General features: G+C 33.1%; 49 protein-coding genes (2 of these 49 cut by a window edge). 38 read left to right on the top strand and 11 right to left on the bottom strand.

All coding sequences use genetic code 11. The features are described from left to right. The 13 genes from NTX22_17570 to NTX22_17510 all read left to right on the top strand — a co-directional run. On the top strand, positions 1 to 2,204 hold the 3' portion of the coding sequence (locus NTX22_17570) for a M14 family zinc carboxypeptidase (protein ID MCX6152339.1). 433 nt of this gene lie to the left of the window's left edge; 2,204 of the gene's 2,637 nt are visible here — the last part of the coding sequence; the start codon falls outside the window, past its left edge; its stop codon occupies positions 2,202 to 2,204. 401 nt (positions 2,205 to 2,605) lie between these two features. Next, entirely contained in the window at positions 2,606 to 3,904 is a 1,299-nt protein-coding gene (locus tag NTX22_17565; GenBank protein MCX6152338.1) for a T9SS type A sorting domain-containing protein, read from the top strand. A gap of 114 nt (positions 3,905 to 4,018) precedes the next feature. Further along, complete coding sequence (locus tag NTX22_17560; GenBank protein MCX6152337.1) at positions 4,019 to 6,553, top strand: M20/M25/M40 family metallo-hydrolase; 2,535 nt, start codon at positions 4,019 to 4,021, stop codon at positions 6,551 to 6,553. A 296-nt stretch (positions 6,554 to 6,849) separates the two neighbouring features. Then, complete coding sequence (gene sufB / locus NTX22_17555) at positions 6,850 to 8,295, top strand: Fe-S cluster assembly protein SufB (GenBank protein ID MCX6152336.1); 1,446 nt, start codon at positions 6,850 to 6,852, stop codon at positions 8,293 to 8,295. A 118-nt stretch (positions 8,296 to 8,413) separates the two neighbouring features. Next, positions 8,414 to 9,190 carry a Fe-S cluster assembly ATPase SufC gene (gene sufC, locus NTX22_17550; GenBank protein ID MCX6152335.1) on the top strand — a complete coding sequence of 259 codons (777 nt, stop codon included), beginning with the start codon at positions 8,414 to 8,416 and terminating at the stop codon, positions 9,188 to 9,190. 18 nt (positions 9,191 to 9,208) lie between these two features. Further along, positions 9,209 to 10,546: a Fe-S cluster assembly protein SufD gene (sufD, locus tag NTX22_17545; protein MCX6152334.1), complete on the top strand. Its 1,338-nt coding sequence runs from the start codon at positions 9,209 to 9,211 to the stop codon at positions 10,544 to 10,546. Positions 10,547 to 10,554: 8 nt separating this feature from the next. After that, positions 10,555 to 11,826 (top strand): cysteine desulfurase, encoded by a 1,272-nt coding sequence (locus tag NTX22_17540; GenBank protein ID MCX6152333.1) that lies wholly within the window; start codon positions 10,555 to 10,557, stop codon positions 11,824 to 11,826. Beyond that, a complete protein-coding gene (locus tag NTX22_17535) occupies positions 11,826 to 12,278 on the top strand; it encodes an SUF system NifU family Fe-S cluster assembly protein (GenBank protein MCX6152332.1) in 453 nt (150 codons plus the stop codon). Before NTX22_17540 ends, NTX22_17535 begins: the two co-directional genes overlap by 1 nt. A 90-nt stretch (positions 12,279 to 12,368) precedes the next feature. After that, positions 12,369 to 12,683 carry an SUF system Fe-S cluster assembly protein gene (locus NTX22_17530; protein MCX6152331.1) on the top strand — a complete coding sequence of 105 codons (315 nt, stop codon included), beginning with the start codon at positions 12,369 to 12,371 and terminating at the stop codon, positions 12,681 to 12,683. A gap of 137 nt (positions 12,684 to 12,820) precedes the next feature. Next, positions 12,821 to 13,354, top strand: a complete 534-nt coding sequence (locus tag NTX22_17525; protein ID MCX6152330.1) for a BrxA/BrxB family bacilliredoxin — start codon at positions 12,821 to 12,823, stop codon at positions 13,352 to 13,354. Positions 13,355 to 13,428: 74 nt separating this feature from the next. Next, a complete protein-coding gene (locus NTX22_17520; GenBank protein MCX6152329.1) occupies positions 13,429 to 13,902 on the top strand; it encodes an Rrf2 family transcriptional regulator in 474 nt (157 codons plus the stop codon). 91 nt (positions 13,903 to 13,993) lie between these two features. Beyond that, complete coding sequence (locus NTX22_17515) at positions 13,994 to 14,338, top strand: rhodanese-like domain-containing protein (GenBank protein MCX6152328.1); 345 nt, start codon at positions 13,994 to 13,996, stop codon at positions 14,336 to 14,338. Between the two features lie 235 nt (positions 14,339 to 14,573). After that, positions 14,574 to 16,724: a PAS domain S-box protein gene (locus NTX22_17510; protein MCX6152327.1), complete on the top strand. Its 2,151-nt coding sequence runs from the start codon at positions 14,574 to 14,576 to the stop codon at positions 16,722 to 16,724. Between the two features lie 118 nt (positions 16,725 to 16,842). Here the strand turns inward: NTX22_17510 and NTX22_17505 are convergent, their stop codons facing one another. Both NTX22_17505 and pta read right to left on the bottom strand, forming a co-directional pair. Continuing rightward, on the bottom strand, positions 16,843 to 17,424 hold the full coding sequence (locus tag NTX22_17505; protein MCX6152326.1) for a glutathione peroxidase: 582 nt from the start codon (positions 17,422 to 17,424) through the stop codon (positions 16,843 to 16,845). Positions 17,425 to 17,584: 160 nt separating this feature from the next. Continuing rightward, positions 17,585 to 18,571: a phosphate acetyltransferase gene (gene pta / locus NTX22_17500; GenBank protein ID MCX6152325.1), complete on the bottom strand. Its 987-nt coding sequence runs from the start codon at positions 18,569 to 18,571 to the stop codon at positions 17,585 to 17,587. Positions 18,572 to 18,784: 213 nt separating this feature from the next. Between pta and NTX22_17495 the strand changes: the two genes are divergently transcribed. Next, complete coding sequence (locus NTX22_17495; protein ID MCX6152324.1) at positions 18,785 to 19,843, top strand: AI-2E family transporter; 1,059 nt, start codon at positions 18,785 to 18,787, stop codon at positions 19,841 to 19,843. 25 nt (positions 19,844 to 19,868) lie between these two features. Here NTX22_17495 and NTX22_17490 read toward each other — a convergent pair whose 3' ends face one another. From NTX22_17490 to metG, 5 genes are all read right to left on the bottom strand, one after another. Further along, positions 19,869 to 20,864 (bottom strand): AAA family ATPase, encoded by a 996-nt coding sequence (locus NTX22_17490; protein MCX6152323.1) that lies wholly within the window; start codon positions 20,862 to 20,864, stop codon positions 19,869 to 19,871. A gap of 10 nt (positions 20,865 to 20,874) precedes the next feature. Further along, positions 20,875 to 22,146 (bottom strand): peptidylprolyl isomerase, encoded by a 1,272-nt coding sequence (locus tag NTX22_17485; protein ID MCX6152322.1) that lies wholly within the window; start codon positions 22,144 to 22,146, stop codon positions 20,875 to 20,877. Between the two features lie 8 nt (positions 22,147 to 22,154). Beyond that, on the bottom strand, positions 22,155 to 22,976 hold the full coding sequence (locus tag NTX22_17480; GenBank protein ID MCX6152321.1) for a peptidylprolyl isomerase: 822 nt from the start codon (positions 22,974 to 22,976) through the stop codon (positions 22,155 to 22,157). Beyond that, entirely contained in the window at positions 22,951 to 24,924 is a 1,974-nt protein-coding gene (locus NTX22_17475; GenBank protein MCX6152320.1) for a peptidylprolyl isomerase, read from the bottom strand. Before NTX22_17475 ends, NTX22_17480 begins: the two co-directional genes overlap by 26 nt. A gap of 162 nt (positions 24,925 to 25,086) precedes the next feature. After that, the gene (gene metG / locus NTX22_17470; GenBank protein ID MCX6152319.1) at positions 25,087 to 27,156 is read right to left on the bottom strand and encodes a methionine--tRNA ligase; all 2,070 of its coding nucleotides are present in this window, start codon (positions 27,154 to 27,156) and stop codon (positions 25,087 to 25,089) included. Between the two features lie 152 nt (positions 27,157 to 27,308). On the opposite strand from metG, the gene NTX22_17465 reads away from it, so the two are divergent. The 10 genes from NTX22_17465 to NTX22_17420 all read left to right on the top strand — a co-directional run bounded on the left by NTX22_17465 (position 27,309) and on the right by NTX22_17420 (position 38,282). After that, positions 27,309 to 29,210 (top strand): sensor histidine kinase, encoded by a 1,902-nt coding sequence (locus NTX22_17465; GenBank protein MCX6152318.1) that lies wholly within the window; start codon positions 27,309 to 27,311, stop codon positions 29,208 to 29,210. 87 nt (positions 29,211 to 29,297) lie between these two features. Further along, the gene (locus tag NTX22_17460; GenBank protein MCX6152317.1) at positions 29,298 to 29,999 is read left to right on the top strand and encodes a YggS family pyridoxal phosphate-dependent enzyme; all 702 of its coding nucleotides are present in this window, start codon (positions 29,298 to 29,300) and stop codon (positions 29,997 to 29,999) included. Further along, positions 29,996 to 30,532 (top strand): DivIVA domain-containing protein, encoded by a 537-nt coding sequence (locus NTX22_17455; GenBank protein MCX6152316.1) that lies wholly within the window; start codon positions 29,996 to 29,998, stop codon positions 30,530 to 30,532. Before NTX22_17460 ends, NTX22_17455 begins: the two co-directional genes overlap by 4 nt. After that, positions 30,529 to 31,350: a purine-nucleoside phosphorylase gene (locus tag NTX22_17450; GenBank protein ID MCX6152315.1), complete on the top strand. Its 822-nt coding sequence runs from the start codon at positions 30,529 to 30,531 to the stop codon at positions 31,348 to 31,350. The genes NTX22_17455 and NTX22_17450 overlap by 4 nt, the downstream gene beginning before the upstream one ends. Further along, positions 31,347 to 31,964: a hypothetical protein gene (locus NTX22_17445; GenBank protein MCX6152314.1), complete on the top strand. Its 618-nt coding sequence runs from the start codon at positions 31,347 to 31,349 to the stop codon at positions 31,962 to 31,964. Before NTX22_17450 ends, NTX22_17445 begins: the two co-directional genes overlap by 4 nt. A gap of 49 nt (positions 31,965 to 32,013) precedes the next feature. After that, positions 32,014 to 35,175, top strand: coding sequence for an isoleucine--tRNA ligase (gene ileS / locus NTX22_17440; GenBank protein MCX6152313.1), 3,162 nt, complete (start codon positions 32,014 to 32,016; stop codon positions 35,173 to 35,175). 27 nt (positions 35,176 to 35,202) lie between these two features. Continuing rightward, positions 35,203 to 35,937 (top strand): conjugal transfer protein TraR, encoded by a 735-nt coding sequence (locus NTX22_17435; protein MCX6152312.1) that lies wholly within the window; start codon positions 35,203 to 35,205, stop codon positions 35,935 to 35,937. 15 nt (positions 35,938 to 35,952) lie between these two features. Then, a complete protein-coding gene (locus tag NTX22_17430; GenBank protein ID MCX6152311.1) occupies positions 35,953 to 36,534 on the top strand; it encodes a signal peptidase II in 582 nt (193 codons plus the stop codon). Positions 36,535 to 36,592: 58 nt separating this feature from the next. Beyond that, entirely contained in the window at positions 36,593 to 37,324 is a 732-nt protein-coding gene (locus NTX22_17425) for a signal peptidase II (GenBank protein ID MCX6152310.1), read from the top strand. Beyond that, complete coding sequence (locus tag NTX22_17420; GenBank protein MCX6152309.1) at positions 37,287 to 38,282, top strand: RluA family pseudouridine synthase; 996 nt, start codon at positions 37,287 to 37,289, stop codon at positions 38,280 to 38,282. The genes NTX22_17425 and NTX22_17420 overlap by 38 nt, the downstream gene beginning before the upstream one ends. Here the strand turns inward: NTX22_17420 and NTX22_17415 are convergent. From NTX22_17415 to NTX22_17405, 3 genes are all read right to left on the bottom strand, one after another. Beyond that, positions 38,257 to 38,955, bottom strand: coding sequence for a hypothetical protein (locus NTX22_17415; protein MCX6152308.1), 699 nt, complete (start codon positions 38,953 to 38,955; stop codon positions 38,257 to 38,259). The genes NTX22_17420 and NTX22_17415 overlap by 26 nt on opposite strands. Before the next feature lie 17 nt (positions 38,956 to 38,972). After that, entirely contained in the window at positions 38,973 to 39,668 is a 696-nt protein-coding gene (locus NTX22_17410; protein ID MCX6152307.1) for a hypothetical protein, read from the bottom strand. A 625-nt stretch (positions 39,669 to 40,293) separates the two neighbouring features. Beyond that, positions 40,294 to 42,378, bottom strand: coding sequence for a T9SS type A sorting domain-containing protein (locus tag NTX22_17405; GenBank protein ID MCX6152306.1), 2,085 nt, complete (start codon positions 42,376 to 42,378; stop codon positions 40,294 to 40,296). Positions 42,379 to 42,674: 296 nt separating this feature from the next. On the opposite strand from NTX22_17405, the gene cysS reads away from it, so the two are divergent. From cysS to rsgA, 8 genes are all read left to right on the top strand, one after another. Further along, complete coding sequence (cysS, locus tag NTX22_17400; protein MCX6152305.1) at positions 42,675 to 44,102, top strand: cysteine--tRNA ligase; 1,428 nt, start codon at positions 42,675 to 42,677, stop codon at positions 44,100 to 44,102. 38 nt (positions 44,103 to 44,140) lie between these two features. Then, positions 44,141 to 44,515: a hypothetical protein gene (locus NTX22_17395; protein ID MCX6152304.1), complete on the top strand. Its 375-nt coding sequence runs from the start codon at positions 44,141 to 44,143 to the stop codon at positions 44,513 to 44,515. 72 nt (positions 44,516 to 44,587) lie between these two features. Next, positions 44,588 to 45,406, top strand: a complete 819-nt coding sequence (locus NTX22_17390) for a YjbH domain-containing protein (protein ID MCX6152303.1) — start codon at positions 44,588 to 44,590, stop codon at positions 45,404 to 45,406. A gap of 142 nt (positions 45,407 to 45,548) precedes the next feature. Beyond that, a complete protein-coding gene (locus NTX22_17385) occupies positions 45,549 to 46,640 on the top strand; it encodes a hypothetical protein (GenBank protein ID MCX6152302.1) in 1,092 nt (363 codons plus the stop codon). A gap of 5 nt (positions 46,641 to 46,645) precedes the next feature. Next, the gene (locus NTX22_17380; GenBank protein MCX6152301.1) at positions 46,646 to 47,233 is read left to right on the top strand and encodes a hypothetical protein; all 588 of its coding nucleotides are present in this window, start codon (positions 46,646 to 46,648) and stop codon (positions 47,231 to 47,233) included. Then, positions 47,230 to 47,559 (top strand): hypothetical protein, encoded by a 330-nt coding sequence (locus NTX22_17375; protein MCX6152300.1) that lies wholly within the window; start codon positions 47,230 to 47,232, stop codon positions 47,557 to 47,559. Before NTX22_17380 ends, NTX22_17375 begins: the two co-directional genes overlap by 4 nt. Next, on the top strand, positions 47,559 to 49,007 hold the full coding sequence (locus tag NTX22_17370) for a hypothetical protein (protein ID MCX6152299.1): 1,449 nt from the start codon (positions 47,559 to 47,561) through the stop codon (positions 49,005 to 49,007). Before NTX22_17375 ends, NTX22_17370 begins: the two co-directional genes overlap by 1 nt. Before the next feature lie 126 nt (positions 49,008 to 49,133). Beyond that, positions 49,134 to 50,087, top strand: coding sequence for a ribosome small subunit-dependent GTPase A (gene rsgA, locus NTX22_17365; GenBank protein ID MCX6152298.1), 954 nt, complete (start codon positions 49,134 to 49,136; stop codon positions 50,085 to 50,087). A 159-nt stretch (positions 50,088 to 50,246) separates the two neighbouring features. On the opposite strand, the gene NTX22_17360 is transcribed toward rsgA, so the two are convergent. Beyond that, positions 50,247 to 51,152, bottom strand: a complete 906-nt coding sequence (locus NTX22_17360) for a hypothetical protein (GenBank protein MCX6152297.1) — start codon at positions 51,150 to 51,152, stop codon at positions 50,247 to 50,249. Between the two features lie 96 nt (positions 51,153 to 51,248). Here NTX22_17360 and NTX22_17355 point away from each other — a divergent pair, with 96 nt between their 5' ends. The 6 genes from NTX22_17355 to glf all read left to right on the top strand — a co-directional run. Then, positions 51,249 to 53,057 (top strand): tetratricopeptide repeat protein, encoded by a 1,809-nt coding sequence (locus tag NTX22_17355; GenBank protein MCX6152296.1) that lies wholly within the window; start codon positions 51,249 to 51,251, stop codon positions 53,055 to 53,057. Next, the gene (locus tag NTX22_17350) at positions 53,054 to 53,842 is read left to right on the top strand and encodes a DUF4292 domain-containing protein (GenBank protein ID MCX6152295.1); all 789 of its coding nucleotides are present in this window, start codon (positions 53,054 to 53,056) and stop codon (positions 53,840 to 53,842) included. The genes NTX22_17355 and NTX22_17350 overlap by 4 nt, the downstream gene beginning before the upstream one ends. Positions 53,843 to 54,001: 159 nt before the next feature. After that, on the top strand, positions 54,002 to 55,207 hold the full coding sequence (locus tag NTX22_17345) for a peptidoglycan DD-metalloendopeptidase family protein (protein MCX6152294.1): 1,206 nt from the start codon (positions 54,002 to 54,004) through the stop codon (positions 55,205 to 55,207). A 13-nt stretch (positions 55,208 to 55,220) separates the two neighbouring features. Further along, positions 55,221 to 55,571: a hypothetical protein gene (locus NTX22_17340; GenBank protein ID MCX6152293.1), complete on the top strand. Its 351-nt coding sequence runs from the start codon at positions 55,221 to 55,223 to the stop codon at positions 55,569 to 55,571. Between the two features lie 175 nt (positions 55,572 to 55,746). Further along, the gene (locus NTX22_17335; protein MCX6152292.1) at positions 55,747 to 57,021 is read left to right on the top strand and encodes a flippase; all 1,275 of its coding nucleotides are present in this window, start codon (positions 55,747 to 55,749) and stop codon (positions 57,019 to 57,021) included. Next, positions 57,014 to 57,671: the 5' portion of a UDP-galactopyranose mutase gene (gene glf, locus NTX22_17330; GenBank protein MCX6152291.1), read on the top strand. Its footprint extends 434 nt past the window's final position; 658 of the gene's 1,092 nt are visible here — the first part of the coding sequence; it begins with the start codon at positions 57,014 to 57,016; its stop codon lies off the right edge, out of view. Before NTX22_17335 ends, glf begins: the two co-directional genes overlap by 8 nt.

Below are 57,671 nucleotides of genomic sequence, written 5' to 3'. Positions count from 1 at the left end.
AAAAATTTCAGCTTGGTACTTCGGTAGAAAATCGTCCGATATATGCATTTAAGATTTCAGATAATCCGGATCAGAATGAAAACGAACCAGAAGTTTTATTTACTGGTTTAACTCATGCAAGGGAGCCGGAAGGAATGATGTCTGTAATGTATTTTATGTTTTACTTATTGGAAAATTATGGAACCAATCCCGAAGTAACTTACCTAGTAAACAATAGACAAATTTATTTTGTACCGGTAGTAAATGTGGATGGTTATGAATTTAATGGGAGCGGGGGAATGTGGCGAAAGAACCGGAGAAGTCCGGATGGAGTAGACTTAAATAGAAATTATGGTTACATGTGGGGATATGACAATGTTGGATCGAGCCCTTCGCTATATGATGAAACCTACCGGGGAACTGCACCTTTTTCAGAACCGGAAATACAGGCTGTCAGCAATCTTTGCAATACGCATAATTTCAAAACAGCTTTAAATTATCATACGTATGGTAATTATTTAATTTACCCATGGGGTTATATTTTTAGCGAAACTCCAGACTCGGAAATTTTCCGTGAATTTTCTTCTGATATGACGCAGTTCAATAACTATTTGTGTGGTACCGGTTATACCACTGTTAATTATCCTACAAACGGAGATTCCGACGACTGGATGTATGGTGAACAATCAACAAAGAACAAAATAATTTCTATGACTCCCGAAGTTGGTAACACAGGCTTTTGGGCAACTGGAAGTGATATATTCACTATAGCTCAGGAAAATCTTTTCCCAAATCTTTATTTAACCTGGGCTGCTGGTGGTTTTGTTGGTTTGCATTCGTATTCATTTGATAAACAGTTTTTTAATCCGGGGGATAATGTTAACCTTTCTGCGGTTTTAAAGAACAAGGGTCTTTCTTCTGCAAGTAATATAACCGCTCAGCTTGTTTCGTTAAATCCTGAAGTTGTTGTTAATAATTCTTCAGTTAATTTCAATTCCATTTCTGAAAGAACTGAAGTAAGCACTGTTTCTCCATTTACATTTGCAATTTTACCTGATGCTATTTCGCAAGGTAAAATAAAATTAGTTTTTAACATCTTTACAGATGGTGTACAAACAGAAAGTGATACAATTGGTTTTTTCCTTGGTGTGCCGCAAAATGTTTTTAAGGATACAACAAACAATATTTCTGATTTGTGGACAATGAACGGAACATCCGGCTGGTCTAACACAACTTCTTTTTTTTACAGCCCTCCTAACTCATATACTGATAGTAAAAATGGAGATTACCCAAACAATGCAAATATATTAATGACTTTAAAAAATTCAATAGACCTTACTGGAATTTCAAATTCCGTATTTTCATTCTGGACCCGGTTCAACATTGAAGCTGATTATGATTATGGACAAATAAAGTTTACAACTAACAATGGTTCAACTTGGTTTGCACTTCCAGGCAAATATAGCAATATGGCAACAGGTAACTTTCAACCTGCCGGGCAATATCTTTACGATGGAAGCGAACCCGAATGGGTTAAGGAGGAAATAGATATTTCTTCATTAAGCGGTAAGCAAATTAAAATACGATTTGAACTTCACTCAGATTCTTATTCAACGCAAGATGGTTGGTATATCGATGATATTACAATTCTACATTACATGCTTCTTCCTGTTGAAATGATTTCCTTTTCTGCCATTGCTGAAAATAATTCTGTCCTCTTAAGCTGGACTACCGCAACGGAATTAAACAATAAAGGTTTTCAGATTCAGAAATCAAGCGACAATAAAAGCTGGTTGGAAGTTGCTTTTTTAAAAGGAAATGGAACGACAAATCAATTAAGCGAATATTCATTTATTGATCCTAATCCAACAATTGGAAAATCGTATTACCGGATTGTACAGCAGGATTTTGATGGTACTACTAAAAACTCTAAATCAATTGAAGTTTTTGTAAGAAATAACTATGGATTTGAATTGAACCAGAATTATCCGAACCCTTTTAATCCATCAACAACTATCAGTTACCAGATTTCAACAGCCAGTTATGTTACTTTAAAAATTTATGATGTTTTGGGAAATGAAGTTGCCGATTTGGTTAATGAAAAAAAGCCATCCGGTATTTACCAGTTTGAATTCAATGCAAACAGTTTATCCAGTGGAATATATTATTATAAATTGGTTGCCGGAAATTTTTCTGAAACAAAGAAGATGATAATCCTGAAATAACGACAAATGTCGCCTCAGAAAGAAGTAAATTTCAAAAAACAACTGAGTAGACAAATGGAACTAAGAAGGACAGAAATAACACGAAGCCAAAGAAAAAGCTGAAGTTTTTTTAAAATAAATAATATTTGACATTAAGATCCTTTACTATTACGTTGCACTTAGTTTTTAATTCTATTGTGATTATTGTTTTAGTAACCTTACATCGGCGGGATAAAATGGAACTAAAGTATAATAAACAAGAACCCACCTCATTCTTCTTCAATCTGTTAAGAATATTTTTCGGCATTGTTTTCATATTCTCTACTAAAATGAAGTTTATTGATCTCAATACCTTTATTTCATCAAAAGCATCTTTAGTAAAGGAAATCAATTGTTGTTAGGTAAATTAAAAGGAACCTTTTATGAAAATATTATTTTTAACACTTCTCTTATATCTGAATATTACCGCACAATGGTATTCAGTCAAAAATCCTTCATTACCAAGCATGTGGTCTTCAGTTAATTCAATTGATGTTTGTGATAGTAGTACAGCTATAATTCATTTAAAAGGTGATTTGCCAAGACCATTTTATATTACTACTGATAAAGGCGAAACATGGAAATTAATTTCATCTCCCGAATCCCCGGATGCAAATATAGTAACACTTACTAATGAAAATAATATTTGGTTTTGTACCGATGTAAAAATATTTAATTCAACAGATAGTGGAATAAATTGGTCTTTACAATATCTTGACTCAAGTAAAACCAGTTTTTTTGATTATATAAAAATGTTTGATATGGATAATGGTGTTGCTGTTGGAGATGCACCAAATAGTAAAACTCCGGCTTTAATACTTAAAACCAATAATGGTGGTAAAAATTGGGTCGCAGTAAATGATTCCTTTCTTATCGGTGCATATTCTCGGGATCAATTTTATCCAATAGATTTTCCAGATTTTAATACCGGGTATTTTTTTGATACGTGGACATCTAAATTATTTAAAACAATAAATGGTGGTAGAAATTGGGCATCAATAAAATATCCCACCAAAAATATTTATATGCTCAAATTTTATGATAATAATATCGGAATAATTATTACTGATAATTGGCCTTCAACTGACAGATTATTCAGAACAACTGATGGGGGTATTAACTGGAAAGAATTATCAATTCAATCAAAAAGCAGCCACCACGATTTGGAATTTCTGTCAGGCTATCCTTCCAGGTTATGGTTTACTGATTTTGATAAATTATTTTTCAGCAGCGATACTGGAACTACCTGGACTGAGAGTAAACTTGTAAACGGAAGTTTGGGGGGAAGAAATATTAAATTTACTGACAGCAATAACGGTTGGTTATTATGTGATAACGGGAAAATATTCAGAACAAATAATAATGGTGGAGTGGCAACTAATATTCAGCAAAATAAGGATGAAAACATACATTATTCAATTTCCCAAAATTATCCCAATCCATTCAACCCAACAACCAAAATAGAATATCAAATTCCTGCCCCAGGATTTGTAGAACTAAAAGTTTATAATGTTCTGGGAAGAGAAGTAGCAACATTAGTAAATGAAGAAAAGCCAGCAGGTTTTTATCAAATAGAATTTAACGCAAGCTCACGCTCAGCGGGATTTTCTAGCGGAATATACTTTTATGAACTACGAGCAGGCAGTTTTCGCTCTGTTAAGAAAATGATCTTAATTAAATAATGATACTTAAGACATTTTAATATTTGATAAATAGACTTAAAGATAAAACTGATTTACTTGTTTTTATAAAACGATTGTTATAAATTGCTTTTGAAAATAAACAGAGGGGATTATATGAAATCTATTATCATCAGCATATTTTATCTTCATTTGCTTTTAGCAGGATTTATTGCTTCACAAACAAATCCGATATTTAGTAAATCTTCCAATTCACCGTCTACAGATTCTCTTATTACAAGTATAGTTTCAGAGATTAACCGTGATTCAATCAGAAGCTATATTCAGTCATTGCAGGATTTTAAAACAAGATATGCCTATTGCACTAATAGGGATTCAATTTCATTATGGGTTTCAGAAACTTTCAAAAGATTTGGGTATAAACAGGTTGATTATGAATCTTTTTTAGTCGCCGATTATAATCAAAAAGATTCCATATTACAAAGGAATGTAATTGCAACATTATCCGGCGAAGCCGGGAATAATGAAACAGTTATTTTAGGTGCACATTATGATTCGTTTTCATATACAAGTCCATTGATTTCAGCGCCAGGAGCAGATGATAATGCAACCGGTGTTGCTTCACTGCTTGAAATAGCCCGTGTGATAAAGTTAAAAGGTTATGAATTTTCTGCTTCTATTAAATTTATAGCATTTGCAGCAGAGGAAATTGGGAGATATGGAAGTGGATATTATGCTAAAAGAGCTTATGAAAGACAGGAAAAAATAAGATTTCTTATTAACCTTGATATGATAGGTCATACTTTAAAACCTCTAACAGAATCTAAAGTACAAATTAATTACTATGATGGATTTGCTAATTTTAGAGAATTTACTAAAACAACTTTCAGACCTTTTTCAAAAATTACTCCGGTGACTGGTTCGTTAGGCGATCCTTCCGACAGTTATGCATTTAATATGTTTGGATTTCCGTCAATAGGATTTATGGAAACTGATATAACGCCAAATATTCATTCTCAAAATGATGTTTTGGCGAATCTAAATGTTGAATATTGTACAGAAGCTATTAAAGGAATTTGCGCTACAGTAATTTCCGCAGCAGAAGCACCACCAAATGCTGGAAACATAAAGGTTATTGATTGGGGAAATGGTCATTCATTAATTTGCACGTGGGATAAAAATGAAGATAGTCTTCTTAGCTATAAAATTTATCTGGGCATACAGCATGGGGTTTATGATACATCATTTATAACCACAAATAATTTTCTCATCATAACTAACCTCTCATCTGATACCGCTTATTTCATTGGTATTGCCTCTTTAGATAAAGACGGGAATGAAAGTCTATTCATAGAAAAAACCCAGACGCCCAGAAGTATTCCTTTAACCCCGACGGCTTTTTTAGTAATGCCGACTATGGGAAAGATAGAATTAAAATGGAATCCTAACCAGGAGAATGATATAATTGGCTATAATGTTTATCGTTCAAATAATCTTGATGATCTGCCTTTGAGAGTTAATAACGAGGTTGTTCGGGATACTTTTTATTTAGATAATACTGTTCAAAAGTGTCAGTATTATTATTATTCAATTGCAGCAATTGATAGCCAATTAAATGAAAGTCCAAAAACAGAAAAGATTAAATCACGTGCAGTTTCATTAGATCAAGGAATTTTAGTTGTTGATGAAACAAAGGATGGTACTGGAATATTAACCAATCCATCAGATGAACAAGTTGATGCTTTTTTTAATCAATTGCTTTCTAACTTTAACAAAAAGGATTATGATATAGCAAAAGAGGGAAATGTTACTTTCGCAGATCTTGGTGCTTTCTCTACAGTTGTATGGCATGGCAATGATGAATTAAATTTGCTTGCTTATGAAAGCAAGGAGGATATTAAAAAATATTTAGCGGCTGGCGGAAGATTATTGTTTGTTAGTTATCTTCCTTCAAAAGCTTTGGTAAATAATACTTCTTATAAAGAAGACTACATTGTTGGAGATTTTATGTATGATGTCTTCAAGATAAAGAATGCGGAAAGAAAGCCAAATACACTCTTTTTTAGTGCAAAGCCAATCGATCTAAGTTATAATTTGTTGGAGGTTGATACTACTAAGACAACATCAAATTTTAATTTTCATTTAAAAAATATTGAAAGTATTTCTGCTGCACCTGGAGCCAAGGAAATATATACCTATGATACCAAATTTGATTCTACAACCATAAAAGGCAGTATGAAAGGAATGCCTGTCGGAGTAGAATACCTTGGTAATGATTATAAAGTAATAACACTCAGCTTTCCTCTTTACTATATGAAACAGGAACAAGCAAAAGAACTTGTGCAAAACATAATGTTAAATAAATTTAACGAGACAACGGAAGTAGAAAGTAAAGAAGAAAATATTATTCCTGCGGAATATTTTTTATATCAGAATTATCCGAATCCATTCAATCCAGCAACAAAAATAGAATATTCTGTTCCGTCAAGCGTAAGAGGTGAAATGACAAAAATATCATTAAAGATATTTGATATACTTGGAAGGGAAATCGAAACACTTGTTAACGAAGAGAAACAACCAGGTAATTATGAGGTTGTATTTGATGGCAGCAAATTTTCAAGCGGAATTTATTTTTACATCTTAAATGCTGGAGATTTTAGATCCAGTAGAAAGATGTGCTTGATAAAATAGAATCAAATTGCCAATGCAAATCAATACATATTAACGTCATTCCTGCGCAAGCAGGAATCTATAAACCGCATTAAAAGTCTGGAATCCCACTTTCATGGGAATGACAATAATGAGATTAGGCTTTTTATAATCTAACTTCTTCCCCCGGACCTTCAATTCGAATTTTTAGGTTATTTGGAAACCTTATTTGTTTCATTTCTGTTATTAAGGTACAAAAGAAAATTTTTTAAGAGCAATCTTGCTATTTTTTTCCAGATTGATTAAGTTAATCAACCACTTTTTGAAAAGGATGAGAAATGAGTACCGAAGTTAAGACAATTGAGTCGATAGCTAACAACGAATATAAATATGGATTTGTAACAGATGTTGAAATGGATTCGGCTCCAAAAGGTTTGAGCGAAGATATTATCCGTTTAATTTCTACAAAAAAAAATGAACCTGAATGGATGACAGAATGGCGGTTAAAAGCTTACCGTCATTGGCTAACGATGACCGAACCAAAGTGGCAGAATGTTTTTTATCTTCCAATCGATTACCAGGATATTGTTTATTATTCAGCTCCAAAACAAAAAGCTAAGTATGATAGCCTTGACCAGGTAGAACCGGAAATATTAAAGACATTTCAAAAATTGGGTATACCGTTGAATGAACAAAAATTATTGGCAGGTGTAGCTGTTGATGCTGTGTTCGATAGTGTTTCCGTGGCTACAACTTACAAGGAAAAACTTTCGGAGTTCGGAATAATTTTTTGTTCGATGTCTGAAGCAATTCAAAACCATCCGGACCTGATTAAAAAATATCTTGGTTCAGTTGTTCCATATACAGACAATTTTTTTGCTACGCTTAATTCCGCTGTATTTTCAGACGGTTCATTTGTATACATACCCAAAGGTGTAAGATGCCCGATGGAATTATCAACCTATTTCAGAATTAATGCTTCAGATACAGGACAGTTTGAGAGAACATTAATTGTTGCCGAAGAAGGCGCATACGTAAGTTATCTTGAGGGCTGCACAGCGCCCATCCGTGATACAAACCAGTTACACGCCGCAGTTGTAGAATTGGTTACTTTGGATAATGCGCAAATAAAATATTCAACCGTACAAAATTGGTATGCAGGTGATTCTGAAGGAAAGGGAGGAATATATAATTTTGTTACAAAGCGTGGTGCATGCAGAGGAAAAAATTCTAAAATTTCCTGGACGCAGGTTGAAACCGGTTCCGCTATTACGTGGAAATATCCAAGCTGTATTCTTCAGGGGGAAAACTCAATCGGCGAATTTTATTCTGTTGCTTTAACAAATCATTACCAGCAGGCAGATACCGGAACCAAAATGATTCACCTTGGAAAAAATACAAGAAGCACAATTGTCTCAAAAGGAATTTCTGCCGGAAGGAGCAATAATACTTACAGAGGTATGGTAAGAATCTCAGCTAAGGCTGAAGGTGCAAGAAACTATTCGCAATGCGATTCGCTTTTACTTGGCGATAAATGCGGTGCGCACACATTCCCATACCTGGAAGTTGATAATTCTACTGCTACTGTAGAGCACGAAGCTACAACATCAAAAATTGGTGAAGATCAGATTTTTTATTTGAATCAAAGAGGAATTAAAACTGAGGATGCTATCAATCTTATTGTAAATGGTTATTGCAAAGAAGTGTTCAACAATCTACCGATGGAATTTGCAGTTGAAGCGCAAAGACTTTTAAGTGTAAGTCTGGAAGGAAGCGTGGGATGAGGAAGAGTGAAGAATGTAGAATGTAGAATGTAGAATGTAGAATGTAGAATGAAGAATGAAAAATGAACAAGAAACAATGGAACAATTAAACAATATAACAATGAATATAAATCAGGAAATAAAAATGTTATCAGTTAAAGATCTGTTCGTTAATGTTGAAGGAAAAGAAATATTACGCGGAATAAATTTAGAAATAAAAGCTGGCGAAGTTCATGCCATAATGGGACCTAACGGTTCCGGTAAAAGTACACTCGCTAATGTTCTTGCAGGAAAACCAGGATACGAAATTGTTTCCGGAGAAGTTATTTTTGAAGGAAAGAACCTGCTGGAATTAAATCCTGAAGAAAGAGCACACGAAGGAATTTTCCTTGCGTTTCAATATCCCGTGGAAATTCCGGGAATAAGTAACGCAACATTTCTTAAAACTGCGTTGAATGAAATTCGCAAGCACAAAGGTTTGGAAGAACTGGATGCTATGGAGTTCCTAACTCTTATCAAAGAAAAAATGAAAGTCGTTAATATGGATCAATCGCTGATAAGCAGACCAGTTAACCAGGGATTTTCCGGCGGCGAAAAAAAGAAAAATGAAATCTTTCAGCTTGCGGTATTAGATCCTAAACTTGCAATCCTAGATGAAACAGACTCAGGTCTGGACATTGATGCCTTAAAAGTTGTAGCAAATGGTGTTAATGTTTTCAAAGAACAGAGTAAGGAAAAATCTGTGGTTGTTGTTACACACTATCAGCGGCTACTTGATTTTATTGTCCCGGATTTTGTTCACGTTCTTTATAAAGGGAAAATCGTAAAATCGGGTGGTAAAGAATTAGCGTTTGAGCTTGAGGAGAAAGGTTACGACTGGGTTAAGGATGAAGAAATTATTACTCAAACGGTTTAACTAGCAGGAAATGAATAAATGGATCAACCGAATAAAATAGATTTGAAAGAATGGTACAACGAGAAGTTTAAAATTTTTGAGAAAAATTTGAATGGACAATCCAAGACTTACATTCATGGTTTACGGAAACAAGCGATTGAAAAGTTTGCCGAACTTGGATTTCCAACAACAAAGAGTGAAGATTGGAAATACACAAACTTAACTCCGTTATTAAATTTCAATTATGTTCCCGCAGTTCTGGAAAATGAAACCAGTATTACAGCAAATGAAATTGAGAAATATTTAATCAAGGATTTGAAAGCTACTCTTTTAGTCTTTGTTAATGGAATATATGTTAAAGAACTTTCCAGACGCTTACCTCAGACAGAAAAAATTGAAGTAATAAAATTTAATTCTCTTTCACAATCGGATGTAAAATATATTGAGAATCATTTTTCCAAGTATGTAAAAATTGATAATGGTTTTGTTGCCTTAAATACAGCGTTTTCATTGAATGGTGTTATAATTAAGATACCGGAAAATTTAATTGTTGAAGATCCAATTCATTTTCTATTTCTTTCCGGAGATGAAAAAACCAACGTTTTAGCCCAGCCAAGAAATATTTTGCTTGCCGGTAAAAATAGTCAGACGAAGATTATTGAAAGTTATCATAGCATTTCAGAAAATCCTTATTTGCTCAATTCAGTAAATGAAATTGTGCTGGAAGAAAATGCGATATTGGATTTCTATAAAATTCAAAATGAAGGGGACAAAGCTTTCCACATTAGCAGGACGGAAGTTCACCAGAAAAGATCAAGCGTATTTACTTCGACAACTATTTCTATGGGTGGAGAAATAATCCGCAATGATTTGAATGCAGTTCTTGCTGATGAAAACAGCGAGTGCCACTTTTTCGGTTTGTATTTGGCGGATGGGAAAAGGTTGGTTGATAACCATACATTGATTGACCACGCAAAACCGCACTGCCACAGCAATGAACTTTACAAAGGAATTCTGGATGAAAAATCCAGGGGCGTTTTTAACGGAAAAGTAATTGTTAGAAAAGATGCACAAAAAACTCTGGCGTATCAATCAAATAAAAATCTTCTTATTTCCAGGGATGCAAGGATTGATACAAAACCGCAGCTTGAAATATTTGCTGATGATGTAAAATGCAGCCATGGTGCAACGGTTGGACAGTTGGATGATCAATCATTGTTTTATCTTCAATCCCGTGGCATTAGTAAAGAAAAAGCGCGTTCAATTTTAATTAAAGCATTCGCAAGCGATATTATTGATCTTATAAAAATTGATCAATTGAAAGATCAACTTAGCGAAAAAATATTAGACAGACTTCATCAAGTTTCTGTCGGATAGGGAATACAATGAGCAATGAAATTATAATTTCTGATGTTGAACGTAGAACAAAAACCACTAAAACTTTTGATGTGGAATTAATCAGAAAAGATTTTCCAATTCTACAAACAAAAGTTAGAAATAAAACATTGGTTTATTTGGATAATGCAGCAACTGCACAAAAACCTCTTTCTGTAATTGATGCTGAGAAAGAGTTTTATCTTAATCTGAATTCCAATATCCACAGAGGCGTTCATTATCTTAGCGAGCAGGCAACGCTTGCTTATGAAGATGCCCGGTTGAAAATAAAAGAGTTTATTAATGCATTAAGCGCCTGCGAAATTATTTTTACCAGGGGTGCAACTGAATCTATTAATTTAGTTGCCCATTCTTACGGCAGGAATAATGTAAATGAAGGAGACGAAATAATAATCTCTGCGATGGAGCATCACGCTAATATTGTTCCCTGGCAGATTCTTTGCGAGGAGAAGAAAGCAAAGCTTCGAATAATTCCTATGAACGATGATGGTGAATTAATTTTAGATGAATATAAAAATCTGTTAAATAATAAAACGAAATTGGTTTCTGTTGTTCAGGTTTCTAATTCGCTTGGCACTATAAATCCAGTTAGAGAAATAATTGAACTTGCACACAATAGAAACATTCCAGTACTAATTGATGGCTCTCAGGCAGTTCCTCATATAAAAGTGGATGTACAGAAACTTGACTGTGACTTTTTTGTTTTTTCCGGACACAAATTGTTTGGGCCAACAGGCACCGGAGTTTTATACGGTAAAGCGGAAATACTAAATGCAATGCCGCCTTACCAAACTGGCGGTGATATGATTCGCTCAGTTACATTTGAAAAAACAATCTTTAATGACATCCCCAACAAGTTTGAAGCAGGCACACAAAATATTGCCGGAAATATTGCTTTGGGTTCTACCATAGATTATTTGAATAAATTAGATTTTGATTTGATTGCCAAACACGAACATGATCTTTTGGAATACGCCACTGAAAAATTGTTATCGATAAATGGATTAAAAATTATTGGAACGGCTAAAAATAAAGCCGCAGTTGTATCATTCATTTTGAATAATATCCATCCGCACGATATAGGAACTATTTTAGACAGCGAAGGAATTGCAATTCGAACCGGGCATCATTGTACACAACCGGTTATGCAGCGGTTTGGAATACCTGCAACGGCGCGGGCATCGTTTGCATTTTATAATACAAAAAAAGAAATAGATCAACTTGTTTATGGTATTCATAAAGTAATCCGGGTTTTAAGCTAATGTCAGATTTAAGTCAACTCTATCAGGAAGTAATTCTGGATCATAATAAAAGTCCGCGCAACTTTAGGAAGTGCGAACATTGCAACCATGAAAGTGAAGGATATAACCCGCTGTGCGGTGACCATCTTTGGGTATATATCGATCTTGAAGATGAAAAGATTAAAGATATTTCATTCCAGGGAAGTGGTTGCGCAATTTCAAAATCATCTGCTTCATTGATGACTTCAATTCTAAAAGGAAAATCAAAGAAAGAAGCTGAAGAGTTATTTGAAGTATTTCATCAGGTTGTAACTTCAAAAATAGGAACTGAAATTGATCCGGAGCAGCTTGGAAAACTTGCAGTATTTTCTGGTGTAAGAGATTACCCGGCACGGGTAAAGTGTGCAAGTCTTGCCTGGCATACAATGCTTACAGCTTTGAAAGAAAAAGAAAATTTAGCGACGACTGAGTAAAAAAATGTTGCGTTGTTTAATTGCTAAATTGTTGGAAAAATGTTTATCAACAATTTAACTATTGTTCAAAAATAGAAAATATTAAGAAGTATGATAGATAAACAATTTATAGAAAAGGAAATCATTCAAAGATTAAAAACCTGTTACGATCCGGAAATTCCTGTGGATATTTATGAATTAGGTTTGATCTATGAAATTAAAATTGATGATGAAACCAATGTTCAGGTAAAGATGACGTTAACTTCGCCTATGTGTCCGGTGGCCGGATCTCTTCCTGGCGAGGTAAAAGAAAAAGTAAAATCGGTAAAAGATGTTAAGGACGTTTACATTGATTTAGTCTGGAATCCACCATGGGACAAAGATATGATGAGTGAAGTTGCAAAAGTTGAGTTGGGATTTTTCTAAACTCTGTACTTTAATATAAAATATTTGTTATAACTGGTTAATGAAAAACTAAATTGAACAATTGTTAAATTGTACACTTAAAAAATTGAGCAATTCATTCTTGAAATTATCAAATAATTATTCTGAAAGGATAAAAAATGTTCGAGATAAATATAAAACGACAACCAATTTACGATCCCGAAGCTGTTCAATGGATGCGGGACGAACTTCTTTATACTGGTTTTGTTGAATTGCAAACACCTGATAAAGTAGATGAATATTTAACGGATCCAAATAAAGGAGCCGTCTTAGTTGTAATAAATTCAGTTTGCGGATGTGCCGCCGGTAGCGCACGCCCCGGAATTAATCTTGCTTTACAAAATGAAATTATTCCCGATCATTTAACTACTGTGTTTGCAGGACAGGATAGAGATGCTGTTGACAGGGCAAGAGCTTTAATGGTTGGATACGCACCGTCTTCTCCTTCTGCTGCATTATTTAAAGATGGTAAATTAGTTTATATGATGGAACGGATGGATATTGAAGGAAATTCGGCGAAAAAAGTTGCAAATGATTTGGTGGAAATTTTTAACAAGTTCTGTTCTAAAAAAGGTCCTTCGATAACTAAAGAATCTTTTGAAAAACTTGTACATGCAAAAGCATGCGGTTCTTCAATTCCAAAATTGAATTAATTCTTTTAATGGCATATTGTTTCAAAAAGATTAATTTGTTCAATACGCCAATTGAAAATTTGTAAGGTGTTAAAATGAAGTTCAGTGCACAAGAGGAATATGGTTTACGTTGTCTGCTAAGAATTGCCAAATTCAGCCTGGTAAATAAATCACTCACTATTCCGGAAATTAGCCAATACGAAGGAATCTCCCAGCACAACGTAGCTAAACTACTACGTACTTTAAGACTCGGTGGATTTCTTGAAAGCTCCCGAGGACAAATTGGCGGTTATACTTTGGCTATTCCACCGGAAAGAATTGTGCTTGGTAATGTATTGGAGTGCCTAGGAGGTAAATTATTTCAGGAGGAAGATTTTTGTAATACTCATACCGGAGCTGAGTTGATTTGCACTAACACAATTGATTGTTCAGTTCGTTCGCTTTGGCGCATTGTTCAAAATTCCGTTGATGGTGTTTTAAAGAATACTACTTTAAAAGATTTAATGGGAAGCCAGAACAGCTTTGATTATAAGTTCAGTAATTATGTTGATTCAAACTTCTCATCCTAAATTATTTATTAACGATTCAAAAATTATTTTTTGAAATCAGAAATTCAATTTTTACATCCAATTAAACTTAAAGGTAAAAGGAGTAGTTTTTATGCCCGGATTATTTTCTTTCCTAAAAACAGATTCACATTTTAATCTTGATACAGAAAGCTTTGCAAAACGAATTGAAGAAAATAAAAGCTGCGAAATTTTGGATGTTAGAACTCCCGAGGAATTTGGCGGCGGGCATATTCCCGGTTCCAAAAACATAGATTTTTACGAAGATGATTTCAGAAATAAAATTGAAAGCCTGGACAAAACTAAAACATTTTTTGTTTATTGCCGGAGCGGAAGCAGAAGTTATTCTTCAGTAAAACATATGCTGGAGTTAGGATTCCAGGAAGTATTCAATTTGAATGGTGGCATAATTAAATGGCGGGGGCAAATAGAAAAATAGTCTATTCAATATAATTCAAGCAAACTTCCCTATACCGTAATTATTTCTTCAAACAAGATATGTTTGATTAATATAAAATTAGAATCTCTTCCCGAAAATTTATCACTAGAAAAAATTCAAACAATAATTGATAATATTACTATATTGATGACATACTTTAAGAGGGCTACTTGTTCCTAGGTAAAGATTTCTTTAAAACAACTAAATTACAACTTTGTAAGTGTTGAAATTAGTTATGAAATCGAACAAGAAAATGAAAAGCTTACCAATTGAAAAAGTGGAGTTAAATAAAACACTACCCGGGGATATGGCAAACACACAACTCAATTATAGAAGTAAAATTTTGAAAAATTCAGTTGAAAAAATAGTTGCAAATGAAAAGGAGAACAAAGAAGGGAAAATTTCCTCAAATTTTGCAACTGATCCTTTCAAATCCTTTATCGAAAATTCAATTGATGTAATTATGCGGTTCGATACCAACCATCGTCATCTATATGTAAATCCCGCGGTAAAAAATCAAACAGGTTTTTCACCTGAAGAGTTTATTGGTAAAACGCATTCAGAAATGGGATTTTCAAAACACTTGGTAGAAATTTGGGAAAGAGCAATTGAAAAAGTGATAAAATCAAAAAAGCTAAACAGAATAGAATTTGAACTGCCGAATCATATATGGATTGATTGGTTGCTGGTGCCTGAATATTCAATTGATGGAATAGTTCAGTCAGTAATTGCAACTGCAAGAGATATTACCGAACGAAAAAAAGCAGAACAGGAAATTATTCGTTTAAATGAAGAACTTGAAAAACGTGTTTTGGAAAGAACCATCCAGCTTGAAGAAACAAACAAGAAATTGCATAAGAAGATTGCAGAGCATAAGAAAACAGAAAAGATCCTTGCAGATAATGAACACCGGTACCGGACTTTATTCGAACATTCACCAAGCGAAATAATGGTAATTGATCAAAAGGGAAATTTGCTGGATGTGAATCATCCTGTAAATAATTGCCATGGTTATACCAGGGAAGAATTGATCGGAAAGAATGTGAGCCTATTTGCGCTTCCTGAATCTGCACACGAGATTGAAGATCATATAAAAAAATTAGTATCAGGTAATAACCTTCATCATATTGTAAAAAATGTTCGTAAAGATGGAAAGATAATTTTTGTAGAACTAAATGAAACTAAATTTCCATTAACTGATGGAAGTGAGGGAATTCTTGTGCTTGCAAATGATATTACTGCAAAAGTTAAAGCTGAAGATGAACTTAAAGCAAGTGAAGATCTTTTTAGAATGTTAATTAACTCAATGCCGGATATTGTCTGTTTTAAAGATGGCGGAGGACAATGGCTGAAAGCAAACGAGGCTTATTTGAAACTTTTTGATCTTGAGGGTGTGGATTATATTGGCAAAAAAGATTCTGAACTTGCTAAGTATAGCAGCTTTCATCAAAAAGCATTTGTATTTTTTGAATCCTCCGATGAATCTTCATGGCAGAAAGGAAAACTTTCGCGTGTTGAAGAAGTTATCCCTAAAAGCGATGGGACCTATCATGTTTTTGATATAATTAAACTTCCTCTTTATTACCAGGATGGGAGAAGAAGAGGACTTGTAGTTATAGGTCGTGATATTACAGAACGTAAAGAAGCAGAAAAGGAATTGATAAAAGCCAAGGAAGATGCGGAAAAATCTAACAGGTTAAAAACAGATTTTTTAGCCCAAATGTCTCATGAGATTCGTTCACCAATAAACATTATTTTAAGTTTTACTTCATTATTAAAAGAAGAATTGCAGGGAAAATTAAGTAATGATTTAGAAGTGAGTTTTGATAGTATTGATAATGGCGGTAAGAGAATCATCCGGACGATTGATCAAATATTAAATATGGCAGAAATTCAAACAGGAAGTTTTGAAATTAATATTACTGAAATTGATCTTTCAAAGGAAATACTTTTTGAATGTATCCGTGAATTTCAAACTCCTAGTAACTTAAAACTTCTTAAGTTGGAATTCCTTAAAGAGATTGACCATGCCAAAATTCTTGGTGATGCGTATTCTCTTCAACAAATATTTATTAACCTGTTAGACAATGCTGTTAAGTATACTCCAAAAGGTAAAATTCAAATAAAGTTGTACAAGAATTTAACCAATGAGATATGTGTTGATATTAAAGATTCGGGAATTGGTATTTCGCAGGAATATTTACCATTTCTGTTTGAACCTTTCTCCCAGGAAGAAGGCGGATATACAAGACGGTTTGAAGGAAATGGACTTGGTTTAGCACTGGTAAAAAAATATACTGAAATGAATGGAGCTAAAATAATTGTAAATAGCGAGAAAGGAGAGGGAACAACGTTTACAATTTGTTTCAAACATGGTAGAAAATAAATCTTACCGCAATTTCAATTTGAAATTTTTACAACTCAATCCAATCGCTTGCTTTGCGAATCTAATTTTATATTAAACATTAGTAACCTGGAATCGAGTTTGTGAAATTAACACTTCTTTACCTCGCCAGCTCTTTTTCAATTGCAGAAATAATTCTCGAATCGGATGGTTTTACTTTGTTCATAAATCTTTCAACAATTTCACCTTGTCTTGAGATAAGGAATTTTTCAAAATTCCATTTAATCTCTGATTTTTCAGTAACTCCATTATCTGTAAGTTTTTTATAAAGCGGTTCCTTTTCTTCACCAAGAACTTTTATTTTATTGAAGAGCTTGAATGTAACATCATACTTTGTTGAACAGAAATTTTTTATTTCTTCATTCGTTCCAGGCTCTTGCTGACCAAAATCATTACACGGAAAAGCTAATATTTCAAATCCTTTCGAATTATATTTTTTATAAATCTCTTCCAGATCTTTATACTGGGGTGTATTACCACACTCACTTGCCACATTAACTATCAACAGTACTTTTCCTTTATATGAAGAAAGCGGAATTTCCTTTAAATTCATATCCTTAACAGAAATACCGCTGATATTATTTTTCATTTTATTGTTGTCCTTTTCTTTTTTTTCGGCGAACAGATTTACCTTTATTGCAATCAAAAATATTGGCAGTATTATCAAAATATATTTTTTCATTGTACCCTTTCAAATGATTGATTTAGAATTTGTAATAATTAAAACAGAACTTCTGTAATCAAAGTTCAATGTATTCGGGGGATTATTTGTTGTGATTAAAAGATATAGCGCTGTAAATTTTAATTACAACGCTATTTTAAATATTTTATTCGTGAAAGGATTACACCATCAATACTGCAATTGCCGCTGTATTAACAATATCCATTACACTGCAACCTCGGCTCAGATCGAAGAATGGTTTGCTTAATCCCTGACTAATAGGACCGACTGCCTGTGCACCACCAAGACGTTCTGCAATCTTATAACCAATATTACCAGCTTGCAAATCTGGGAAAATAAGCACATTAGCTCTTCCTGCAACAGAACTGCCCGGAGCTTTTTTCTTACCGATGGATTCAATTATTGCTGCATCAAACTGCATTTCTCCATCGATGTTTAGGTCCGGACGTTTTTCTTTAGCTATTCTGGTTGCTTCACGAACTTTATCTACCAGCTCGTGTTCAGCGCTTCCTTTGGTAGAGAATGAAAGCATAGCAACATAAGATTCTTCACCTGTTAACTTTTTATGATTCTCAGCTGTAGATATTGCGATGTCTGCAAGTTGTTTTGCATCTGGGTTTGGGTTAACAGCGCAATCGGCAAAGCTATAAACTTTTTCTGGAAATACCATTAAGAAAAAACTGGAAACGATAGAAATTCCCATTGGCATTCCAACAACTTGTATTGAAGCTCTCATCACGTCGGCTGTAGTTGCTGTTGAGCCAGAAACGGAGCCATCAACCAAACCTTCTTTAACCATCATTGCGCCAAAGAAAATATCCCGCTTTATAGTTTCAATTGCTTTTTCCAGCGGAATTTCTTTTCCTTTTGCTTTACGCATTTGGTAAAATATTTCCCCAAAATCATTCAGCTTCTTAGATTTTACATGATCAATAATTTGTACTGAATCTAAATTTATGTTTAATCTTTTCGCACTCTCTTTAATTTTTTCCTCAGTGCCAATCGTAATTACTCCGGCTATTTTTTCTTTTACTAAAACTTCTGCCGCTTTTAGAACTCTATCATCGTGCGATTCCGGAAGAACAATTGTTTTACCTTTTTCAGCAGCACTCTTTCTTATTCTTGCTAATAATTCAATTTCTGCCATAACTAAGTTCCATAAATATTGATGAAAAATTTGCTGGTAAATATACAAAAAATTGGTATGAGTTTACTTCAAGATTCTAAGTGTTTATACCTGCTTAGTTGTTGGGATGAAATATAGATTTTGCGAATTTTAAACAAACCCAAACTTTTTAATTGAAATTTTGTTTTTAATTCAGAATATTAGCAGGGGATAAAAGAGAAAATAAAGAAATAAATGCCGATTACAGAAAAAACATACAAATGGTTGAATAAATCTTTTCTGATTGTTTCTGCTGTGTTAGCTTTGTTATTAATTTCCTACTTATTTGTTGATATTATTTTGATGCTGGTAATATCACTTCTTCTTGCACTTATTCTTAATCCTGTTGTAACAGCTTTGGAGAATAAAGGTGTTAATAGATTTATTGCAACACTTTTTACAATTCTTGTTTGTTTCTATTTGATTTTCCTGGGTTTTTCTTATGTGGTTCCTCAACTAACTGACCAAATTATAAATCTAAGCACTTCAATCAATCAGAGTAACATCAAGCAATTTCTTAGAAGCCTGGATAAAACAATAATAACCTATGTACCTTTTATTAAATCCGGCACTATAGCCGGAAAAATAGAAATATGGATCTCTTCTTTTTTCATAAACTTTCTAGATAGTCTTTCTAATCTGGTTTCAAGTATTGTTTCGATTGTTGCTGTTGCAGTAATTGTTCCGTTTATGACATTCTTTCTTTTAAAAGATAATAAAGGAATTATAAAAGGTGTTTTGAATATTATGCCCAACAGATATTTTGAAGTTTCCTATTGGGTTATCAGGCAAATCAGCGTTCAGCTTGGAAGATTTGTTCGTGGATGGATTCTCGATGCGTTTTTTGTTGGTGTATTAAGTGCAGTTGGGCTTTCAATTTTGGGGGTTAATAATGCAGTTCCAATTGGAGTAATAGCTGGTATTGGGCATTTGATCCCTTATTTCGGACCAATCATTGGATCAATTCCTGCGATGATAATTTCCATTGCTCAGTTTGGAAATTTTTCAATGATCCCTTCGATTTTAATTATGTTTTCAATTGTTTATGCATTGGATAATGGTTTCATTCAACCAAATATTTTTTCTAAAAGTGTTGATATGCACCCGCTTCTTATAATAATATTAATCATTGCAGGTAGCCAGGTAATGGGAGTTTTTGGAATGCTGCTGGCAGTACCAACTGCAACTGTTATTAGAACAGCAGCAAAAGAAATTTATAATGGATATAAGAATTATTCGATAATTAAGAAGTAGTCGTTCGTAGTTTGCCCATTCTAATTTATTTCCCTTCAATCAGCTTTTTGATTATATCTACCGAAGATATTCCCTCTGCTTCTGCATTAAAGTTAACAATTATTCTGTGGCGCAATACTGGTGTAACCGCATATTTTACATCATCAATGTTTGGTGTAAATCTTCCTTCCAGCACAGCTTTTGTTTTTGCAGCTAAGATAAGATATTGAGATGCTCTTGGACCAGCACCCCAGCTAATCCAATCTTTTATGAATTTTTGTGCTTGTGGATTTTTTGGCCGGGTTTGATTTACTAGGTTGACAGCGAATTCAATTACATTATCAGCAACCGGTACTTTTCGAATTAAATCCTGAAATTTTACTAACTCTTCAGCAGTTAAAATTTTTGCAAGTTGTGCAGCATATTGGCTTGTGGTTGATTTTACAATTTCAATTTCTTCATTGTACGATGGGTAATCTAACCACAGATTGAACATAAATCTATCTAATTGAGCTTCAGGCAACGGATAAGTTCCTTCCTGTTCAATTGGATTTTGTGTAGCAAGTACAAAGAATGGTTCTGATAAAGTATAAGATACGCCGGCAGCAGTAACTTTGTGTTCCTGCATTGCTTCCAACAAAGCCGATTGCGTTTTAGGTGGCGTCCTGTTTATTTCATCAGCTAAAATGATATTGCCAAATATTGGTCCCTGAATAAACCTGAATGATCTTTTCTTAGTAGCTGAATCTTCTTCAATTATTTCAGTACCAGTAATATCGCTGGGCATTAAATCCGGTGTAAATTGAATTCGGCTGAATTTTAAATCCAACACTTCAGCAAGAGTTTTTATAAGAAGAGTTTTTGCCAATCCCGGTACACCAACAAGAAGGCAGTGTCCTTTGGATAGCAGTGAGATTAGAAGATTATTGATAATTTCATCCTGACCAATAATAATTTTACCAATTTCTTTTTTAATCTGTTTAACAGAATCTGAAAGATTTTCTACCAATGCAACATCTGAAGTTTCATTCGGATAATTCACTTTGCTTCCTTTATAATCTGATTTCCCAAAAAATATTTTGTTTAAGTTCTTTCATCCAATTTACATATAACTTTTGTTGCTTATGCAATTCTGCCGCTTGCTTTATCTCATTATAATCTATTTCCAAATTTGGTTTATGTTCCGGTGTCTTGGTCATCAGGTAAACAATATGATAACCATAAATTCCTTGTCCAAGATCCATCCGTTTAGGAAAACTTATTTCACCAACTTTTAATTTGCCAACAATTTCTAAAAGTGTTTTATCTAATTGTCCAAGATCCAAATTTCCCAAAAGACCGCCAAGTTTTGCAGTTTCCTTGTCATCACTATATTTCTTAGCATAATACTCAAAAGATTGTTTGCCAACTCTTACACTGTCCTTAATATCATTTAACTGTTCAATTGCTTTAAGATCAGCATCAGCATCTTCTTTTATTTTGATAAGAATATGACGCGAATGAATTGACTCGCCTTTTCTTTCCACCAATTGAATTATATGAAAACCAAAAACAGATTCTACTGGTTCTGATAATTGTCCATCAGCTAAAGAGAATGCGGCAGATTCAAACTCAGGTACAAGTCTTCCTCGTTTTGTAAAACCTAAATCGCCTCCTTGTACTGCACTGCCAGGATCTTCAGAATATTTCTTAGCCATTTCAGCAAAATCTTTACCTGCTTTAATTGAATCCAAAATTGCCAAAGCTCGCTCTTTAGCATTCTGTTTTACTTTTTCTCCAGCTTTAGGATTAATAAAAATGTGTGCGAGCTTATATTTCTCCTGGATTAATCCAAGCGAGTCTTTGTAATCATTATAAAACTCTTCAACTTCTCTGCGGGTGGCATCCATCATTCCAAACATTTTTTGTTTTAAAGATTCTGCCATCAAATATTTTTGAACATCATCACGTAATTCTCTTTTTATTTTTTCTATGCTCATCCCATAAACCTGTTCTACCTTTTCCTTAGAACCATATTGCTGAACGAACATTTCGATTCTATAATCTACTTGTCGGCTAACTTCATCATCTGTTACACTAATTGAATCCAATTTTGCTTTTGCATAAAGAAGTTTTTCTTCGATCATTGAATTAAGTATTTGCTTTTTGACGTTTGGCTTAGAGGCATCAATTCTTTGCTGTGATGCCAATAAGCTTGTTTGAAAATCTAACTCACTCTGAAGAATAATTTCATTATCTACAACAGCTACAATTTTATCTAAAGCTTCCTGTGCGTAAATATTAGCTATAAGAATCAGTGTAAAAATTAACAAAAACTTTTTCATTTTTTACCTTATTTAATTTCAACTTTATACTTTAAGTAGAGCTGCCGCATAAAATCTTTTAACAATTCCCGTTTTTTCAGTGTTAAAAATCTATCTTCAACATTTTTTTTTATAATTTCAAATTCGGGAATTTCATCCCGTGAATATTTTTTAATTAATTGAACCACCGTATACTTTTTTGGTTCCATGGTTAAAATTATACTTACTTCATTTGGAAGCAATTGCTGAATAATTGAAAGCAAATCAATCGGTTGAACCTGGTAATCATATGATAATATATTTATTTTTTCCGATATTATCGATGGATCACCGCTGAATACATTTACAGCTTTATTCCAATCACTTTCAATTAAGGTAGTTCTGAAAAGAATTGCTTTGTCTTCATCATTGAATACAATTGAATTATAGAGATAAGAATCGTAGAACAATTTGAATTCATTCTTGTTCGAATTGTAATAGTCGATCAATTCCTGTTGTTTATATTCAATTTCATTTTCAGCAAAAAACTTTTGGAGTAAAAATGCTTTGGCTAATTCCTTTTTGGATTTTTCCAAAGTTCGTTTGTAAACTTGGTCATCAAGAATGTCTTCTTTAACAGCTTCAGTATAAAGAAGTTCAGTCTCCACCCAATTTCTTATATATTCAACTCTGCGGCTTTCTTGAAGTTTAACAGTATCAAGGTCGGCAGCGATATCTTTTTTAGTTAAGTAAGATTCGTCAACTCTTGCAACATAATTTTTTTTTGGCTCTTCATTGCCGCAGCCAATAAATACTGCGGCAAGAAGTATAACGCCAATTTTAATTTTACTTTGTTTTGAAAGCTTCTTCAAGTTTGCTGTAATTGATTTCTGGTTTGTACATACTCTTTAGCTTTGCTATGTATTCGTTTTCAAGTCTTTTACTTTCACTTTCCTGGAACTGTCCGGAAACTTCTGCTTTAGCTTCTTCAAAAGTTTTTGTACGAGCAGGTTCTTTAGCAATCAATTTTACTATAGACCAGCCCCCGCCATTCTTAAATGGTTTTGAATAACTACCAACTATTTGCAGATTATTTGCTTCCGTTGCAATAGGATTTGTTAAATCAACCAAATCATACATGCCTGCTTTTTCTTTAAAGCCCGGACGTTCTGTAAACTTAGTGGCTAAAGTATCGAAGCTTTCACCTTTGGTTAATTTATCATAGTAAACATTTATTAAGGAATCTTTTCTAGAAAAGATTTCCTGGAATTTTACTCTGTCAGTCCAATTGTATTTATCTTTATTCTTTGTGTAGAAATCCAAAAGTTTAACACTATCAATTTTAACCTTGCTCCAAACCTCATCATCCTGAAGTTTGAAAATGTGGATTCCGTTTTTATAATCATCCATCAGTGATGCAAATTGTGGATCAGATTTATCCAGGTTATTTGCTTCTTCTGCAAGAACTGAGTTTTCTCCATCTTTGTTTGCTGCAGCAGTAATCATTTTTGCATCAACTAATTTGTTATTCTCTGCTGATTTTTCCATTCGACTAAAAAGAGTATCTACAATAACTTTTTTACCGGCGTAAGAATAAACTTCTGCATCCTTAATTTGGTCTCTCCAGGATTTTTTCCAATAATCAGGACCAACTTTTGTGGAATCTATATTCTTTGCAAAGAAAGAAATAGTGTTCTCGTTAAGTTTAAGATTATATTTCACTTTTAGATTACTTACCAAATCAGCATAAGCTTTATCATACCTGGTTTTCTTAAAAAGTTTTTTTAGATTTTCTTTTTCATCTTCAAATGAAGGATAAGGTTTTGTATCAGTTACCTTAATTAAGTGGTAGCCAAAATTTGTTCTAACGATATTTGAAACCTCACCTTTTTTTAGGTTGAAAGCAGCTTCATCAAATTCCGGAACCATCATTCTTCGTTCGATGAATCCAAGATCGCCGCCATTTTCCTTAGAGCTCGGGTCTTCAGAATATTTTTTAGCGAGTTCAGCAAAATCGGCACCATTGTTCAATTGATTTTTGATGTCTTCAATTTGTTTTCTTGCTGCAACAGAATCAGTCTTTGTGGAATCAATTCTGAAATCGATTAGAATATGACTTGCTCTAACCTGGGGAATTCTTTCCCTTTTTTCTGTTACTTTTATAATGTGCCATCCATAACGCGTTTTAACTGGTACTGGATTTACTTTGCCAATCTCAGTATTGTAGAAAGCATCTTCAAATTCTGGAATAATCATACCAGCAGTTAACCAATAAATATCTCCACCTTTGTTTTTAGAGTACTGGTCAGCGGAATATTTTTTTGCCATGTCATTCCAGTTCTTTCCTAATTTTAAGCTATCTAAAATTTGGTAAGCTAAAGTTTTTGATTTTTCTTCTACGGAATCTGGACGGATCATGATGTGACTTACTCTCATTTCATATTTTCTTTGATCATACAATTTTTTTATGCCGGGCTCAACAATTTGCTTTTCAATCAAATAGGAAATGCCCACTTTTTCTTTATAATCATTCAATTCTGCACTTAAAGCCGGATCTGTATTGTAACCTCTAACGCTGGCATCCCTAAGCTTCATTTTAAAGTTTACATATAGATCAAGAAAGTTTATATACTTTGCTATTGAATCTTTTTTAGCTGTTTCAATTCCGCCAACATTTTTAGCGTATGCATTTTCGAACTCACCAAGAGTAAGATTATCTTTGCCGAATTCGGCAATTACAATTTTTGAATGCTCAGGGGAGCAGGAAGAAACGATGAATGATGTAATAATTATAAGAGCCAATGAAATCCGAATACGCATTTATTTTACCTCCAGTTTGAAATTTTGAATTCAAATTTAACTTAAAGCCCCCTAAAAATGCAAGGTAATTAAGAATTTGTGAATTAAATTAATCTTTAGGTTATCGCACTTCCAAGAAGGATGATCTTAAAATCTATTTTGATTTCAGAACCATGGTTGCCTTTATTTTACTCTTGTTCCAACTTTAATAGAATCTTTAACCTCTAAAACATCAACTTTGCCTTCTGAATTTTCCACCGCCAGGATCATTCCGTTTGATTCCAGACCCATTAATTTAGCTGGTTTAAGATTAGCCACAACAATTACTTTTTTCCCGATCAATTCTTCGGGTTGATAACTTAGGGCAATTCCAGCAATTACTTGCCGTTGTTCAGATCCCAAATCAATTTGAAGTTTGAGCAGTTTATCGCTTTTCTTAATTTTTTCGGCTGAGATAATCTGCGCAGTTCTTAGCTGAACTTTTTTGAAATCATCAATTGGAATTACTTCAAATTCTTCCGGTTTAACTGCTTCATCAACTTTATAAAGATTAAGTGTTAATTCATCAATCGTTTTGTCTTCTATTTTATTAAAAAGAATTTCCGGCATGTTAAGTTGATGTTCTGCTTTCAGATTTTCATTTCCTGCATTATTCCAAGTTGTAGGCGCAGAATTCAACATCTTAAAAATCTTTTCGGATGTAAATGGAATTACAGTAGAGAATAATTCTGCCAATGTATAGATTGTTTGAAGACAAATATTAATTGTATTGCCACATTTTTCCTTATCAAATTTAACAGTTTTCCAGGGTTCGGAATCATTAAAGTATTTATTTCCAGCACGGGCAAGATTCATCATTTCTGTAACGCTATCTTTTATTTTATATTTTTCAAAAAGATCGCTTACCATTTGCGGATATTCTTCAAGCAGCTTTAACATTTCATTATCAATTGTAGCCAGGCTTCCTTTTGTTGGTACCTTACCTTCAAAATGTTTATGTGCAAAAGTAAAAGTACGATTTACAAAATTTCCCAAAATGTCTGCAAGCTCGCTATTGTTTCTTGCCTGGAATTCTTTCCAATAAAAATCGGTGTCTCTGCTTTCCGGAAGATTTGCAGCAAGTGTATACCGGAGTGAATCAGCAGGAAATAGATTGAGAAAATCATCAACATCAATTCCCCAGTTCCGGCTTTTGGAAAATTTCTTTCCTTCAAAATTCAAAAACTCATTTGCCGGAACATTTTGTGGAAGGATGAATTTATCTTTACTTACATCATTCCAAGCCATTAACATTGCGGGAAAAACTATGGTATGAAAAACCACATTATCTTTTCCAATAAAAGCAACATATTTTGTTTCAGGATTTTGCCAATATTCCTTCCAAAGATTTTCATTTCCTTTTTTTATTGATAATTCTTTGGTGGCAGATATATAACCGAGAACAGCTTCGAACCATACATAAAGAACTTTTCCTTTGGCAGAATCGAGAGGAACGGGAACACCCCAATCAAGATCGCGGGTAACCGCTCTATCCTGTAAACCATCTTTAAACCATCCACGGCAGTATTGAAGCACGTTTTCTTTCCAATTATAAGCCTGGTTCATTTCATCCACATATTTTTCCAATCTCGTTTGAAACTTTCCAAGAGGGAAATAATAATGAGTGGTTTCTTTAAGCACCGGTGTTTCACCGGTAATTTTACTTTTTGGATTTTTCAAATCAGATGGATCGTACAATGCACCACAATTTTCGCATTCATCACTTCTTGCCTGCTCATTGCCGCAGTTAGGGCAGGTTCCTTCAACATACCGATCTGGCAAAAACATTTTTACTTTTTCATCATAAAACTGGAAAGTGTTTTTTTCATTTAATATGGATTGATTATAAAAATTTAGAAAGAATTCCTTTGCAGTTTCGTGATGAATTGGAAGACTCGTTCTAGAATAAATATCAAAACTTATCCCAAATTTTTGGAAAGCATCTTTATTTAGGTTATGATAACGGTCAATAATTTCCTTAGGATTTACTTTTTCTTTATCAGCAGTGATAGTAATTGGAACACCATGCTCATCTGAGCCACAGATGTAAATGATGTCGGCACCTTTTAGTCTTTTATATCTTACATAAATATCAGCCGGTAGATAAGCTCCACTTAAATGCCCAAGGTGAATTTTTCCATTTGCATAGGGTAGGGCGGATGTTACAATAATTTTTTCTTTATCCATTTTGCTCAGATTTTTTGTGTGAAATATAATGAATTTTTAATAAATATAAGGATTATACCTTAAAAGTAAACTTTAGAATATGTAATACAAAATTATTTTAGAATTTATATTGCTAAAGAATTATTTAATCCACAAATTATCGCCTAATAAAAATTTTATTGTTAGGTTTACTGTAAAATATGAACTATACACATTCTAATCTTCAAAAATCTAATTTTATTTCACCCAGAAACTCAGCTAAGGTGATCTTAATAGTTTCCTTAATTTTGGTTTTTCAATATTTGCTTATAACAGAACTTATTGCAAAACAACCGGAAACACACAAGAATTTCGTTTTAATAATAAAATCCCAAGAGCCAGAATATACATGGACCAGTTCCTTATTAAACAGTTTTGTCTTTTCTTTAATTAATAAATTACCCCAGGTAGAAACTGAAACAATATATATCGATTTTAATTCATTATTATCAATTAATAACAATCCAGAAGATGAAAAAACTATTCGAGATAAGTTTATAAACAAGCACCCAAAATTAATTGTTGCTATTGACGATAGATCTTTCCGGTTCTTAATTGATCGAACTGACAAGTATTTCCCTGATATCCCAATCTTGTTTTCAGGTATTTCAGATATTGATTATACTGCTGCAGCAGTTAAAAGATCTATAACCGGTATTGTTGATAAAATTAGCCTGGAACCGTTGATTGAAACAGCAATTGTGTTGCATCCAGAAATAAAGAATGTTTTGGTTCTGTTTGATGAGAGTAATTTAGGTAAACAACAATATCGATTAATAGATAGCCTATTACCACATTTAAGTAACGTTGTAAATTTTAGAGTTTTTAAGAAATTTTCTGTTTCAGATATTGAAGCGCTAAAAAAAGCAGCTTCAAATTCTTTAATACTTCTATTTGGATTAATGACAGATGCTGAGGGACAATTTCTTTCTCCACAAAAGACAGCTTTAACATTATCCAGAAAGTTGAACGTTCCAATTTATAGTTGTTGGAGTTCAACATTGAATTATGGTGTAGTTGGTTGTTTACAGGTTAAATCATTTACTCAAGGTATTGTCTTAGCAGATATGGCTGCCAAAATTTTGAATGGTGAAAATGCTTTTAAAATTCCGGTAATTGAAAACGGAAATTTTAGATACCTGTTTGATTATAACCAATTAAAAAAATTCAATATTAATGCAAGTGAACTTCCTTTAAACCGACTTGTAATAAATAAACCAACTTCATTTTATAATGAATACATTGAATACGTTTGGATAATTTCAATTGCATTTTTAATCCTTTCTGTAACGATAGTATTTTTATTCTTGAACATTAAAACTAGAAGTAAAGCAGAAAAGGAGTTAATTAAAGCAAAGGAAGAAGCTGAAAAATCCGATAGATTAAAAACAGAATTTCTTGCCCAGGTGTCGCACGAGATCAGAACTCCTGTTAATACTATTCTTAGTTTTTCTGCTTTAATAAAGGATGATTTAATTGATAAAGTGAATGATGATTTAGTTTCAAGTTTCCAGATTATTGAAAGTGGTGGTAGAAGACTGGTAAGAACTATTGATCTTATTCTTAATATGTCACAACTTCAAACCGGTAATTTTGAATTGAATCCTAAAAAAATTGATCTTCAAAAAGAAATACTTAATATTGTTTATGTGGAGTTTGCAGCAACAGCTAAAGAAAGAAATTTAGAGTTTATTTTTAAAAATGAAAATGTAACTGAACTTGTACTTTGCGATCTTTATACGGTTACACAAATATTTACCAACCTAATAGATAACGCAATAAAATATACTCCAAAAGGTAAAATAGAACTCATCTTAGACAAAAATGACCAAAATGAAATTTATGTTGAAGTAAAAGATACTGGAATTGGAATCTCAAAAGATTTCCAGAAAAATCTGTTTAGCCCATTTGCCCAGGAAGAATCAGGTTACTCCAGAAGATTTGAAGGGAACGGATTGGGATTAGCTTTAGTGAAAAAATATGCCGTGCTTAATAATGCGGAAATTATTGTTGATAGTACAAAAGGGCAGGGTTCTTCGTTCAAGGTTGTATTTAAAAAATAATTGATCAATACCCGGGAATTACAATAGAGCGATTATAGCGTTGATTTTTATTCCTAAAACCAATACGTTTACACACCCAATTCGTGTATGATTTCTGAAAACCTAAATATTGTTAAAGAAAAGATAACTCGTATTTGTAAAAACGTTGGAAGAAATCCAGATGAAATTAAAATTATTGCGGTTAGTAAAAACACAGGAATCACCTCTATTCAAGAAGTGATTAAAGTTGGTATAAAAGATTTAGGTGAGAACAAGGCTCAAGAATTCGCGGAAAAATTTCCTTTGGTTGCAGATAACATTGATTGGCATTTTATCGGACACCTTCAGAGGAACAAAGTTAAATTTGTTGTAGGTAAAGCGGCTTATATACATTCTGTGGATTCCTTAAGATTATCTGAAGAAATAAATAATCAGGCACAAAAATTAAAGTGTATTCAAAAAATTCTATTAGAAATAAAAACATCTGAAGAGGAAGAAAAATACGGTATTAGAAATATTTCGGAAATTTTTGATTCAGTTGCTTATGCACAGAATGCCCAGTATTTAAATTTGGTTGGCTTAATGACGATGGCTCCGTTTACCGAAGATGAAAAAAATATTAGGAAATGTTTTTCTGATTTACGTAAATTAAAGACCATCTTAAATGAAAAAGGTTTCAAAATACCTGAACTCTCAATGGGAATGACAAATGATTTTGAAATTGCGATTCAAGAAGGTTCAACAATGATTAGGTTAGGAACTGCAATATTTGGTGAACGGAATTATTCCAAAAGCTGGAAGGAACAATGAAGTTTTCTCCTTTCAATATTAAAAACCAGGAGTTTAATAAATCACTTCGTGGTTACGATAAAGCTGAAGTGCAGCTATTTCTTGAAAAACTTTCAGATGAATTTGAGAAACTGAACAATGAAAATGATTCTCTTAAAAAGGATCTTGAAAAAACAACTTCCAGAATTAATGAATACCGGAAGATTGAAAAAAATTTGCAGGATACATTATTAAAGGCACACGAATCATCTTCCCGGGCTGTAGATTCTGCAAAGAAACAATCTGTTCTAATGCTAAAAGAAGCTGAGATAAAAGCGCAGCAAATCCTTGATAAAGCAAGAGAAGCGGCTGATGGAATTAGGAATTCTGTTTTAGGATTAAGAGAGGAGAAAGCGCTTATAGTTGCTAAATTAAAAGCATTAATTAATTCGCAGGCAGGATTGCTTGATATAAAAACCGATGAATTTCCAAATGAAGTTAATGCTGCAAAAAAACTTGAACAGACAAAAAAACTTGATATAGATGTAGATGATATTTTGGAAAAATTATTATGACCGACTTATTAAACAAAATAAATGAAACTTTGCAAGTAATCAGAGAAAAGACATCTGAAAATTATTCAATTGGAATAATATTGGGAACCGGACTTGGCGGGTTAGTTAAAGAAATTGAGATTACTGCCGAAATTAATTATGCTGATTTACCTCATTTCCCATTATCAACAGTAGAATCGCATAACGGTAAACTGATATTTGGAAAGATTAATGGAAAAAATGTTGTAGCAATGCAGGGTCGTTTCCATTACTATGAAGGCTACACAATGCAGCAAATTACTTACCCGGTACGTGTAATGAAATTCCTTGGTGTTGATACTTTGCTTGTTTCCAATGCTTGCGGTGGTATGAACGCCGATTATGTACGTGGCGATATAATGTTGATGACTGATCACATCAACTTGCTGGGGGATAATCCTCTTATTGGAAAAAATGAAGATGAACTTGGTCCAAGATTTCCAGACATGAGTGAACCATACAATTTAGAACTTATTAAACTTGCCGAAGAAGTTGCACTTGAAAACAAATTAAAAATCCAGAAAGGTGTTTATATAGCTGTTCCCGGGCCAAATCTGGAAACCCGCGCCGAATATAAATTCCTGCGTGCAACCGGAGCAGATGTAGTTGGTATGTCTACCATCCCGGAAAATATAATTGCAAATCATATGGGAATGAAAGTTCTGGGAATTAGCATTATTACTGATGAATGTTTTCCAGAAACTCTAAAACCGGTTTCAGTTCAGCAAATAATTGAAACAGCGATGAAGGCTGAACCAAAAATGACTATAATTATGAAAGAAGTGATTAAAAAATTATGAATGCACAGAGAAAGAAATATTATTATTTAACGCCTTTACTACTTTCTCTATTCGTTTTTGTATCCAACTTTTTAGATACAAAACTTTTTTCTTTTGGCGATTTGAATTTTGCAGTTTGGTTTGTGCTTTCTCTTTTTTCCTTTGCATGCGGTTGGTTAATTACCACAACGCTTGGCTGGAAGTTTGGTGGTAGGATTGTCTTTGCAATGATTGTTGCTACCACGGCTTTAAGTGTAATTTTGATTTCCGTTTTCAAAGAATATTTTGGCTCAAGCCAGTTTATTGCTGAGAACTTGATCCTTTATAGTTTACGTGATGTTACACTGGGTTGTATGGGATTTTTTGGAATGGCTGTTAAAGAATTGCTTACAATTCAAAAACATCTTTCAAATCAAAATTTTAGAGTTGAAGCATACGAACAATTGATTACCGATGCAAAAAAAGAAGCCGAATTGGAATTGAAGGAAGCAAAACTGAAAGCAGAAAAAATTATTCTGGATGCTGAAACCCAGGCAAAAAGTTTTATTGATAAAAAAGAAAAACTTGAAAGAAATTTGAAAGAGTTTATTCAAATAGAAAGAGAGCTGATCCGGAAATACGAAGAACGGGAATAATTCAATAAATCATTTTAATTCATAATTCAGTAAAAAATAGTACGGAAAAATGTTCAAACAAAACTTAGAAAAAATTGGTTATCCGGAGATCGAAAATAACATATTAGAGTTCTGGAATAAGAATAATATTTTTGAAAAAAGTGTTACAACACGCAGCGAAACAAAACCGTTTACTTTTTATGAAGGTCCGCCAACTGCCAATGGCAAACCTGGCTTACACCACGTAATGGCAAGAACCTTAAAGGATTTAATTTGCCGCTACAAAACTCTTAAAGGCTACCAGGTACATCGCAAAGCAGGTTGGGATACACACGGTTTACCTGTAGAAATTGAAGTTGAAAAAGCGCTTGGAATAAAAAACAAAAGTGAAATAAAAGATTTCGGAATAGAAAAATATAACGCCGCCTGCCGAGATTCTGTTTTTAAGTATACTGATATGTGGGAAAAGATGACTACCCGCATGGGCTACTGGCTTCGTCTTGATGATGCTTATGTTACCTGCACCAATGAATACATCGAATCAGTTTGGTGGGCGTTAAAAACTTTATTTGATAAAGGACTTATTTATAAAGATTACAAAGTTGTTCCTCAGGATCCAAAATCAGAAACGGTTCTTTCTTCTCACGAACTCGCTCTCGGTTACCGTGATGTTCAGGATCCTTCTGTTTATGTTGTAATGCCGTTAAAAGATTCCCAATTTACAAAAGAAGGACCAACTTATTTTTTGGTATGGACTACAACACCCTGGACACTTATTTCCAATGTGGCACTTGCTGTTGGTTCTGACATTGATTATCTGAAAGTAAAAATCAAAGATGAATATTTAATTCTTGCCAAATCCCGCCTTGCTGTTATTGATGGTGAACCGGAAATTGTTGCAGAATATAAAGGGCACGAATTAGCCGGACAAGAATACGAACCGCTATTCACTTATGTTATACCAAACAAAAAAGCTTATTATGTTATTGAAGGAGATTTTGTAAGCACAGAAGATGGTTCTGGTATTGTTCACATTGCCCCGGCGTTTGGTGCAGATGATTATGAAATTTCTAAAAAGTATAACCTTCCAATGCTACAGCCGGTTACAAGAGGTGGATTGTTTACAAGTGAAGTTACAGATTTTGCCGGGCAGTTTGTTAAAGATGCTGACAAACATATTATTAAAAAACTTAAAGAGATGGGGAGATTATTCAAACGGGAAACTATTCTTCACTCATACCCTTTTAGCTGGAGAAACCAGGATGTGCCGATTATTTATTACGCGCGAGAATCCTGGTTTATAAGAACAACTTCAATTGCTAAGCGCATGGTAGATCTGAATAAAACAATCAATTGGGTTCCATCCGAAGTTGGCAGCGGACGCTTTGGAAACTGGCTTGAAGAGAATAAAGATTGGGCGCTTTCACGCGACCGCTTTTGGGCTACTCCACTTCCTATTTGGGTTAGTGAAGACAATGATATGTTTGCTGTGGGCAGCATAGATCAATTAAAAGAAGGATTTATTGAGAAAGATGGGAAACGAATTTCTGTTTCCGAACTTGAACAAATTGATTTACACAAACCATTTGTTGATGAAATTTTCTTCGAACGGAATGGAAAAATTTACAGAAGAACACCAGAATTGATTGATGTATGGTTCGATTCCGGAGCAATGCCGTTTGCTCAATATCATTATCCTTTTGAAAATAAAAAATGGTTCGAGGAAAATTTTCCTTCCGATTTTATTTGCGAAGGAATTGATCAAACACGCGGATGGTTCTATACTTTGCACGCAATTGCTACAATGCTGTTTGATAGTGTCGCTTATAAAAATATTCTTGTTAACGAACTTATCCTTGATAAGTTTGGACAGAAGATGTCCAAATCCAAAGGGAATACTGTTAGTCCTTTTGAATTATTTGATAAATATGGCGCAGATGCAACACGCTGGTATCTGGTTACTACAAGTCCTCCATGGAAACCAACTTTGTTTGATGAAGAAGGCATTGTTGAGGTTCAGAGGAAATTCTTTGGAACTTTGCTTAATACTTATTCATTCTTTGCTCTTTATGCAAACATCGATAATTTTTCTTTCAGGGAAGATTTTATTCCGTATGAAGAAAGACCGGAGATTGACCGCTGGATAATTTCTAAACTTAGCTCTGTAATTTCTGAGTATGAAGAGTTGATGGACAATTACGATGTTACAAAAGCTGCCAGACTTGTGTCTTCATTTACTATCGATCAGCTTTCTAACTGGTATGTAAGAAGAAGCAGAAGAAGGTTCTGGAAATCGGAAATGAACAAGAGTAAACTTTCTGCGTATCAGACTTTGTACGAATGCCTGAATTCAGTTGTTAAATTAACTTCTCCATTCGCACCATTTATTTCCGAAGAAATTTACCTGAACCTGAACAAAGTTACCGGTAGAGAAAATGCTGAATCAGTTCATTTAACAGAATTTTTAAAACCATCTTACTCTGAAAAAGAACTTGAAGAAAAAATGGATATTGCGCAGCGTGTAGTTGGAATTGCACGTTCGATGCGTGCCAAAAACAACTTGAAGGTTCGACAGCCGTTAAGCAAGATGATGGTAGCAGTTGATAAAACAATGCGGACTGCAATAAATAAAATGCAGGAAGTAATTCTTGAAGAAGTGAATATTAAAGAACTGGTAATACTTGAAGACGATTCTGAGATTGTTAGCAAATCAGCAAAACCCAATTTCAAGTCGATTGGACCTAAATTTGGCAAAAAAGCAAATCCTGTTGCTAATGCAATTCGTACTCTTGGTAAAAAAGAAATTGCACAAATAGAAAAAGGTGAAACTGTTTCTATTCAATTAAATGATGAAGAAATTGTAATTACGCGGGATGATGTTGAAATAGTAAGTACAGAGATAGCTGGCTGGCTTGTTGAAACTGAAGATAACGTTACGGTAGCAATTGATACAAAACTTGATGACAATTTATTGGCGGAAGGATTAGCAAGGGAATTTGTAAACCGCGTTCAGAATATGCGTAAAGAGGCAGGGCTTGATGTTGTTGATAGGATAAGTATTAGTTTTGAAGGTTCAGAAAAATTAGTAAATTCAGTTCGCTCTTTTAAGGAATATATTATAAATGAAATATTAGCCGATAAATTTTCTGATAAAATTTTCGATGGTTATAAGCAGGAATTTGAAATTGGCGAATATAAATGTGCGATCAATATTAAAAAGGTAGAACTATAAAATATTTTTAGTTTTGGAGGTTATATAATGGCAGCTAAATCGAATACGAAACCAGCAAAAAAAACTTCTGCTGCAAAGGCAAAGCAGGTTGTAAAAAAAGCTGTAAAACCAGTTGCTAAAAAAGTAAATCCCAAGGCAAAAAGTGCCCCGGTAAAAAAGAAATTGATAAAGGAAAAAGCCGTTAAAAATAAAGTGAAAGGTGTTATGACAAAAAAGATTGAATTAAAAAATGCTAAAAAAATTAAAGTTGAGAAGAAGGAAAAAGTAAATAAAATTCCGAAAGTAACGAAAAAAGTTCCTGCTCATACAGTAGTAGAGGTTACTTCACCAAAAAAAGTAGTTCGTAAAGTGAAGGGCTATGGAAAAGAGGATCTGGATGCATTCAAGAAAGTTATTCTGGATAAGAGAGTGGAAATTCTGGAACAGCTTCAGAATTTAAAAGAACAAATGATGGATCCAAGTACCGGGCAATATGTAAATGAAAACTCTCCCTATTCGCTTCATATGGCAGAGCAGGGAACAGATGCAATGGAAAGAGAAAAGATTTTCTTATGGGCGCAAAGAGAAAATAAATTTCTAGGATACCTGGATGACGCTCTTCATCGTATTGAAACCGGTACTTATGGAATTTGCATTGAATGTATAGATGAGCCACAAAATTTGTGTCCAACTTGCCCTTTAATTCCGAAGGAAAGATTGATGGCAGTTCCGCATAGCCAATTATGTTTGCCAGTTAAACAGAAACAAGAAAAAAATAAATAGTTATTTGAATTATTATTGAAAATATATTTTGTTTCATTTCTAATTGTAATTGCAGATCAAACCTGTAAATTATTTATTAAAGGCATTTCAATTCCATCCCTACACATTTCATTAAAAGGGATGATTTATGGTGATGAGTATAATGTTATTGGAACATTCCTTTCATTTACTTTTATAGAAAACCCTGGAATTGCATTTGGAATTGACTTTGGGGATGAATACAAACTATTAATTACTATTTTTAGAATTGTAATTTGTTTAGCCATAGTTTATTATTTGTATAAAATAAGCAATGAACAATTCTTGAAAAGATTTTCTGTTGCGTTAGTTTTAGGTGGCGCCATTGGTAATTTGATTGACAGGCTTTTTTACGGATTAATTTTTGGCTATGGTCCGTTGTGCTTTGGTAAGGTTGTAGATTTTATTAAAGTTGATTTCATTAATATTAGCCTGTTTGGGCGCACATATAACCATTTGCCAATTTTTAATATTGCTGATATTGCAGTTTTTATTGGAGTTGTATTACTGCTTTTTTATTCAGGCGGCTTACAAAATAAATTAGGAAATCATGATTTAGAAAAAGCCTCATCCGTTTGAGAGAAATTAAATACGGAATTATTTTTAACATAAAATAAATTTTAATCCTGGAATTAACTTGCGAATACTTATAACAACCATACTTATTGTTCTTGCTGATCAAATCTCTAAATTTTTCATTAAGGGATTTTCAATTCCAATTTTAGGGATTCATTCTAATGGACTTGGATATGGAGATAAGCATGAAATTTTTGGTTCGCTGGTTAGAATTACATTTGTAGAAAATCCTGGGATGGCATTTGGAATTGATATCGGAATATCATCAAAGCTTTTTCTATCAATATTTTCAATTGCAGCAAGCATTGGAATATTAATTTACCTTTATCAAAATCGTAATGAAAGATTTATGCTTAGGTTTTCACTTGCATTAATTCTTGGTGGTGCAATTGGAAATTTAATTGACCGTGTATTCTATGGTGTAATATATGGCTATGCACAGCTTTTTCAGGGCAAGGTTGTTGATTTTGTTGATGTCGATTTCTTTGATTTGAACCTGTTTGGCTATATATATGACCGCTGGCCAATTTTTAATGTTGCAGACATGGCTGTTTCTGTTGGTGTTATTCTTTTAATTTTATTCAGCAGAAAGCTTGCCGAAAAAAATGAAGCTGCTTTGGCGGGAATTGGAACAAATTCCAATCTACAATTAGAAGGTGAAATGAATTCATCATTAAACCAAAATATTTCTGAGGCTAGCACTCAAAATTCACCAGATAATAAAGAAGTAAATAATGATCAACCAGCATTAAATAATGACAAACCTGATAACAACAAAGAAATACCGATTTGATATTCCACAAGGAAAAATTAAGGAACGAATTGATGTATTTCTTACACATCATATAGAGAATGCAACACGAAGTAAAATACAAAAATTAATTGAAGCAAATTTAGTTTTAGTAAACAACATTCCAGCAAAAGCCAACTACAAAGTTTCACCGCTTGATATAATTGATGTTGAAATTCCGATTTCTCCACGGCCGGAAAATACAGAACCGGAAGAAATACCGCTCGATATTATTTACGAAGATGATTATTTGATAATTGTAAATAAAGCTGCGGGAATGGTTGCTCATCCAGCTTATGCCAATTATACCGGTACACTTGTTAATGCACTTCTTCATCATTCTAAAAAATTAAGCGGATTGAATGAGCCCAGCAGACCTGGAATTGTACACCGCATAGACAAAGACACAAGTGGAATTCTTGTTGTTGCCAAAGATGATTGGACACACGCGAAACTTGCTGAACAATTTTCTAAACATAATATTGAAAGAGAATATTGGGCGGTTTGCTGGGGACTATTTAAAGAAGTGGAAGGAGTGATTGAAAAAAATATTGCCCGGAATAAAAGTGATAGAAAAAAATTTGCTGTTAGTGAAACTGATGGAAAAACCGCAGTCACACACTTCAAAGTACTGGAGGAATTTGAATTTACTTCTCTGCTTAAATTGAATTTGAAAACCGGACGAACTCACCAAATAAGAGTACATCTTTCGTCAATCAACCACCCAATTTTTGGAGATAAAACTTACGGCGGAAATAAAATTGTTTATGGTTCCACTCTTCCAAAGATGAAGCAGAGAATAGATAATTTGCTGGATATAATGCCCCGACAGGCTCTTCATGCAAAAACACTTGGATTCATTCACCCACACACAAATGAGTTTGTAAAGTTTGAAACTGATTTGCCCGAGGATATTAATAAGTTACTGTTTGAACTTAAAAATAAAAACCAATCCCGATAACTACATTGTTTAATTTGAGATTCCAGGATTCAGAATTAGAATTCGGTTGAGGTGGATATTGAGAATTTGATTTACTTCGTATATAGTTATACGTAAAGTTATATTCAGAAATTAAGTAAAATGTATTAAAAACTTGAAATTCAAATCCTATTGAAAATCCAATTCCATAGCTCCAAATGAATTCTTTATAAAAAGCATAACCTGTCCTAGTCTCACCAGACATAATGATCTTTTCCCAACTTGTAAATTTTGTAGAACGATCACCTATACTAAAAGAAGGACCTAGACCAGCATTTATTTTATATCTCATTTTATTAACAATTGAATACATACCAAATAAATTGACCGTAACTACTCTATTTTGAAAGATGGTTTTATTTGTAGTTAGTTTAATATCGTTTATTTCTGAATTGTAACTATATAACGAGGTTCGTTTTTCATTATTAAGATATCCTGAAGCATCAATTAATATTCTTAAAGCATATTCATTCGAAAAACTATATTTATAAGCAACCGAAATCTGGTTTATAAAATTAAACTGAATTTCATTATAACTAGCATCCGATTTACTTATTTGATTTGAATCGGGTTGACAAAACAATCCTTTTGGAGAAAAGAATAATATTAAAAACGCTACGAAGTGAATTAATAAAAAATTTTTAACAAGTTTCATACTTTTATTAAAACTTTTTAGAAGTAAATACTAATTCCGATGAGAACCTTGCTTAAATTTAAAGTGTAAGTATCATTTGTACTGTTACTCAAATATCCAGGTTTATAATCGGTGTTATTTTTTTCACGCTTATATAAAAATTGAATTGTATACTCTGAAAATAAACTCAACTTATTGTAAATGAAAAATTCTAAACCCCCAGTTAATGCAATACCAAAAGAATAAATATTTGTGGTATACGTAGAAGGAGTACTATATCTAAAATAATTAGTATTAAGATCAATATATTTACTTTCACTTTTAGTTTTTGAATAGGAATAGGCTAGAATAGGTCCTAATCCTAAATAAAATTGTATTAGACTGCTTTGGAAAGGTGAATAGAAGCTTTGGAAAGAAATGCTAAATTCTTTTTTATCACTAGTGGAAGTGGATAATGACATGCCTTTTTGCTCATCTTCTTCAATCCATTCCGAATTTTCATCTTTTTTTTCGATTGCACCGGAAATATCTGCTTTGAATCTAAGCCAGAATCTTTCAGACATAATTAGTTTATATGAAAATGCTATTTGGTTGACTAAATGAAATTGAACTGCATTTTTCAGATGCAATAAACTTGAATCTGATTTTACAATAAGACTGTCAACTTCTGCAAAAGAATGAAGCGGGAATAAAAAAATTACAAAAATAAAAGTACTCAATAGAATTATTTTCATGATACCCCTCAATTTTTAGAAGTAGTGGTGCTAAAGTAAGAGTATTATTTATTCAAGTCAAGTTAATTTATCCATTCATTCATTCATCACTTCTTCAAAAGGAAGGAGAGCTCTGTAAAAACGCGAACATAAGTTTAAATTCTTGGGCGAGTATAATTAAAGCAACTTCCTTAAATTCAATTCTTCCTAAGTTTAATACTGATAATAATGAGTGAAATTCATCTAAAGGAGCGAAACAAGGTTTACCACTAAATGAGTTGATTACTTAAATTTCTAAAAGGATGAAAAAAAATAAAAATAAAGTTCTTATATCCTTACAAAAGATTTTCGTTTTAGCAAAAGGTAATATTGCTACAAAAAAAATGAGCGCTGAAGTATTCTATTCATATCGAAGGTAATTGGGGGGTCAATCTTACCTATATAAAAATACAATATCTTTCTTCAGCGCTCAACGAAAAATATTAACTAATTTAATTACAATCAACTTGAAAAATATTTTTTTAATTTCCTATTCAGTTAATTTCTTTTGCATTTTTCTAATTCAAGGTTCACTTCATTAAAAAAGGCTCCTTATAACGGAGCCTTCTTACTTAGAGATGAGATGCATTTATATGAGGAGGAAAATCTATTTTACGAGTAGCATTTTCTTAACCATATTAAAATTCTTTGATGTTAGTTTATAGAAGTAAACACCAGAAGCGTTATTACCAGCATTCCAGTTTACTTTATAAGAACCAGCAGTTAAGAAACCATTTGTCAGTGTTGCTACTTCGGTACCAACAGCATCATAAATTTTCAAAGTAACATTTCCAGAAACCGGAATAGAGAAACGGATGTTTGTATTCGGGTTAAATGGATTTGGGAAATTTTGAGATAATTCATAGGACTTTGGAGTTGCTGCTGAATTATCTGGTTCTACACCAGTAAGCGTAGCTAAAGATTGTTGAAGTATTGCAACTGCAAATTGTGCATTGTGCATACCATAACTTCCATCGTTAGCAATAAGTTGATAATTCCACCATGCTTTATTTATTTTTTCATCATTCAAGGCACCAATATCAACCCAAGAAATTGAATCAATTCCCGCTGGAGGAAGCGCAATACTTAATTTAGTTAACAATCCCTTTACTTCGTTTTGAATACTTTCAGTATTTCCGTTGCCATCATAATCTGCTTCTGCGGTGAAATCAGAAAATTTAGTTTTTCCAGGATGGCAGGATTGACATTTTGCTGTGTGGTCATAATTATGTTCTTCATCAGCCATTTTCCAACTATGTCCACCAACTCTATCGCGGGTTACTGTACCAGTATCTGTTGTTGCTTGCATATGACAATCAACGCAGGCATTTTGTAATACAAGTGTATGGACATTTGTAGTATTATATGCTGTTCCAAATTCTGCCGCATTTTTTCCCAAGAAAACATCGGTTTGAACTGAAGAATGTGGTCCCCAATGAGAAGATGTAACCTTTGCTTTTGTATATGAAACATTATCTTTTCTTGCTTTATGGCAGCTCATACAAGTTTTGCCAACTCCACCTTCTGTATAAGCATATCCATTGCCAAGTGTGTCACCACTTGCAGGAGTTGTTCTTAAAGAAAATTCATTTGAATTTCCGTGAGGATCATGACAGGTAGCGCAAGTAATTGATCTGTGATCTCCTAAGGTCATACCCTTTGTTTCTGTGGTTTTTCCTTTTGTATAATTAATAAAACCATTTCCATCGTGGCATCTGATGCAATTACCAAGACTATTGTTCTTGTAACTTGAACCTGAACTTTGGGCAAATCCACTTTCCCAAATTGCTTCTGAGTGAACTGAGTTTTCATACTCAGAAACTTTGTTGTGTCTCCAAGGTTCATCATGGCAGGAAGCGCAAGCGCCTGCAGCTGCATCTATCATAATTGTTTCAGATTTTGGTCCGTTGCCAAGGGCATGCTCACTTGCTGGTCCATGGCAGTTTTCACAACCAATCTCTGCAAAGGCAACTAATCCAGGAAATTGAGTTTTCAATGTATCCCATTTGCCAACATTAGAAGGTCCTTGCCATTTCCAACCAAGTTCTGTGGCTTTATCATCAAAACCATTATTATTGGAAACGACATTGTGATCATATCCAACTGTGTGACATTTCATACAGCTTGGACTATAATGCGCTGTAGGTGTGGTTATTTGTGCCTTAAAGATATTAGCATGTCCGGAAGACTGCCATCGTGAATAAATATCTGTGAATTTTGCATCTGAAGAATGGCAAGACATACAATTAAGTCCCTGCGGTTGAACGCCATCAAATGCTGGATTTCCGATAAAGTCGGCAGCATAAACTGTAAGTGTAGTATCGTGTGAACCCTTTGCAGTTGTAAAGGACATTTTTACATTATAGGCGCCTTTTACATCTGTTTTAAAGTTTACCCACAAATCCGACATATTGTTAAAATCGGCATTTGAACCAACCGGTTTTGAAACAAATGACCAGGATGCATTTGTAACTGGATCAGTTTCATCCATACTTTCTGGTGCAAGGTAAACATATACACCATTTGATACAACATTTAATCCGGTAGAAACGGAATTTGTTGTTTGAGTTAAACCCATCTTAATTATTTTTTCTGGGCTAACAGGTTCATTCTTAATTATTGCTTGTTGAGAAAAAGTGTGGAGTGAAGCAATCATCAAAATGGTAAAAATGAATAGTATTTTCCCTTTCATATATTTTCTCCAATAAAATAGTTAGTTATTTTCTTTGTTGAATAACAACTATTGCACCATAAAATAGATTAAAAAATGTTGAAAATATTTATAGTTGACTGGGAAATTTTGCCAATTATAAGAAAACGCAGTGTTATCATCTCAAAAAAAGGAAATTATAACAAGTGTTGATCACATGGGAATCGACCAACACCGTTCAGAATGGAAATTATTTGATAGAATATTGACTTCATAAATTTAAATCTAAGTTATTGATAAACGTTTCGATTATCTTTATTTTTGATAAAAAAAGAAAGATGAAAATATATAATACGCTAACTAAGAAAACTGAAGAATTCCACTCAAATGTGCCTAATGAAGTTGGAATTTATGTCTGTGGTCCAACAGTATATGATTATTTTCATATTGGGAATGCAAGATCTTTTATAATGGCAGATATTATTCGACGTTATTTTGAATATAAAGCATTTAAAGTAACCTACGTAATGAATTTAACTGATATCGATGATAAAATTATTAAAAAAGCCCAGAACGAAAATTTGGCATTTAGAGAAATTTCGGAAAAGTACATCAATGCATTCTTTAGTGATTTGGAAAAATTAAAAGTAAAAAAGGCTGATTTTTATCCTCGACCAACTGAAAACATAGATGAAATAATTGAACTTATTAAAAGATTAATAGAAAAGGAAATTGCTTATAATGTTGATGGAAATGTTTTTTATGACGTTTCGAGGTTTCCTGAATATGGCAAGCTGAGTGGTAAAAAAATAGATGAATTAGAATCTGGATCGCGTGTTGAAATAAATATACAGAAAAAAAATCCACTGGATTTTGCCTTGTGGAAAAAAGCTAAAGAAGGAGAACCATTCTGGAACAGCCCCTGGGGTAAAGGCAGACCTGGTTGGCATGTTGAATGTTCTGCAATGAGTATGAAATATTTAAATACACCGATAGATATTCATGCTGGCGGAAGCGATCTGATTTTTCCACATCATGAAAATGAAATTGCACAAAGTGAAGCCGTTATTGGAAAGAACTTTGTGAATTATTGGATGCATTTTGGATTTCTGAATATCCAAAACGAGAAAATGTCTAAATCAACTGGAAATTTTTTTACAGCGCGTGAAATTTTAATAAAATATTCGGCAGAAGCTATAAGGTTATTTTTTGCCCAGACACATTATGCCGGACCATTGAATTTTAGTGAAGATGTTCTTTTTGGTGCTCAAAAAGGATTGGAAAAGCTTACCAATTTAATTGAAAAGGTGGAAGATCAATTAAAGTTAAAAAATCACTCTTCAATTATTCCTGAATTTGAGTTTTCTAAATATAAAATTGATTTCGAATCGGCAATGGATGATAACTTTAATACTCCTCAAGCAATTGCCGTAATTTTTGATTTTATTCGTGAAATAAATAAAATTATTTCAGAAAATGATGATAATTTAGATTTTAGTTTTTATCAAAAAATTAAAGATTTTTTAGTTCCTACAACTGGAAATGTTCTTGGTATATTGGTTTGGGGTAACCAGGAGGCAACCTTTCAAGAATCGCGAGAAGATGAATTAATAAAACTATTAATCAAATTAAGATTAAACGCCAAACAAGAAAAAAACTTTGTACTTGCAGATAAAATACGGGACGAATTAAAAAATCTGGGTGTTATCCTGAAGGACGAAAAAGATAAAACCACATATAAAAAACAAAAATTACTTGAAATATAATTCTACTATTTCAATCATATATTAGCATGCATTACAAAATGCTATTGATAATCTTTATCCTCAGTTTTGCTTTAATCTTTTCATTTCTTATATGGCAATATGTTCTAAATATTTACGAGGTTGATTTTCTTGTTGAACCAAAAGAACTCTTTACTGATAACAAGTCAATAGTTAGAATTGAAGCAATTCCAATAAATTCTTTTGGTAAACGTGCACCATTCAGGCAAGTAAAGACAGAGTTTAAAATTTTAGAGGGTTTTAATTATATCGAAGTTGTATACGAGGATACTTCGAAGGGTATTTTAATTATTAGGTCAATCGGACAAGAAGGAAAAGTACAAATTAAGATCAGTACAAATTATTCCTTAATACCCACGATATTAGAAATTTTAATTGTAAAAAATTTAGCATAATTAAATTAAATATTTTTATCTTAGTGAAGTGGATTTAGCGAAGAAGTGTTTTATTAACAGAGTGGGCTTAATATGAAAATCCTCAAAATAATCTTTCCAATTATTCTTCTTCTTACTGTTTGTAGTTTTGCCCAAGGTACTGCCGGCGCTGATGCAAAGTTGGAGAATCAGTTTATTGTAGATATGCCAACCGCAGGAGTTTTAAAAAAGGGAAATGTTGGAACAAACATTTATTTGATGCCTGACGGTGTATTAATCTCCAGATTGGAAGTAGGTGTTTTTGATAATTTTAGTTTTGGAATTTCATACGGCGCTGCAAATTTTATTGGAGTTGGGTCACCTAAATGGTATAAACTTCCTGGAGTTGATATCAAAGTAAAAATAATTGAAGAAACCGACGCCACCCCTGCCATAGCACTTGGATTTGACTCTCAAGGAAAAGGGCAATTCTTTACCAAATACAGCGAATTTAGTGGGACTTTTCTTGGCACATCAGACTTTGAAGTTAACCGGTTCAAAATTAAATCGCCTGGATTTTTTGCCTCAGCATCAAAAAATTTTCAATTCCTGGGTTATTTAAGTCTTCATGGTTGTATGAATTATTCTCTTGAAACAGATGATCAGGAAAAGGATTTAAATTTTATTATTGGGGCAGAAAAAACAATTGGCTCAAAAATTTCTGTAGTTGCAGAATATGATTTTGCAATAAATGATAATTCCAAAAAATCTTTAGGCGATGGTAATGGTTATCTAAATGCTGGTGTAAGATGGTCATTAGGCGATGGATTTACTCTTGGATTCGATTTGCGAGATTTATTGAGCAATAAAAAACTTAACCCCGGTTCTGCAGATCGTGCAATAAAAGTTGAATTTATAAAACCCATCTTTTAGTTGTTGTTTAAAAGCTACACAACCGTATATTCTTTAATACAGCAAAATATCTACATTGTTGTTTATTCCTTTCTTTATCATATTTTACGAGGCACATAAATTGTTCTTTAAATCTCTGTAATAAGCATTTACGAGGTATGATATGAAAAATAATAAAATTGTTTTATCCTTAACTGTAATTCTCACACTCAGTTTTTTCTGGGGATGTTATACACAAATCTACATACCGGATTCACGGTATCAGAAGAAAAAGTACCAGAGAGAAGAAACAAGAAATTATGAAGAAAGAGACAACAATTATGCTGATGAATACGATTCCACGCAAGCAGATTCTAACTATTATGCAAATGATGAAGGTGATTATTCCAATAACCCAGATGTAAACAATTATTATAATGAACCTTATTACCAACCATTTTATAAAAGATATTATTGGGGTTACCACCCGGGAATCAGTTTAGGAGTATCATTCGATAATTACTACGATCCATTTTATTCAGATTGGTACTGGTCTGACATTTATTACTCACCTTATAGTTATTATAATCCATATTGGTCCTGGAATTGGAATTATTGGAACTATCCCGGTTATTGTGGATATAACAATTATTATTTTCATGATAATCAAAAATATCGAAAAAATGATTTTACTAGATTGAGAGATAAAGATGGCGGTAGAGGCAGCAGTTTTAGAACTCGGGACTTAGTGACCGGTAGAAATTCAAATTCTTCTATTACGCGGAGTAAGGATAATAGGAATACTTTACGCGATGCTGGTAACAACAGAACGCTTTCCAGAGACAATCGTACAAGAATTGATAATTCTGTATCCAGAACAACTGAAAGAAAAATGGCTGATCAAAATAGAAGAGACAGGATAGAGAAGAAAGGGAAAACAAATAGGAATGAAGATATAAAAGTATTAAAGCCACGCGGTAAAGATATACAGAGCAGCAATCCCAGAGTTCAGGATCGGAAAAGAAATGATGGCAACAGAAAAGTTTATCCAAGAAATGAAAGAAGAAGTAACGGAAGAGAAAGTTATAATCCACCAAGCAAAAATCAATCTCCACGCTACAACCCTCCTTCAAGAAATGAAACGCCCAGAACATATAGTCCTCCAACCAGGAATGAATCTCCACGTAGTTATAGTCCGCCATCACGTAGCGAGTCCCCGCGAAGTTCTGGAACTCAATCAAGAGGAAGCAGCGGCGGTGGTGAAAGAAGAAGGTAACCAAAATGAAAGCTAAATTTTTATTCGTAATAATTATAATAACTTTTTTATCGTTAATTACGGGATGCTATACAATTCTTGTACATCCAAGTATAGAAAACACGGATGAAAATGGATACACATATGAAAATAATGTTACATTCTATGATGACTGTAGCAGTTGCCATAAAGATATTGCTCCAAGAAATATTGTAACACCAGAAATTCTTAAGACACATCCTTCATATTCCAACTTTAGTTATTACGATTTAAATGAAGATTACTATTCCGATTCATATTTTGGCAATTATGGATATTATTATAATTATCCCTGGTGGCTGGAAGTTGCCCCGCCAGCTAAATATAAAAAGACTGAACAGTATACTGGTAAATCCAGGGACAATAGTTCTGAAAGAGGAGCCGCTCGCGATAGAAGTCCACAAATCAATCTGCCATCGCCAACTACAAGCGGTAACAGCGGATCCTCCTCATCCACTAATCAATCAAAGGAAACAACCAAGAGTAGTGATTCTTCTGATAGAAATTCTTCAAGTACTCCAAGTTCAAGGGATAATGATGGAAACCGTTCAACAGATTCCGGGAGACGAAGATGAAACGTATAAATTTAATTGCAGGATTTTTTTTATCCGCAGTAATTTATTTTACGGGATGCTATCCGTTTAATACTGGAGTATATAAGGATTATTCGACAACCATTATTTATTATCCACCAGATCCTCAAGAACCTTGTGATTGTGATCCTGTTCCTCCCCCGGAGCCACCGCCAGTGTCTATAACTGTTCCTATAGTGAAGTATAGACCAATTCAACCAGTAAATCAAAATCCAGAAAAAACTGATCCGCCTCGTAAAAGAATTCCTGGTATTACAAGTTCCAGGGATAATGATGGCGGAAGAAATGAAAATTTAAGGAGAAGATAATGAAACGAAATATTTTTTATTTAATCACGGTATTCTTCATTTCATTTTTCTTTTTTGCAAATGAAGTTAAAGCGCAAAACAGTTCCGATGCTTTACGATTATCCGATTTTGGATTAGGTTTTAATGCGCGCGCATTAGGAATGGGAAATGCCTATACCGGTTTAAGCGATGATTTTTCCGCAGTTTTTTTCAATCCCGCTGGACTTGGATTAGTGAAGCGAATGGAATTTGCCGGAGGACTTCATTACAATAAATTTAATAACAATGTTACTTTCTTTAACAACCAAACTGATTACTCAACTAGTGCTACTAAATTGGATCAGTTAAGTTTTGTTTTTCCTTTTCCAACAATAAGAGGAAGCTTTGTTGTTGCTGCAGGTTATAGCCGTGAAAAGGAATTTAATAACGCAGTTAGTTTTAAGGGATATAATGGTGGTAACAGCTCGATGATTCAATCTCTTTTAGGAATTGGTGATGTTTCATATTTGCTTTTCCTTACCGATTCCACCGGGAATAAAACTCCAATTAATGGTAGATTAAATCAGGAAGGAACAATTCTTTCAAGCGGTGGAATTGGTAAATGGGCGTTCTCTGCTGCCGCTGAAGTTGCAAAAGAAATTTATATTGGTGCTACACTAAATTTATACAGCGGTACATATAAAAGAACACGCGATTACTATGAAGACGATATTAAAAATATTTATGGAACAAATGTTTTAACCGTTCCAGGGGATATTACAACAGCAGATTTTCAAACATTTTATTTAAACGATGTTCTTAATTGGGATATTGCCGGGTGGGATGCAAAAGTTGGTTTCCTTCACCAGGTTTTTTCATCAAATAAATTTGGAGCCAGGTATGGTGCAAGTATAAAATTTCCAACCATATACACAATAAAAGAATCTTATATTGTGAATGGAAGAAGTGATTTTGGAACTGGTAAAAGCTATATAATTGAGCCGCCATTAGAAAGTAATGTGGAATATGATGTTACAACTCCATTTGTATTCACTGCCGGTGGTTCTGTTAATTATACTGGTTTATTTTTGAATGCCGATATTTCCTATATCGATTACACACAGATGGAATTTACAACTGGTTTAAGCGAAAGAAAGATGAGCGACAACAATAAGGATATTAAAGAATTATTCAGAGGCGTGGCTAACTTTAATGTTGGTGCAGAATATACAATTCCTGGTGTTGGCGTGCGTGTGCGTGGAGGCTTTATCCTTAATCCTTCTCCATATAAAGGAGATCCTACTGATTACGATAAGAAATATATTACTGGTGGACTCGGTTTCTTAGCTGATGAAACATTTTCTATTGATGCTGCTTATGCGTATGGCTGGTGGAAAGATTTTGGCGATAATTACGGTTCTGGTGTTTCTAGAACCAACCAGGAAATTAAATATCATAATGCAATATTAACTTTTTCTTATAGATTTTAATCATTGCGGTGCAGATGAATAACCTGCACCGCCAACTCAATCTCACTTCAAAATTCACCTCACTTTTGGATTCCATTGTAAAGCACTTTATTTTTGAATAAAGTGCTTTAAAGAAACGGAGGTACAATCAAAGGTTTAGTATGTAAGGTTGAGAGCAACAATATTTATATTATATCCAGTGAAGCAAAAGAAATAAGATGCTCTCTACGTGGTAAATTTAAAGTAGAGTTTAATCTTAAGAAGGACAAACTATACAAAGTAAATCTTGTTGTTGTTGGTGATGAAGTTGAATATGAATTGAATGCTGATGGTACCGGAGTAATTTCGTTAATTCATAAAAGAGAAAATTATCTTTCCCGCAAAGCGCCAAAATTAAAAGGTTCCAGTTATCGTGGAGAAAGATTAGAGCAAGTTATTGCATCGAACATTAATAATTTATTTATTGTTACCAGTGTTAGCCAGCCAAAGTTTAATAACAAATCAATTGATAGAATTATAGTTGCAGGTGAAAGCTCACATTTTAAAGTCTACATTCTTATCAACAAAATTGATTTAGGTTTGGATACAGAAATTGCAGGTTGGGCTGAGATGTATAAACAGATTGGTTACAAAGTTTTACTTTGCAGTACTAAAAATTTGGTTGGAATCGAAAGTATTAAAAATGAATTAGCAAGAAAGAAAAATTTATTCTGGGGTTCTTCCGGAGTTGGCAAATCAACTATTCTTAATTCATTATATCCGGACCTTGATTTTAAAACTTCAGAAATTAGTGCTTCAACTTCAAAAGGAAAACACACTACAGTAACAAGTGTGCTAAAAGAAGTTGAAGAAGGTACTTTTATAATTGATACGCCTGGAATCCGTGAAATTGATCCGTATGGTATTCGTAAAGAAAATCTTAGCCATTACTTTATTGATTTCGTTCCATTTATAAAGGATTGCCGGTTTAATACCTGCACACATTACCACGAACCTGAATGTGGAGTTATTAAAGCCGTTGATGAAGGAATGATTTTTCCAGAAAGATATAACAGTTATCTTAATCTTCTAAAGACCATTGAAGAAGATATGGTGTTTTAAATACCAAATTCCAAAAGGCAAATCCCAAAAACTAAATCCCAAGCAAAAAATTCCATTAATATAAACCCAATGGAATTTTGAATATTAAAAATATCTGGCGTTCATTTGAATATAAAATTTGCGGGGAAATTTTTACCTGAAATTTCTCCCCTACATCTTTCAGGCTAATTGCTTTTTAACTGCTTTAATCATATTAAGAATTATCTGCTTCACAACATCATCAGGCACACCATCAAAGTGTTTGGATTGCAGCCGCATATCGCATTGATCATTTACGTAATCAACCACAATAAACTTTTCTCCAGTTGAATAAGCAATCTCAGTTGAAAAAAAATCGAGGTTAGTAAGCTTTGCAATTTTTCTAGTAATAGTAAAAAGATCTTGAAGTTCAAATCGTAAGATTTCTTCCTGGGTTAAAATTGTGTAACGATGTGTCAGATCATCCCACCAGGTTAGGATTACTTTTCCAAAAGCCCAAAAGCACCTGAACCATGATCTTTTTCCATCAAACATCTGGGGATAAATTTTTTCCTGTAAAATATATTTATCGTTGTTATGATGAGTCCTGTGGTCAAGTACATCTTTTAAGGATTCCGCTCCGGTTACAACTCCAATTCCGCCACCAGTTGTGTTACAAGGTTTAATAATAAATGGTTTATCTAGAATCGCCAGGTCATCAAGGGAAATATAGATTTGCTGTCTTTCACTAAATGGAGGAATGATAATAGAGTATGGTGTGTTAATTCCAGCAGTAATAAACTCAAGATGCATTGTGGCTTTATCAATTGCATGATGAATCAATTTATATGGATTAAAAATCCTAACATTGCGGCGTGTTAGAATGTGAGCAATCTCCGCAAAGTTAAAATCCACATCCGAAGCTCTATCAAGATATGAAGTAAAAGTAAGAGAACGTTTTTTAAATCGTTCTGTAATTTCAAATACATTAAATGGTTTAATTAAAAAAGTTGTAAGCTGAGCTTGATGAAACATCTCTTCTAATAAAACAATGAAATCTTCGTCATACTCCCATGTAAATGCTATTCCAGTGTCAAATTTTTCCATACAAATCAAAAATATAAATAGTAAATTTGTAATCAAAATTTAACTTGTTATTAAAGCACTTAAAAAGTATCTTTTTTAAGAAAGAACATTTTATATATGAATAGAAAATTAATAATAACACTGGTATGTGCATCAGTACTGATTGGTTGTGCTTCGTCTAAGATACAGAAGGAAAAAGAATCAATTACACGCAGTGGAGAAATTCAAACCAAAAAACCAAAAGAGGCAATGGACCATTTTATTAATGGTAACCTTGCTGATATGAAGGGTGATTACGCATCGGCTATTTTAGAATATCAGGATGCGCTCACTTTCGATAAATCCCCTGGAATTTATTATGCCTTAGCCAAAGATTATTATTTGTTAAACAAGCTTTCACTTGCTCTTACCAATTCAAGAAAATCAGTTAACCTTGATTCAACCAATACAGATTATTTCAATTTGTTAGCCGATATCTACAACGCTGCCCGCATAAATGATTCTGCAGCAGTTGCGTATGAAAAAATAATCCAGCTTGATTCAACTGACGCAAGAGCATATTTCAATCTTGCTGTTTTATGTGAACAATCGAAACCATTAAAAGCTTTGGGTATTTATAAAAAATTATTTGAACTAACTGGACCCGATTGGAATGTACTTGTTCGCATTGCAGAACTTTATGAGAGAATGGGAAACACTGAAGAAGCTGTTAACTCAGTAGAGCAGCTTTCTGCAATCGATCCTTCTAACACCGATCTTCAAAAACTTGTGGTTGAAACCTATTTGAAAGCTAAAAAGTTTGATAAAGCATTGGAAAAAGTTAATGACTTGTTAAAACAATTTCCTGAAGATCCTGTATTTATAGAACAGAAAGCGCAAATATTTGTGCAGCAAAATAATTGGATTGATGCCGCAACTCAATACTCCATTCTGCTAAAGAATCCAAATATTCCTCTTGATACCAAGGTAAGAATCGGCTCAATATACTTAGCCCAATCGTTTAAAGATAGTACTTTATTATCAACTACTAAGACATTGTTTCTTGCTCTTGATAAAGATACAGTGAATTGGCAGATTAAAATGTTTCTTGGTGAAATTGCTTTGAAAGAAAAAGATGATACACTTGCCATTTCATACTTTAAACAGGTAACTGAATTAGCACGCTGGAATGGAGAAGCCTGGGTACGGTTAGGCGGACTTTACTTTGATAATAAAAAATATTCAAATGCTGTTACTTTGATGGAAGAAGCAGTTCAGAATTTCCCGGATGATTTTGCTGTAAATTTAATTCTCGGGCTGTCTTACTCTCAGATGAATCAATTTAAAGATGCGAAGAAATATTTAAAGAAAGCGGTTGAGCTTAATCCAAAAGATTTGAATGCGCTTTCCGCTTATGGTTATACACTAAGCCAATTAAAGCAGGCTGATGAATCAATTTATTATTTAAATGAAGCGATAAAGATTGATCCTAAAAATGTAGAATTGCTTGGTACACTTGGATTAATATATAATTCATTGAAGAAATTTCATGAATCCGACAGTATTTATTCAAAGGCAATAAGTCTCGACTCCACCAATGCTTTAGTTCTAAATAATTTTGCTTACTCCTTGGCAGAAAGGAGAGAAAAGTTGCCGCTTGCTTTGGAAATGTCTAAAAAAGCAATTGCAAAGGATTCATTAAATTCTTCCTATCTCGATACCATTGGCTGGGTTTATTTTCAATTAGACAAATATGAAACAGCAGAAAAATATATAAGTAAAGCTGCTGAGATCGATAAGCAAAATGCTACTATTTTAGAACATCTTGGAGATATTTCTTGTAAGAAGGGAAATAAAAACGAGGCTGTTGTAATCTGGCAAAAAGCATTGCAGTTAAATGCAGATAATCCAGAACTCAAACAAAAAATTGAAAAAGGTGATTTGTGAGGAAAAGTACTTTCTTTCTATCGGTAGTAATAATTGTTTTAGTTTCATTCATTTCTGGTTGTATTCCTTCTAAACCCAGTGAATCAGTTGAGATATTACCTTCAGAAAGATTAATAAAAAAATTAGAAGCGAACAGAAGGAAAGTTAAAAATTTTGAAGGAGTTGGCAGTATCGGTATATCTACTGCGGAAATTAATACTACTGTTAGTTTCAAAGTAATTCTTCAAAAGCCCGATTCTGTTTATATTGAAATGTATGGACCATTCGGAATAGATTTGGCGCAGGCAGTTATTACTTCCACCAATTTTGCATTTTATGATGTAATGCATAATATCCTTTACAAAGGCAGTAATGATAATGATGTTTTAAAAAGAATTTTCAAGGTAGATCTTACATTTGGCGAATTGATGGATATGTTTGTGGGAGCTGTTAATCTTACCCCAAAGCTTTCTAAAGAGCCGGACAATTATGCAATTGAATACGATAAATATATTTTAACTTATTTAGATTCAGATTCCGGCAGAAAAAATAAATATTTTATTGATGTGAGGGAATTATCAATTACAGACTATCAACTGCTTGATGGTTCAGATAAAATTTTGGCAGAAGGAAATTATTCAAAATTTAACACCCAGGAAGGTCTTGCCATTCCATACATTATTCAAATCCAGAGAATTGCAGAAAATGAAAAAGTAAACATTGAGTACAGAAAAATTGTGGTTAATAAAAACAGCGTTAAAATCCATCTTAATATTCCCGATGATGCTGAAAAGGTTGATTTATAATATTTGTTTTTAGAATTTGGATCTATCTTAAATAAAAATTGGATTTAATTTTTAATGCTTTATTCATTCCCTAACAATGATTGCTTAAACTATCCAAATAAACTTCACCTGCCTTTATTTGCAAATTTTCGATTATCAATTATAATTTGCTGCTTGTTGTTGAACAGTTTTATTATTCCAATTTCTGCCCAGGTAAAAAATCAATTACTCCAGAAAAAAGGGGAGTTGAGTGAACTTAAAGCAGAGATAAAGCAGCTTGAAAATCAATTACTAAATAAAACTCAAAATGAACAGAAATCAATTGAGGTAATAGAAAATTTTAACAAGCAAAAATTTCTTTTAAATAAAATTATAAATACAATCCGTAATGAAGAAAAGAACAAAGAAAGGCAGATAATAAATATTGAACAACAAATTAAATCGATTGAAGCAAAAATTAAAAAGCTTAAGGATAATTATGCTAAGTATGTTGTTTACCTATATAAATATGGTAAACAAGATGAACTTGCAATGATCCTTGGATCGGAATCATTTAACCAGGCACTGCTTAGGTATAAATATTTAAATAAGATTTCCGAACAACGTAAAAGAGATTTAACTGAGTTAAAAGATAGCCAAACAGAGTTGGGTGAAGCAAGAATATTTTTAACAAATGAATTGGAACAAAAAAAAATAATTGCCGATCAAAAACAGAAGGAGCAAGAAGAACTTAAGCTTAAGATAGAGAAAAGAAGAACATATTTGGCTTCGTTGAAAAATGATAAGGAAGCAATAAAAGATGAAATCGATTTGAAAAGGAAATCTGAAGATGGAATAAAAAGAATTATTGCAAATTTAATTGCAGAGGAAAAAAGAAAAGCTGAAGCATTGAAACGGGAAAGAGAACTTGCAAAACGGAAACCCAAATCGGAATTGAAAACAGAAAAAGCTCCATTAGTGGAAACTGATTACACGCAAAATCTTTCTTCGTTTGCTGCTTTAAAAGGAATGTTAAAATGGCCTGTTGACAATGGGAAAATAATTCGTAAATTCGGGGAGCAAAAAAATGTACGTCTTAACACCGTTACGTTAAATTATGGTGTTGATATAAAGACTGCTAAAGATAAAACTATTAAAGCTGTGGCTGATGGAATAGTTTCATCAGTAAACTGGCTGCCGGGATTTGGCAGTGTATTAATTATTTCACACAAGGATGATTACCGTACGGTGTATGGGCATCTTTCAGAAATCTTTGTGAGTGAAGGGACGCAAGTATTATCCGGCACATCCATCGGAACTGTAGAAGAAAGCCTTGAAGGAAATATTCTTCACTTTGAAATATGGAGTGAAAGAGTAAACCAAAATCCAGAAGTTTGGTTGAGATAGAAATGGATGATGGTTGAAGGATGATGTAACTTCGGAATGTTGCACTGGATGCATGGTAAGTGATGAAATTCATAATGGCTTTAGTAAAGATTTTTATGAGTCGAGTAAAATTTTTAATAACTTGAATGAAGTTTCTGATGACATTAATAGACTTTCGAAAGACATTTATAAACCTTCCAAAGACATTAAAAGACTTTCGAAAGACATTTATAAACCTTCCAAAGACATTAATAAACTTTCGAAAGACATTTATAAACCTTCCAAAGACATTAATAAACTTTCTAAAGATATTTATAGGTTTTCCAATGACATTAATAAACATTCCAACGGCTTTTGTGGGATAAAAACTCTGTTTTTAGCTTAAGGATCAATAAAACATTAAAGCAAGTAACTAACCTTACTCAAAAATGTAGAGCGAAACTCAGTTTCGCTTATTGAATGAATAATTTGAAGTGAATAGATTAAGCGATTCAGAGAATCGTAATACAATTCTATTATTTTGTGTAAGGTGAGTTAAGTAAACCGGAAATTGTACAAGTTTGATAATAAAGAAAATTAAAAAAAACAGAGAATTACTCCAGAATTTCACAGCATTATCAATTCTGCAAATATCAAATTATATTTTTCCACTAATTACATTTCCTTATTTGGTAAGAGTTTTGGGTCCAGAAAAATTTGGATTAATTAATTTTGCCGGGGCATTTGTGGGTTATTTTGGAATACTAACTGATTATGGATTCAATCTATCAGCAACCCGAGAAATTTCCATTCATCGGGATGATAAAAAAAAAATAGCGCAAATTTTCAATTCGGTAATTATAATAAAATCAAGTCTTTTTTTATTAAGCTCGGTTATCATAACTATTTTAATAATTTCAATTCCATTATTCAGAGGTGATTACTTAACATATTTTCTAAGCTTTGGTGTTGTTCTTGGAAATGTCCTTTTCCCTGTCTGGTTCTTTCAAGGTATAGAAAAGATGAAATATATTACGTTGTTGAATTTTACATTTAAGTTCATTACAACCATTTTAATTTTCATTCTTATAATAAAACCAGCCGATTATCATTTGTTGATTTTCTTAAACAGTCTTAGTTTTATTTTGACCGGGGTTGTGAGTATTATTATTATAAAATTCGTATTCAAAATGGCGTTCCAATTCCCATTAAAATCAGAAATAGTTTACCAATTAAAAGAAGGCTGGTATATTTTCCTTTCAACAATTGCAATTAGTTTATACACAATCTCTAATACATTTATTCTTGGGTTATTTGCCAGCAATACTGTTGTTGGATATTTTTCTGCAGCTGATAAAATCAGAAGTGCTGTTCAAAATGTTTACTCTACGATTTCGCAAACAATTTATCCACATGTTTCAAGTCTTTTCAATAAATCAATGGGTGAGGGATTTGCTTTTATTAGGAAAATCTTAAAGAATTTTGGAGTGATTAGTTTTTTATTTAGCCTTTGCCTGTTGGTCTTTGCCAAACAAATTATATTAGTAGTGTTGGGAGAAAGATATTTCAATTCGATAATTGTATTGCAGATTATTTCTTTTCTTCCTTTTCTAATATTTTTGAGCAATATTTTTGGAATTCAGGTTATGTTGAACATTAATATGAAAAAAGAGTTTACAAGAGTAATAGTTATTTCTAGTTTAATAAATTTGATTGCTTCATTTATTCTTGTTCCATTATTTTTTCACGTTGGAACCGCAGTTTCCGTTTTATTAACGGAAACTATAGTAACACTGTATATGTACTTAATGCTTGTAAGTAAAAAGATTCACATTTTCAGAAAAGTTAATGTATGATTTCCTGATTGTTGGCGCCGGTTTCGCCGGTTCAGTTATGGCTGAAAGAATTGCAAGTCAGCTTAATAAAAAAGTTTTGGTTGTTGAAAAGCGAAACCACATTGGCGGAAATGCATACGATGAATTTGATGAACATGGAATTTTAGTACACAGATATGGACCGCATATTTTCCATACCAACAGTAAGGAAGTATTTGATTATCTCTCTCAATTTACTGAGTGGAGATTTTATGAACATAAGGTATTGGCAAAGCTAGATGGAGAACTTTATCCGATTCCAATAAACAGAATCACACTAAACAAACTTTATAATTTGAATTTGCAAACCGAAGATGAAGCAAAAGCTTATTACGAAAAAGTGAGAGAAAAACGGTATCCAATTTTAAATTCGGAAGATATTATTGTGAACCAGGTTGGGAATGACCTGTTTGAGAAATTTTTCAAACATTATACTAAAAAACAGTGGGGATTAGAACCAAAAGAATTAGCTGCTACAGTCTGTGGAAGAATTCCGGTTAGAGTAAATGACGATTGCAGATATTTTACTGATAAGTACCAGTTTATGCCAAAAGATGGTTACACAAAAATGTTCGAGAGGATGCTGAATCATAAAAATATTGAATTGTTATTAAACGCTGATTATAAATCTA

This window comes from Ignavibacteriales bacterium (assembly GCA_026390815.1).
GTDB lineage: Bacteria > Bacteroidota > Ignavibacteria > Ignavibacteriales > SURF-24 > JAPLFH01.
Note: the sequence above shows the minus strand (reverse complement) of the source record. Positions and strands in the feature narration are given on the sequence as shown.

What these genes read in the sequence shown, in the direction of transcription:
- NTX22_17540 (MCX6152333.1), top strand. Translation starts at nt 10,555, where the DNA reads ATGAGCAATGAAATTATAATTTCTGATGTTGAACGTAGAACAAAAACC.
- NTX22_17390 (MCX6152303.1), top strand. Translation starts at nt 44,588, where the DNA reads ATGAAAATCCTCAAAATAATCTTTCCAATTATTCTTCTTCTTACTGTT.
- NTX22_17405 (MCX6152306.1), bottom strand. Translation starts at nt 42,378, where the DNA reads ATGAAAGGGAAAATACTATTCATTTTTACCATTTTGATGATTGCTTCA.
- NTX22_17520 (MCX6152329.1), top strand. Translation starts at nt 13,429, where the DNA reads ATGAAGTTCAGTGCACAAGAGGAATATGGTTTACGTTGTCTGCTAAGA.
- NTX22_17495 (MCX6152324.1), top strand. Translation starts at nt 18,785, where the DNA reads ATGCCGATTACAGAAAAAACATACAAATGGTTGAATAAATCTTTTCTG.
- NTX22_17525 (MCX6152330.1), top strand. Translation starts at nt 12,821, where the DNA reads ATGTTCGAGATAAATATAAAACGACAACCAATTTACGATCCCGAAGCT.
- NTX22_17370 (MCX6152299.1), top strand. Translation starts at nt 47,559, where the DNA reads ATGAAACGAAATATTTTTTATTTAATCACGGTATTCTTCATTTCATTT.
- cysS (MCX6152305.1), top strand. Translation starts at nt 42,675, where the DNA reads ATGAAAATATATAATACGCTAACTAAGAAAACTGAAGAATTCCACTCA.
- NTX22_17485 (MCX6152322.1), bottom strand. Translation starts at nt 22,146, where the DNA reads ATGAAAAAGTTTTTGTTAATTTTTACACTGATTCTTATAGCTAATATT.
- NTX22_17375 (MCX6152300.1), top strand. Translation starts at nt 47,230, where the DNA reads ATGAAACGTATAAATTTAATTGCAGGATTTTTTTTATCCGCAGTAATT.
- NTX22_17465 (MCX6152318.1), top strand. Translation starts at nt 27,309, where the DNA reads ATGAACTATACACATTCTAATCTTCAAAAATCTAATTTTATTTCACCC.
- NTX22_17515 (MCX6152328.1), top strand. Translation starts at nt 13,994, where the DNA reads ATGCCCGGATTATTTTCTTTCCTAAAAACAGATTCACATTTTAATCTT.
- NTX22_17435 (MCX6152312.1), top strand. Translation starts at nt 35,203, where the DNA reads ATGGCAGCTAAATCGAATACGAAACCAGCAAAAAAAACTTCTGCTGCA.
- NTX22_17505 (MCX6152326.1), bottom strand. Translation starts at nt 17,424, where the DNA reads ATGAAAAAATATATTTTGATAATACTGCCAATATTTTTGATTGCAATA.
- NTX22_17450 (MCX6152315.1), top strand. Translation starts at nt 30,529, where the DNA reads ATGACCGACTTATTAAACAAAATAAATGAAACTTTGCAAGTAATCAGA.
- NTX22_17380 (MCX6152301.1), top strand. Translation starts at nt 46,646, where the DNA reads ATGAAAGCTAAATTTTTATTCGTAATAATTATAATAACTTTTTTATCG.
- NTX22_17395 (MCX6152304.1), top strand. Translation starts at nt 44,141, where the DNA reads ATGCTATTGATAATCTTTATCCTCAGTTTTGCTTTAATCTTTTCATTT.
- NTX22_17415 (MCX6152308.1), bottom strand. Translation starts at nt 38,955, where the DNA reads ATGAAACTTGTTAAAAATTTTTTATTAATTCACTTCGTAGCGTTTTTA.
- NTX22_17385 (MCX6152302.1), top strand. Translation starts at nt 45,549, where the DNA reads ATGAAAAATAATAAAATTGTTTTATCCTTAACTGTAATTCTCACACTC.
- sufD (MCX6152334.1), top strand. Translation starts at nt 9,209, where the DNA reads ATGGATCAACCGAATAAAATAGATTTGAAAGAATGGTACAACGAGAAG.
- NTX22_17460 (MCX6152317.1), top strand. Translation starts at nt 29,298, where the DNA reads ATGATTTCTGAAAACCTAAATATTGTTAAAGAAAAGATAACTCGTATT.
- NTX22_17535 (MCX6152332.1), top strand. Translation starts at nt 11,826, where the DNA reads ATGTCAGATTTAAGTCAACTCTATCAGGAAGTAATTCTGGATCATAAT.
- ileS (MCX6152313.1), top strand. Translation starts at nt 32,014, where the DNA reads ATGTTCAAACAAAACTTAGAAAAAATTGGTTATCCGGAGATCGAAAAT.
- NTX22_17410 (MCX6152307.1), bottom strand. Translation starts at nt 39,668, where the DNA reads ATGAAAATAATTCTATTGAGTACTTTTATTTTTGTAATTTTTTTATTC.
- sufB (MCX6152336.1), top strand. Translation starts at nt 6,850, where the DNA reads ATGAGTACCGAAGTTAAGACAATTGAGTCGATAGCTAACAACGAATAT.
- NTX22_17360 (MCX6152297.1), bottom strand. Translation starts at nt 51,152, where the DNA reads ATGGAAAAATTTGACACTGGAATAGCATTTACATGGGAGTATGACGAA.
- pta (MCX6152325.1), bottom strand. Translation starts at nt 18,571, where the DNA reads ATGGCAGAAATTGAATTATTAGCAAGAATAAGAAAGAGTGCTGCTGAA.
- NTX22_17420 (MCX6152309.1), top strand. Translation starts at nt 37,287, where the DNA reads ATGACAAACCTGATAACAACAAAGAAATACCGATTTGATATTCCACAA.
- NTX22_17530 (MCX6152331.1), top strand. Translation starts at nt 12,369, where the DNA reads ATGATAGATAAACAATTTATAGAAAAGGAAATCATTCAAAGATTAAAA.
- NTX22_17475 (MCX6152320.1), bottom strand. Translation starts at nt 24,924, where the DNA reads ATGCGTATTCGGATTTCATTGGCTCTTATAATTATTACATCATTCATC.
- NTX22_17510 (MCX6152327.1), top strand. Translation starts at nt 14,574, where the DNA reads ATGAAATCGAACAAGAAAATGAAAAGCTTACCAATTGAAAAAGTGGAG.
- NTX22_17560 (MCX6152337.1), top strand. Translation starts at nt 4,019, where the DNA reads ATGAAATCTATTATCATCAGCATATTTTATCTTCATTTGCTTTTAGCA.
- NTX22_17445 (MCX6152314.1), top strand. Translation starts at nt 31,347, where the DNA reads ATGAATGCACAGAGAAAGAAATATTATTATTTAACGCCTTTACTACTT.
- NTX22_17455 (MCX6152316.1), top strand. Translation starts at nt 29,996, where the DNA reads ATGAAGTTTTCTCCTTTCAATATTAAAAACCAGGAGTTTAATAAATCA.
- NTX22_17565 (MCX6152338.1), top strand. Translation starts at nt 2,606, where the DNA reads ATGAAAATATTATTTTTAACACTTCTCTTATATCTGAATATTACCGCA.
- NTX22_17355 (MCX6152296.1), top strand. Translation starts at nt 51,249, where the DNA reads ATGAATAGAAAATTAATAATAACACTGGTATGTGCATCAGTACTGATT.